This is a genomic window from Blautia sp. An46 (assembly GCF_002161645.1).
Lineage (GTDB): Bacteria > Bacillota > Clostridia > Lachnospirales > Lachnospiraceae > Blautia > Blautia ornithocaccae.
The window spans coordinates 1-49,828 of sequence record NZ_NFIF01000025.1 but is presented as its reverse complement, the minus strand read 5'-3'; the positions used below and the strand labels follow the sequence as shown (position 1 = coordinate 49,828).

The 49,828-nt window shown below is 42.5% G+C and carries 45 protein-coding genes; 6 read left to right on the top strand and 39 right to left on the bottom strand.

The window, feature by feature from the left end:
• Positions 1 to 144: 144 nt before the first annotated feature.
• From B5G00_RS16550 to gpr, 8 genes are all read right to left on the bottom strand, one after another.
• On the bottom strand, positions 145 to 2,097 hold the full coding sequence (locus B5G00_RS16550; protein WP_087274759.1) for a DUF2142 domain-containing protein: 1,953 nt from the start codon (positions 2,095 to 2,097) through the stop codon (positions 145 to 147).
• A gap of 3 nt (positions 2,098 to 2,100) precedes the next feature.
• On the bottom strand, positions 2,101 to 2,457 hold the full coding sequence (locus B5G00_RS16545; protein ID WP_087274758.1) for a DUF2304 domain-containing protein: 357 nt from the start codon (positions 2,455 to 2,457) through the stop codon (positions 2,101 to 2,103).
• The gene (locus tag B5G00_RS16540; RefSeq protein ID WP_087274756.1) at positions 2,454 to 3,152 is read right to left on the bottom strand and encodes a glycosyltransferase family 2 protein; all 699 of its coding nucleotides are present in this window, start codon (positions 3,150 to 3,152) and stop codon (positions 2,454 to 2,456) included. Before B5G00_RS16540 ends, B5G00_RS16545 begins: the two co-directional genes overlap by 4 nt.
• Before the next feature lie 6 nt (positions 3,153 to 3,158).
• On the bottom strand, positions 3,159 to 4,304 hold the full coding sequence (locus B5G00_RS16535; RefSeq protein ID WP_087274754.1) for a glycosyltransferase family 4 protein: 1,146 nt from the start codon (positions 4,302 to 4,304) through the stop codon (positions 3,159 to 3,161).
• Complete coding sequence (locus B5G00_RS16530; protein WP_162613520.1) at positions 4,297 to 5,466, bottom strand: lipopolysaccharide biosynthesis protein; 1,170 nt, start codon at positions 5,464 to 5,466, stop codon at positions 4,297 to 4,299. The genes B5G00_RS16535 and B5G00_RS16530 overlap by 8 nt, the downstream gene beginning before the upstream one ends.
• A 95-nt stretch (positions 5,467 to 5,561) precedes the next feature.
• Positions 5,562 to 6,428, bottom strand: a complete 867-nt coding sequence (locus B5G00_RS16525; RefSeq protein ID WP_087274750.1) for a LicD family protein — start codon at positions 6,426 to 6,428, stop codon at positions 5,562 to 5,564.
• Between the two features lie 94 nt (positions 6,429 to 6,522).
• Positions 6,523 to 7,767 (bottom strand): stage II sporulation protein P, encoded by a 1,245-nt coding sequence (gene spoIIP / locus B5G00_RS16520; RefSeq protein WP_087274746.1) that lies wholly within the window; start codon positions 7,765 to 7,767, stop codon positions 6,523 to 6,525.
• Positions 7,768 to 7,807: 40 nt separating this feature from the next.
• Positions 7,808 to 8,719, bottom strand: coding sequence for a GPR endopeptidase (gene gpr / locus B5G00_RS16515; protein WP_087274744.1), 912 nt, complete (start codon positions 8,717 to 8,719; stop codon positions 7,808 to 7,810).
• Between the two features lie 189 nt (positions 8,720 to 8,908).
• On the opposite strand from gpr, the gene rpsT reads away from it, so the two are divergent.
• Positions 8,909 to 9,172 (top strand): 30S ribosomal protein S20, encoded by a 264-nt coding sequence (gene rpsT / locus B5G00_RS16510; protein ID WP_158229608.1) that lies wholly within the window; start codon positions 8,909 to 8,911, stop codon positions 9,170 to 9,172.
• A 71-nt stretch (positions 9,173 to 9,243) separates the two neighbouring features.
• Here the strand turns inward: rpsT and holA are convergent, their stop codons facing one another.
• The 11 genes from holA to argC all read right to left on the bottom strand — a co-directional run bounded on the left by holA (position 9,244) and on the right by argC (position 21,589).
• On the bottom strand, positions 9,244 to 10,221 hold the full coding sequence (gene holA, locus B5G00_RS16505) for a DNA polymerase III subunit delta (protein ID WP_087274765.1): 978 nt from the start codon (positions 10,219 to 10,221) through the stop codon (positions 9,244 to 9,246).
• A gap of 47 nt (positions 10,222 to 10,268) precedes the next feature.
• Complete coding sequence (locus tag B5G00_RS16500) at positions 10,269 to 12,518, bottom strand: DNA internalization-related competence protein ComEC/Rec2 (protein WP_087274740.1); 2,250 nt, start codon at positions 12,516 to 12,518, stop codon at positions 10,269 to 10,271.
• Positions 12,508 to 13,443, bottom strand: a complete 936-nt coding sequence (locus B5G00_RS16495; protein WP_242971400.1) for a GerMN domain-containing protein — start codon at positions 13,441 to 13,443, stop codon at positions 12,508 to 12,510. The genes B5G00_RS16500 and B5G00_RS16495 overlap by 11 nt, the downstream gene beginning before the upstream one ends.
• Positions 13,444 to 13,454: 11 nt before the next feature.
• On the bottom strand, positions 13,455 to 14,879 hold the full coding sequence (locus B5G00_RS16490) for a sensor histidine kinase (protein WP_087274738.1): 1,425 nt from the start codon (positions 14,877 to 14,879) through the stop codon (positions 13,455 to 13,457).
• Positions 14,880 to 15,013: 134 nt separating this feature from the next.
• Positions 15,014 to 15,703, bottom strand: coding sequence for a response regulator transcription factor (locus B5G00_RS16485; RefSeq protein ID WP_087274736.1), 690 nt, complete (start codon positions 15,701 to 15,703; stop codon positions 15,014 to 15,016).
• A gap of 10 nt (positions 15,704 to 15,713) precedes the next feature.
• The gene (locus B5G00_RS16480; protein ID WP_087274734.1) at positions 15,714 to 16,343 is read right to left on the bottom strand and encodes a helix-hairpin-helix domain-containing protein; all 630 of its coding nucleotides are present in this window, start codon (positions 16,341 to 16,343) and stop codon (positions 15,714 to 15,716) included.
• Between the two features lie 284 nt (positions 16,344 to 16,627).
• Positions 16,628 to 17,059 (bottom strand): DMT family transporter, encoded by a 432-nt coding sequence (locus B5G00_RS16475; RefSeq protein WP_087274732.1) that lies wholly within the window; start codon positions 17,057 to 17,059, stop codon positions 16,628 to 16,630.
• Positions 17,060 to 17,192: 133 nt separating this feature from the next.
• Positions 17,193 to 18,380 carry an aspartate aminotransferase family protein gene (locus tag B5G00_RS16470; protein WP_087274763.1) on the bottom strand — a complete coding sequence of 396 codons (1,188 nt, stop codon included), beginning with the start codon at positions 18,378 to 18,380 and terminating at the stop codon, positions 17,193 to 17,195.
• Entirely contained in the window at positions 18,373 to 19,263 is an 891-nt protein-coding gene (gene argB / locus B5G00_RS16465; protein WP_087274730.1) for an acetylglutamate kinase, read from the bottom strand. Before argB ends, B5G00_RS16470 begins: the two co-directional genes overlap by 8 nt.
• Before the next feature lie 13 nt (positions 19,264 to 19,276).
• On the bottom strand, positions 19,277 to 20,512 hold the full coding sequence (argJ, locus tag B5G00_RS16460) for a bifunctional glutamate N-acetyltransferase/amino-acid acetyltransferase ArgJ (protein ID WP_330396398.1): 1,236 nt from the start codon (positions 20,510 to 20,512) through the stop codon (positions 19,277 to 19,279).
• Positions 20,513 to 20,548: 36 nt separating this feature from the next.
• The gene (gene argC / locus B5G00_RS16455; protein WP_087274728.1) at positions 20,549 to 21,589 is read right to left on the bottom strand and encodes an N-acetyl-gamma-glutamyl-phosphate reductase; all 1,041 of its coding nucleotides are present in this window, start codon (positions 21,587 to 21,589) and stop codon (positions 20,549 to 20,551) included.
• 339 nt (positions 21,590 to 21,928) lie between these two features.
• Between argC and B5G00_RS16450 the strand changes: the two genes are divergently transcribed.
• Positions 21,929 to 23,155 carry an argininosuccinate synthase gene (locus tag B5G00_RS16450; protein WP_087274725.1) on the top strand — a complete coding sequence of 409 codons (1,227 nt, stop codon included), beginning with the start codon at positions 21,929 to 21,931 and terminating at the stop codon, positions 23,153 to 23,155.
• A 65-nt stretch (positions 23,156 to 23,220) separates the two neighbouring features.
• Here the strand turns inward: B5G00_RS16450 and hflX are convergent, their stop codons facing one another.
• The 7 genes from hflX to B5G00_RS16415 form a co-directional block, all read right to left on the bottom strand.
• Positions 23,221 to 24,480 (bottom strand): GTPase HflX, encoded by a 1,260-nt coding sequence (gene hflX, locus B5G00_RS16445; RefSeq protein ID WP_087274723.1) that lies wholly within the window; start codon positions 24,478 to 24,480, stop codon positions 23,221 to 23,223.
• 79 nt (positions 24,481 to 24,559) lie between these two features.
• Positions 24,560 to 25,591, bottom strand: a complete 1,032-nt coding sequence (locus B5G00_RS16440) for a tetratricopeptide repeat protein (RefSeq protein ID WP_242971399.1) — start codon at positions 25,589 to 25,591, stop codon at positions 24,560 to 24,562.
• Positions 25,592 to 25,632: 41 nt separating this feature from the next.
• Entirely contained in the window at positions 25,633 to 26,979 is a 1,347-nt protein-coding gene (gene glmM, locus B5G00_RS16435) for a phosphoglucosamine mutase (RefSeq protein WP_087274722.1), read from the bottom strand.
• A gap of 71 nt (positions 26,980 to 27,050) precedes the next feature.
• Positions 27,051 to 27,980, bottom strand: coding sequence for a nucleotidyltransferase family protein (locus B5G00_RS16430; RefSeq protein ID WP_087274720.1), 930 nt, complete (start codon positions 27,978 to 27,980; stop codon positions 27,051 to 27,053).
• A gap of 145 nt (positions 27,981 to 28,125) precedes the next feature.
• Positions 28,126 to 28,467: an inorganic diphosphatase gene (locus tag B5G00_RS16425; RefSeq protein WP_242971398.1), complete on the bottom strand. Its 342-nt coding sequence runs from the start codon at positions 28,465 to 28,467 to the stop codon at positions 28,126 to 28,128.
• Between the two features lie 569 nt (positions 28,468 to 29,036).
• The gene (locus B5G00_RS16420; protein WP_087274717.1) at positions 29,037 to 30,047 is read right to left on the bottom strand and encodes a GGGtGRT protein; all 1,011 of its coding nucleotides are present in this window, start codon (positions 30,045 to 30,047) and stop codon (positions 29,037 to 29,039) included.
• Between the two features lie 46 nt (positions 30,048 to 30,093).
• On the bottom strand, positions 30,094 to 30,786 hold the full coding sequence (locus B5G00_RS16415) for an iron-sulfur cluster assembly scaffold protein (protein ID WP_087274715.1): 693 nt from the start codon (positions 30,784 to 30,786) through the stop codon (positions 30,094 to 30,096).
• A 280-nt stretch (positions 30,787 to 31,066) separates the two neighbouring features.
• Between B5G00_RS16415 and B5G00_RS16410 the strand changes: the two genes are divergently transcribed.
• Positions 31,067 to 31,285: an acyl-ACP--UDP-N- acetylglucosamine O-acyltransferase gene (locus B5G00_RS16410; RefSeq protein WP_087274714.1), complete on the top strand. Its 219-nt coding sequence runs from the start codon at positions 31,067 to 31,069 to the stop codon at positions 31,283 to 31,285.
• Positions 31,286 to 31,374: 89 nt separating this feature from the next.
• Here B5G00_RS16410 and B5G00_RS16405 read toward each other — a convergent pair whose 3' ends face one another.
• From B5G00_RS16405 to B5G00_RS16390, 4 genes are all read right to left on the bottom strand, one after another.
• Entirely contained in the window at positions 31,375 to 31,968 is a 594-nt protein-coding gene (locus tag B5G00_RS16405; protein ID WP_087274712.1) for a TVP38/TMEM64 family protein, read from the bottom strand.
• The gene (locus tag B5G00_RS16400) at positions 31,938 to 33,047 is read right to left on the bottom strand and encodes a glycosyltransferase family 4 protein (protein ID WP_087274710.1); all 1,110 of its coding nucleotides are present in this window, start codon (positions 33,045 to 33,047) and stop codon (positions 31,938 to 31,940) included. The genes B5G00_RS16405 and B5G00_RS16400 overlap by 31 nt, the downstream gene beginning before the upstream one ends.
• Positions 33,048 to 33,051: 4 nt before the next feature.
• A complete protein-coding gene (locus B5G00_RS16395; protein WP_087274708.1) occupies positions 33,052 to 34,344 on the bottom strand; it encodes a glycosyltransferase family 4 protein in 1,293 nt (430 codons plus the stop codon).
• Between the two features lie 184 nt (positions 34,345 to 34,528).
• Positions 34,529 to 36,034, bottom strand: a complete 1,506-nt coding sequence (locus B5G00_RS16390) for a 4Fe-4S dicluster domain-containing protein (protein ID WP_087274706.1) — start codon at positions 36,032 to 36,034, stop codon at positions 34,529 to 34,531.
• Positions 36,035 to 36,215: 181 nt separating this feature from the next.
• Here B5G00_RS16390 and B5G00_RS16385 point away from each other — a divergent pair, with 181 nt between their 5' ends.
• The gene (locus tag B5G00_RS16385; protein WP_087274704.1) at positions 36,216 to 36,974 is read left to right on the top strand and encodes a TraX family protein; all 759 of its coding nucleotides are present in this window, start codon (positions 36,216 to 36,218) and stop codon (positions 36,972 to 36,974) included.
• 9 nt (positions 36,975 to 36,983) lie between these two features.
• Here B5G00_RS16385 and B5G00_RS16380 read toward each other — a convergent pair whose 3' ends face one another.
• The 7 genes from B5G00_RS16380 to rho all read right to left on the bottom strand — a co-directional run bounded on the left by B5G00_RS16380 (position 36,984) and on the right by rho (position 44,528).
• Positions 36,984 to 37,658, bottom strand: coding sequence for an acyltransferase (locus B5G00_RS16380; protein ID WP_087274701.1), 675 nt, complete (start codon positions 37,656 to 37,658; stop codon positions 36,984 to 36,986).
• Positions 37,659 to 37,749: 91 nt separating this feature from the next.
• On the bottom strand, positions 37,750 to 39,804 hold the full coding sequence (locus B5G00_RS16375; RefSeq protein ID WP_087274699.1) for a DNA topoisomerase: 2,055 nt from the start codon (positions 39,802 to 39,804) through the stop codon (positions 37,750 to 37,752).
• A gap of 18 nt (positions 39,805 to 39,822) precedes the next feature.
• Positions 39,823 to 40,893 carry a peptide chain release factor 1 gene (gene prfA, locus B5G00_RS16370; protein WP_087274697.1) on the bottom strand — a complete coding sequence of 357 codons (1,071 nt, stop codon included), beginning with the start codon at positions 40,891 to 40,893 and terminating at the stop codon, positions 39,823 to 39,825.
• Positions 40,886 to 41,743: a peptide chain release factor N(5)-glutamine methyltransferase gene (gene prmC, locus B5G00_RS16365; RefSeq protein WP_087274695.1), complete on the bottom strand. Its 858-nt coding sequence runs from the start codon at positions 41,741 to 41,743 to the stop codon at positions 40,886 to 40,888. Before prmC ends, prfA begins: the two co-directional genes overlap by 8 nt.
• A 1-nt stretch (position 41,744) precedes the next feature.
• Positions 41,745 to 42,722 carry a DUF1385 domain-containing protein gene (locus tag B5G00_RS16360; protein WP_087274693.1) on the bottom strand — a complete coding sequence of 326 codons (978 nt, stop codon included), beginning with the start codon at positions 42,720 to 42,722 and terminating at the stop codon, positions 41,745 to 41,747.
• Between the two features lie 58 nt (positions 42,723 to 42,780).
• On the bottom strand, positions 42,781 to 42,984 hold the full coding sequence (rpmE, locus tag B5G00_RS16355; protein ID WP_087274691.1) for a 50S ribosomal protein L31: 204 nt from the start codon (positions 42,982 to 42,984) through the stop codon (positions 42,781 to 42,783).
• 137 nt (positions 42,985 to 43,121) lie between these two features.
• Positions 43,122 to 44,528, bottom strand: a complete 1,407-nt coding sequence (gene rho / locus B5G00_RS16350; protein WP_087274689.1) for a transcription termination factor Rho — start codon at positions 44,526 to 44,528, stop codon at positions 43,122 to 43,124.
• 326 nt (positions 44,529 to 44,854) lie between these two features.
• On the opposite strand from rho, the gene B5G00_RS16345 reads away from it, so the two are divergent.
• A complete protein-coding gene (locus tag B5G00_RS16345) occupies positions 44,855 to 45,637 on the top strand; it encodes a helix-turn-helix domain-containing protein (RefSeq protein ID WP_087274687.1) in 783 nt (260 codons plus the stop codon).
• 173 nt (positions 45,638 to 45,810) lie between these two features.
• Here the strand turns inward: B5G00_RS16345 and uidA are convergent, their stop codons facing one another.
• Positions 45,811 to 47,628: a beta-glucuronidase gene (uidA, locus tag B5G00_RS16340; RefSeq protein ID WP_087274685.1), complete on the bottom strand. Its 1,818-nt coding sequence runs from the start codon at positions 47,626 to 47,628 to the stop codon at positions 45,811 to 45,813.
• A gap of 247 nt (positions 47,629 to 47,875) precedes the next feature.
• Here uidA and B5G00_RS16335 point away from each other — a divergent pair, with 247 nt between their 5' ends.
• Complete coding sequence (locus B5G00_RS16335) at positions 47,876 to 49,105, top strand: helix-turn-helix domain-containing protein (protein WP_087274683.1); 1,230 nt, start codon at positions 47,876 to 47,878, stop codon at positions 49,103 to 49,105.
• A gap of 411 nt (positions 49,106 to 49,516) precedes the next feature.
• Here B5G00_RS16335 and B5G00_RS16330 read toward each other — a convergent pair.
• Positions 49,517 to 49,828, bottom strand: a 312-nt coding sequence (locus B5G00_RS16330; protein WP_206423808.1) for a transposase, incomplete at its 5' end; no start/stop codon positions are given.

The following is a 49,828-nucleotide window of genomic DNA, read 5'->3' as shown; positions in this document are numbered from 1 at the left end:
ATTTAGTTTCTGACCAGTCCTATATTGGAGAATGGTCTGTTAAGGTTACCCTTTTTTGCTCTATTGTAATAAATTTAATCTTTTTCATATCACCTCTTGACATTTCTTAGCTGGACTTTATAGTAAAAGCTGAATACTCTATTATCACTGACAATATGTTAAAAAGAACTGGTCATACATAGTTCCATGTGCAAGCCACAAAATAATCAAAAGCATAATTGTATTATATGTGGTTTCCCTGTAATTTGTCTCAATTTTTTTTGTATAAAAAATCATATAGGCCGGTATTATCAACGGAATATAGTACCTTGCCTGCACTCCCAAGATGTGCATATTGCCAACCGGCGTAAAAACAATATAAAGAGCCGACCACACAAGCCCCAAAGTTCCTACAACAATCAAGGTCATAATTACTTTAAATCTAACTATATTCTTTTTTGAAGCAGGAAATACTGGTTTTTTTTCTGTCAAAGCAATTCCTAAGCATAAAAGGCTTACCGCTCCCTCAAAAGGATGTGTTCCTGCGTAAGGAATCGTAGATAGCGCAGAAGCATTAAAAATATATCCATTTAACGAGCTAATAACATCTGTAATAAAAATTTGAATATATGAAAATGGCTGACTTAATACAAGGCCCATCTGCTGAGCCACATCTGTAGCACCTCCTCGTGAGTCTGCTTCAACACCGCCACTTGCAGCTGGAATTAACAAAGTCATAATCATAATCATACAAACAACTATTAAAAACGTTTTACACAAAATCATGTGTCTTTTAGTTTTAAATTTCTTTTCTGGTAAAGCAATCAACGATGCAAGAAGAGGAATATAGACAGGTTTTGGGCAGCTGCCAATAATAAATAAAATTGCTATAAATACTGTTTTTTTCCACGAAAATATCCTTTCTTCCTGAAAATATTCAGCAATAACCATTGCCATTCCTAAGACCAAAAAACCAATAACAACTATATCATAAGTATAACTCGTTGATTGAATCATAAGTGTAGGCATAAGCGATACTGATGTAAGAAATTTTTTCCCTACTGGAATAATTTTTATCGCCCAGTATATTAGCAGTGTATACAAAAGCAGATTTGCAATTTTACCCGCTATAAACTGTGCATAAAAAGGAAGTCCTAAATATTTTACTACTTTTATAGCTAAAGCCATATGCAACTCGCCTACTGCATTTAATGTATATGCGTCTCTTTCATATGTTTCTACAGCCCCGTTATGATGAGAATTCAAATACTGAATTTGCATAGCCTTCTCTTCTTTTGATAAAAATGGAGCTCTATTCTCTTGTTCCGGGTAATAATATAAATAAGCTTCAGACTCTGTTCTATCGGCAGTGCCATTTTCAAACCAATCAAAAGCTTTAGCAAAATGTATATGTTCATCCCAAGTTGTACATTCAGGCGGCTGGATAGCAATAAAAAGCATCCCACAACATAAAGATAACAATAGAAATCCCTTTTCTATATGTGCAGCTATGATTTTTCTAAAGCAGAAAATGGATAATACAATAAAAATAAAAACGCCAATATAAGCCACACGATACCAATTCCAGTCCCAACTGTTATCTACTACTATATTACTTATTTCCACATTCTCAGGTACTTCAATAAAAATTTCTGTGACATAATCTTTTAAATTAATTACTGTTTCGTTGAGATTCTTCCGACTAAAGTCCTGAATTTCGGCAGTGATAGGCGCATTATACACATCCTTGGTATGAATCGTGATATATGCTGTAAAATCTTCGTCTGTGCTATAAGCATAACACAGCTTATTGATAAATCTCTCGTCTATTGTAATATGAATCTGTTTTAGTACCGTTAAATCTTCCGAAGCACTATTTACATTCTTTTCTGCCTCTGCATCATCTACTTTCTCTCCTTCTACTGTTTGTGTTATCTGCATATGGGTGCTGTCTATTTCTTCCGTTCCAATCTCATTTCCACCTTTTAGGGCCCGTCTGCAGATATTTAATTCATATAGTCCTTCTCCCACAATTCCTGCTAAAAAGCCAATTAATAGCAAAACCACTAGTAAAATCAAACCATTAAATCGCTTTTGCTCTTTCTTTTTTAATTTCATTGCCTATTCCTTCCCCTTTTCTTGGCGTTCCAGTATTTCGTTCATCAGAGCTATTTCCTGAGTCAATTTTTTTATTTTGTTTGACATTTTCGAAACTGTGGCCGATAACGAAAAAATAATGGGCAGTGTAAAACAAAATCCGGCAAAAAACAGCATATTAACAGGCTGGCTTATCCCCAGAAAGTGCGCCAGCCATTGGCTGATCTGAGGAAAACCGGCAAATATAATAATCCCCAATCCTAAGAGCAGCCACAAAAGGCTGTATTTAAGCTCTATTCCTTTTGTCCTGATTTTATTAACTATATAGACTATTGCAATAAGCATCGCAAGAATTATTAGAATCTGAATTTTTATATTCATTTTTTTCCTCCCCTGATCTTTTCAAACAAAATAGCAAGGGTTACTTTAATCATATAATATACTGATTTCTTCATGGAAATGGAAGAAACTCCACCTAACCTTTTTCTCATAATTACAGGAATTTCTTTTACCTTGCAGCCCTGACATAATATTGTAACTACACTTTCCGGTTCAGGATAGTCCTTGGGATAATTATAGGCAAATTCTTTCATAACCTTTCTATTCACCATTCGGAGACCAGACGTAGGGTCTGTAATTCTAGTGCCTGTGAGCAGCTTTATGAGCCCACTGAAATATCGTATTCCCACTCTGCGCATCCCCGATGATTGGAATCCTCTTTTTTCAATAAATCTTGAACCGATAACCATGTCCAACTTTTCTCTTTCCATGCATTCCGCCATACTATTCAAAAAAGCTGGATCATGCTGGCCATCACCGTCTACCTGGACAGCCAGATCATAGCCGTTTCTCCATCCATATAAATACCCTGTCTGAACAGCTCCGCCGATTCCAAGGTTTACTGTTAAGTGTACTGTATTAAAATGATTTTTTCTGCATATTTCTCCCGTGTTATCGGTTGAACAGTCATTAATAATGATATAATCAAAATCCGGTGCATACTTTTCTATTTCACGAACTGTATATTCAATACAGGCGCTCTCATTGTATGCAGGAATGATAATCAGTTTTTTCATTCTTTTCTACCTTTCTCTGGCAAGTCCATGTACTTTTTGAGCTGTCTTATCCCATGTAAACATAATATTTACCCTTTTTTTCGCCTTCTCTGCAGCCTGTATTCTTTTATCAGGATATTGCAAAGAAGCATCTATGGCTTCCTGGATACTTTGGACCTCTGTATTTTTCAAAATAGTCCCATAAGATTCATCCTGGATCAGCTCCCGGGAACCACCCCTGTCAGTAGTGATCACATAACAGCCCGCCGCTGCCGCCTCCAAAACAGCGGTAGGAAATCCTTCCGGATAGTCAGTAGGAAGACAATATACATCTGCCTGCCCCAGAAGTGAAGCAATCTCTTCAAAATCCAGCCTGCCAAGAGGTATGATAGCATCATCTGCAGCTGTCTGAACTTTTTCCATTTCTTCACCATCACCAGCAATAAACAGACATATTTTCCATTTTTTACGCAGTTCCTGCACAGCCTCAATTAATTTAAAAATACCTTTTTCTTTAATCAGGCGCCCAGTATATACAATTACTGCAGTATCCTGAGAAACATCAAATTCTTTTCTAAAATTTCTTTTAGGCTCCTCAGCAATATTTTGGATGCTAACCGCATCTACCGCATTATATAAAACCCCTTTCGCTTTTATATGGAAATGTCCCAGCCATTTGCAGCATGCCCTGGACACACCATAGTAGTCCTTACACAAAAGCTTGTCTCCAGTGGTAATAACATGCTCTACAAAAGCAAATAGCGTATCAGGCATCTTTTTCCCTATAGTCATATGACTGGTTCCATGATCAAGAATTATGCCTTTTATGTTATTCCTTTTGGCAAACCATCCACCAAGCAACGTATGAGGATAAAACCTGGCATTGATCAAAACCAGATCAAAATCTCTGTCAGATAACTTTTTATAAAGTGCAAAAAATTCCCTGTTAAACTTTGTCACAGGGTACCGGCCATCCATCAGATTATAGCACGGCAGCCGCAGAACCTCTATCCCATCCATGATCTCATAATTTTTTTCTTTTACATCATTGCAGGTAACAATCATTACCTCATCTCCCAGCCTGATCAAAGCTTTGGATAAATTATATGTGTATCTTTCTATTCCTCCAAGATACGGAAAATAATGGGAAGCAAATATACATATTTTACTCATATTTTTCCTCACGTTTTTTTCTGTCCTTTACCAGATAAAACACAAAAAAGAGAATAAACATCAGCGACATAAATCCTATAGATACTGTATAGCTGACCGTAGCTCCCATAATTTCATATTTTCTGGTGAGATAGGGCGTAATAATATAAGTAAGTACAACTGTAAGTCCACAACAGATAAATGTGCTGTATTGATGGCGCATAATGATAATTCCATACTGATAAAGCTGATACATTGCAGTAAATCCTCCGCTGACTAAAATCAGGCACAATGCCCCCTTATACTCAGCAAGATCCACTCCAAATAAAAAGCTTAAGCTAGGTACCCCAACAAGATAAGCGCCTATAATACATATTGTGGTGGCAGCTGCGATAACCAGCATCTGCCGAAGAATCAGCTTTAAAAATCCAGAAATGTCCTGTTTGACATATTTCTCTGCCAGAACGGAAATGATGGGTTTTAACACGAAAGAAGCGAACATATTAACCACAAATGCCATCATATATAGTACTGTAAAAATACCAAGGACCTCGGAACTATAATACTTTTCCAACGCGTATTTTGGTGCATTTATGATATATGCATTTAAAAATGCATTCACAAACAGCGGAAATCCTTCTATCAAAAGGGCCCCCTGGGTTTTCCAGGAAGTTTTGAAAGATATTCCGCCAAATTCTCCTATGATCTGACTGTCTAAATAAAGAATCATAACGAGATATACAGTTGCAAGGGCAGTCAGTCCCCAGAACACACTTCCCGTGATAAATAAGGTCACTAAAAATACGCCCAAATACGTCAGTGTCTTTATAACGACTCCTTTACAGGAAATATCATAGCGTCCTTTTTGCTGATACCGGCCTTCCAGTACATCTGATATGGCTTCTACTGCTCTAAATATAACAGCTGCCATAATAGCCGCCATCTTTACCACATTGTAGTTTCCCAAAGTTATCCAGAAAACGCCTGCTATCAACATGGCAGACACTGTAATTACCCTAAGCATGCAGTAGTCACTGAATTTATATTTTTCCGTAACATCTGAGACCTGAAAGGTTCTGATATTATAAAATCCAATGGTTACAAGCTGATTTCCCACAGCCAATGCCAAAGATAAAATCCCAGCCTGTCCTACTCCTATATATTTCGATGTTGTCATCTGCATGATAAACGAACTTCCAGCATATATTATTCCAGCTAAAACCGTCCAGATATAAGTCTGCTTCATACTGTGCTCAGATGACATAAAGAATTTTTTTATCATAAATCAGCAAATACCTCTCCAAAATCCAGCTCTTCCGGCGCATGATTATGTCTCTGATCCTCCGGAGGCAGTTCCATATAATCTTTCCCATATCTTCTTTCCAGGTATTTCTCTACATGACATGGAAATCTCAACTGAATATCTTCAAATTTTCTTTTAACTGTAGGGAAAATATCCTCTTTATTGATCACACTGGTATATGGCGTAGGATCAAAAAGATAAGCCACCCTTTTAGTATGTACTTTTCTGTACCGCATTGCGGCTTTTAACGCTCTTTTATAAAAAAGCCCCGTAGGGATATGCAGAGTTTTCAATACCCCATGTGCCAGTCCAGAGACCAGCAACGTAAGTTTCGCCTTCCATCCGGCTACATATATAGTAGGTGCCCCTACCTGCCGCAGCACCATAAGTTTTCCCCATGTCCAGGCGCTTATGGCTTGTTTTCTCAGAGCCTTTGTATCATCAGCTACATTATCAAAGCAAAATACATCTATAGCAATCCCTATATCCAGCCCTAATTTCTGCATCTCTTCATTTTTAAACACTGTTCCCGTGCGATACCATTTTGTAAGAATAACAGGGAAGTCCGAATTCGTATCAGCATTGACTATTCCATATCGATTTCCATATTCTGTCTCCGCGACTTCCAAAAAGCGCTCATAATCATCTCTTGTCATTCCTATATCGATATCATCATCCCAAGGTATAAATCCTTCATGTCTCACACCGCCAAGTGCAGTGCCGCCACATACAAAATAGTCAATAGAATATTTGTCACATAATGCATCAAAATCTTTTAATATTTCTATTTCTGCTTTCTGCAATTTCTTTAGTACATCAGGATCATATTCTCTATATAACATCTTTAACCCTCTTTTGGTCCCTTTCACATTTCTTTATAATGCTCATACTGTTCAGAATACCATATTTTTTCTTGTTTTTCCAGCCCTTTTCAATTCACGTCCCCGTCAAGACTTTATTCAGCACATCCGCCAGCGGCTCCATGGCATTCATCTCTTCCTCCACTGTATTTGTCTGAGCGCCGCATTCTACCAGCAGGGTCTTAGGCCGCAGATGGAGATTGTACCGATATCCTCTAAGATAAATGGTCCGGGCAAAATCCGGGTAATACTTTTCGCAGGCCAGCATCATCTGAAGAGAAAAAGCCAGATTATCCTGGATATAAGGGTTCGGAAGATAAGTAATCTCTCCATTTTGCTTTGTTCTGCTCAGACCGTTAAAGAACATGACCTTTGCAGTCTGCTTTCCATCTACCTCTGTTACCAGCCTCTGATTGTCTGCCACTCCGTCCCGGTGAAGGTCAATGACCACTTCTATGCTGGGATTTTCCTCCAGGACCTGGCTTATCCGTTCCTGGGCATAATTATAGGCCTGGTTTCTGTCCAGCTTTCCATCTACAATATCAAAAGTATCTGTCACATGTATCACGTTATATCCATAAGTTTCTTTCAGGATTTTGGTAAGATAGGCTCCCACCCCTACAATGGTAGTATTAGTATCCCCTGGTACAGAATCAATAAACTCTTCCTGAGAATGGGTATGATAGATCAGGATCTGAGGCTGGTCATTGCCTGTCTTCATCCGCAGGTCCATCTGTACCAGCTCCGGCGCATTCAGCTGTTCAGCCGTAATGCTTGTAGTGCTGTCCACTGTATAAAAATTGCTGAGTACGAAATTAAAATCCTGAAACTGTTCCAGGGAAATATCTGTTACAGGGGCTCTTTCCTGAGAAGCCGCCGTGCTCCTGGTCTCTTCTTCCACCGGTTCTTCCTGGGTGCTGTCCTCCCCTCCGGTAATTTCCAATCCGGAAGAATCCGGTCCTGCCTCCTGATTTTCTTCTGTAAGCCTGGCCTCCAGAAATTCCTGATTTTCTTCCATGATCCTGGCGCTGGTGGTTACATCCTCCCTGGAAATCTCCTTACTGTCGTAAGAACTGTTCAGCACTGGAATCTGCTCCTTTGCTTTTTCCATGGCCCAGGATATCCGATTATCACCCTCCCTGTTCTCGCCGGTCACACCAGGCAAATAGGTCTCAACTGCCTGCTGCTGTACATTCAGCATGATTTTTTCTACAGTTCCCTTATCCAGAGAAAGTCCTTTTATTACAATGTATACGGCCAAAGCCAGCATTCCTATCCACATCACCGCTGAAACGGTTTTTCCGGCTTCTTTTCTTTTCACCCAATCACCTCATATCTATATATGAGACAATCCTTTTCAATTATGCCTTTTCCGCGGTAAAGGTCATATTCAATCCTTCTGAAATTGTATATGCCAGACGTTTGATCGTATCATCCACATCCTTAGGTGTCACAAACATACTGTGAAGAGAAGGTGCGATCATTTCCTCCAGAAATTCTTTTTTCTCAGCCTCTTCCAGAGCATCCAAAAGATGGGACATGGCGTCGTGGACAATGGTAGCTCCATCTACCACTGTAGGCACGCCGATACCGATCACTCTGACTCCCAATGTTTCCCTATTCAGTCCGGTTCTGTGATTTCCCACACCGGAACCTGGATTAATGCCGGTATCTGTAATCTGTATAGTCCTGTTCAGTCTTCGAAGACTTCTGGCTGCCAGGGCATCAATGGCGACGATAATATCCGGTCTGGTCTCCTCGATCACACCTCTGATAATTTCCATGGTCTCCATTCCGGTCTGGGCCATAACTCCTGGAGCCAGGCCGCTTACGCTGTGGACATGTTCCTCTCCCATACCCTGAGCTCCATACTCGTTAATAATATGCCTTGTAATACGGAGGTTCGCCACTACATCCGGCCCCAGAGCATCCGGCGTGATATCCCGGTTTCCCAGGCCTACCACCAGCACTTTCATATCTTCCTTCTTGGGAAGCAATGCCTTTAGATGCCTGGAAAGTTCCCGGGAAATCTCCCTGTGATAATCTTCGTCAGGCACAGACATATTAGGAGCCTCCAAAGTAATATAAACTCCCTGGGGACGTCCCATAGATTTGGCTCCGTTTTCTGTTTTAATCTTTACGACAGTTGTCCGAATGTCTTTTTCCTCATCATAATCTTCCTGGATTTCCACTCCTCTGATTTCCACATTGTCCTCTTCAAATTTCTCCTTTGTTTCCAGTGCCAGGTCTGTATGAATTCTTCCCATTGCCATGCTCAGTACCCTTTCTATACCTGTTTTTTCATATTTTTTGCATTTTGAAAGATTTTATGTATTGACAATTCTCCCTGAATACACTAGAATAAAAAAGCATGTGATATCGGAGTGTTCCGTGTCTTCTCCGATATGAAATAGAGAAATAGTAAATAATAATTTGAATGATCACATTTGGAGGTGTACACTTTGGCTAACATTAAATCTGCAAAGAAAAGAATCTTAGTAAACAGAACAAAGGCTGAGAGAAATAAATCCATCAGATCAGCAGTAAAAACTTCTATCAAAAAAGTAGAGGCTGCTGTTGCTGCAAAGGATAAGGAAGCTGCTGCTGCTGCATTAAAAGTTGCAATTTCTACAATTGATAAAGCAGCTACAAAAGGCGTTTATCACAAAAACAATGCCGCAAGAAAAGTTTCCCGCTTAGCAAAAGCTGTAAACACACTTGCATAATTTATAGACATATAATGAATACAAAGCCTTCTGGCTGCCCGTCATCGGCCAGAAGGCTTTTTTCGTTCTTTTTAACTGCTGAATTTTATCAGGAGCAGCTCCACACTGAGGATGTCCGTAATCCGCCCGGTCTTCACCTTTTCTTCTGTATCCACACATTCCTGTACAATAGCTTCCAGCTCTTCTGCTCTGTATTTTCTTCCATAAGTGCTATAATTCCGTACCACAAAAGGCTGAAGCCCTGTCCTCTTGGCGATTCTGGCCTGATCATATCCTTCCTTTTCCAGTTCTTTTACCTGCCATATCATGTTAAACTGTCTGGCCAGAAGAAAAAGAATACGCATAGGCGGCTCTTTCAGTGCCAGAAGATCGTAGTAAAGATCCAAAGCCTTTTTCTGGCGTTTCTCTGTAACAGCCCGGAGCATATCGAAGATATGATTGGAAATCTGACTGCTGCACACAGCCTGGATATCTTCCCTGGAAATAACTTCTTTCCCCATAGTATAGCTTAAAAGCTTCTCCAGTTCATTTTCAATATTCCCCATATCTGTTCCTGTCATCTGCAGAAAAAGTTCCATGTCTCTCTGAGTAATCTTTTTTCCTTCCCTTTTCAAAATTCCCAGTATCCATTTTATAAGAGTCCCTGAGTCCTGCTGCCCAAATTCCACAATTCTTCCATATTTTTTGACAGCTTTATACATACGGCTCCGCTTATCCACCTGATCTTCTACGAAAACCATACATAGGTATTCCGGCAGTTGAGCAAGATATTCGGGCAGTTCCTGGCACTGGTTCTTAAAAAAACCTGTATCCTCCAGGAAAATCACTCTTCGGTCAGCAAAAAAAGGCATGGTCTCCGCCAGATCTATGACTTCTCTGGGTTCCGTCTTTTTCCCCTGGAAGGCAGAAAAGTTCATCGTATCTCCCTCTGGTACCAGAGCCTTCTCCAGTCTGCTCTTATATTGCTGTAAAAGATACTTTTCCTCTCCGTAAAGGAGATATACCTTTTTAAAATCCTGATTCTGAATATCTTCCTGTAAATTTTTCATTCTTCTCTCCCTTTCAGGTTTTTCCTGTCCTATTCTAACACGGATTCCTAATACTGAAAAGACACCTGTATTTTTTCTTTCTTCCATACTGCAGATATGGCGCCCTTGTTTTTCGTCTCAAAAACAAAAATACCTTTCTTTTTCAGCCGCTCCATCAGCTCCTGATGGGGATGACCATAAAGATTATTCCTGCCGCAGGAAATCACAGCCGCCTGAGGGGAAATTATGTCCAAAAACTCTTCAGAAGTAGAGTTTTTGGAGCCGTGGTGGGCTACTTTTAGAATATCGCACTGAATGTTAGTTTCCCTGCACAGGGCCAGTAATTCTTCTTCCCCTCTGCCTTCCACATCTCCTGTAAACAACAGGGAAAACTCTTCCATCTCTGCCCAAATCACCTGTGACCCTTCATTACTCTCCATATTCTCATTCTTCGGTGACAGACAGGTCATCTCCAGCTTTCCGTCTCTTATCCTGTCTCCCCTTCCAATATATAGGACCTCACAGCCGGCTTTTTCTCCTGATTCTTTTATTCTCTGCTGCATTTCCTCTGTTTCCCTGGACCTTGACAGAAAAATCCTCTGTATTTTTAATCCTGTCTCTCTTTTGGCCGTCATCTCCAGCAGCTCCAGAATTCCGTTAATATGATCTTCATCCATATGGGAGAGAAAAATCCCGTCTACCTTTCGAATTCCCTGTTCTTTCAGAAAAGGCAGGATTCTGTACTGCCCTGCTTTGGAAACCGAGCTGCTCCCTCCGTCAATCAGATAACAGCTTTCTCTTCCTTTTTGTATACAGGCGCAGTCTCCCTGTCCCACATCCAGGAAAGTAACTTTCAGTTCTCCCTCTGGAAACCTGATAAACAGAAGCACAATTCCCACTCCCAAAACTATAACCTGGACCATCTGAGTCCATTTCCCAGAAACCTTTCTATCAGTTCTTATTTTCTTTATCCACAAAGTCCCTGCCAGCATCCCATAATAGACTGCACACTGCCACAGTTCTGGTCTCCCGGTTATCCACAGAGAAGCCGGCAGCTCCTGTATGATTTCCCCGCCTCTCAGATACAGTTCCAGAAAGATGATTCCCGGCAGTGCGCCTGCCTTTCCCGGAAGAACTGCCGGAAGCAGTCCCAGAATACCGCCTGCCAGGCCGGAAACCAGAAGGATGCCTGTCGTAGGCAGTATCAGAAGGTTTACCAGAAATCCCCAGGTAGAAATCTCGTAGAAAAAATACATAGTAACAGGAAGAAGGACGCTCCACACAGAAAGACTGGAAAAAATCCCATTCTTCAATTCTCTCTGGATTTTCCCCCGGAGATTTTTTCTGTATTTTTTTCTCTCTGGAGGAAAAAGAACGGGATAGACCGCTGCCAGGCCGAAAACTGCCCCGAAAGACAGAAGAAAACTGCTGTCATACAGATAGAGAGGAGATTCTGCCAGGAGAAAGACAGCTGCCAGAGAAAGCGCAGAAAGAAAATCATAAGTCCTTTTTAAAACCATGGCTCCCACAGATACGCCAAACATCAAAACCGCCCGGACTGCAGCAGCCTGGCTGCCCGTAAGTTCTCCGTAAAAAATCATCGCTGCTGCTGAAATGAGGCCAGAGGCTTTTACAGGCAGTCGGCATTTCAGCAGTACTTTGTAAAACCCCCAGCCAATGACAGAAAGATGGGTTCCGGAAATGGCCAGTATATGAGAGATTCCCATGATCTGAAACAGCAGTTTATTCTCCTGTCCCAGATTTTCCTTTTCTCCCAGTATCATGGCTTCCATAATTCCTCCCTTTTCCTCCCCGAAAGCTTTCTGTATTCCTCCTCTCATTTTTTCCTTTACCCTTCCCTGAAAAGACAGCATCTGATTCTTGCCCCTTTGAAGGAGCTGCATCTCTTCTCCTTCCATATACCACTTTATATTCCTGGCATAGTAATAGGCACGTTCATTAAACTGCCCCGGATTTGCCCCTTCCGGAATTTCTTCCAGCTTTCCGTAAACAGCGATAAAATCCCCCTGTTCCGTCAGTCCAGAAAACGCTTTGTTATCCATAGTTAATTTTATTCGTTCTGTGGGATGTTGTTCTTCTTGAATAATAAGATTTGCTTTTTTTAGATATAGATTTGTAATGGTCTCATAGACATCTTTTTGATAAACAATACCTGTAGCAAGAATGTTTTCACCTTTTACCTGCCCTGCCAGCTTTGGCGGAGAGCAGGTAAAAAAGGGGATTCCTGCTCTCCCCAGAAGCCAGATCACTGCCGCCCAGATGAAAAGGGCAGTGCACAGAGGCCTTTTAACTCTCATCTTCTGACTCCAGATAACTATAGTCCGCCTGATAGATCTGGTCCAGTTTCATGCTCTCTCTGAAGGTTACCTTGGTATCCCCTTCTACAGAAATCTGTACTCCATGGATATTGCAGGCATCTGTAAGGGAATTGACGATTGAGTAAATCGGCAGTTCCTGTTGCACACTCATAGTTTCTGTGAGAAAACTCTTATCCAGGTTTACGTAGCAGATACCCTCTACAATAGAGACTCCCAGGATCTTTGTATTAGAAGAAAGAGTTGGCAGCATGTCGTCTGACTTTGGCCCTTCCAATAGTCTTTCTACAATCACCCTCTCCAGAGGTACATTACTGCTGTAATGGATTCTTCTGTTCTCCCTTACCAGACGATCTCCATTTTCGTTGGCAAAATACAGGTTCAAATCTGCAAAAACATAAGAATTGATATTTTTTCCTTCATTTTCTACAAAATCACCTCTCTCCATGAGGCCGATTTCATTGCCGTCTGAGTCTGTCATAGGACTTCCATTCTCCAGAAATTCCACATATGTGACTCCGGGAATCTGAGTAAATGCCAGGACCATTCCTGTCCTCACCAGGATTTCCCTGGCATTATTCATTTTTTTATACTCTTCATCAAAGTTCAGTGTCACTGTCTGCCCCTCAAAAGTATAATTTTTCATCAGCACATCCTCTGGGAGCAGTTTGAGATATTCTTCCGAATCAGAAGGCTGTGAAAACATCTGATAAATTTCATCTATCATAGTCTCTGCATTCTCTTCAGAAGGCTCATAGGGCACTGTCTCCAGCTTTGTCTCTGACAAAGCCAGGTAATACATGGAATATTCTGTGGTTTCTTCTTCTGCTGCACTTTCTCTGCACCCTCCTGCCGCCAAAAGACAGATCGCCAGAAAAACTGCCAGTATTCTTTTGATTTTTTTCAACCCAATACCCCCTATGCAATGTAGTTCAAAGGGATTCTTACGGAAAATGTAGTTCCCTGATGTTCCTCACTCTTCACCTTTATGGCGCCTCTATGCATTACAATAGCATTTCTGGTAATCGCCAGACCCAGACCGGTTCCGCCAATCTCTCTGGAGTGGGATTTGTCAACTCGATAGAATCTCTCGAATATTTTATCAATGGATTCCTCCGGAATCCCAATTCCTGAATCTGCTACTGTCACATAAAAATATTTATGATCCGCATTCAAAGTAACATGTACCCAGCCGTCTTCCACATTATATTTGATTCCATTTTCCACCAGGTTGGAAAATGCAAGGCTCAATTTCACTTCATCAATCTCTGCCACTACCGGGCGATAACTTTCCAGTACTAATTCCACCTTTTTTTTATCTGCAATAGGCTTCAGCCTTTTCAGGATATTCTCCAGCAATTCATTAATGCTTACCTTCTGAATATTCAGGTCTGCAGCCTTTTTATCCATCTTTACCAAAGCCAGAAGGTCTGTAATGATCTTATTTTCCCGATCAATCTCTACAGTAATATCCTGCATAAATTCTTTATAAAGCTCTACCGGCACATCTTCCTGGACAGCCAGGGAGTCCGCCAGAACCTTAATGGAAGTCATTGGTGTTTTCAGCTCATGGGACACATTAGCCACAAATTCCTGTCTGGAATCATCCAGAATTTTCATCCTCTTAAGGAGCTTATTAAACACATTTGTGATCATCTCCGTTTCTGTATAGTCTGTAACAGAAATTTCTTCATCCAGATAACCATCTGTCAGTTCTTCGATAGCTTTACTTACTCTTGAAAATGGCTTCACCAGAATCTTGGAAACCACAAAACTCAAAAAAATAACAAGCATGCTAATGATCAACATCAGAAGATTTCCTCTGTGGGCCAGGATTTCAATCGTGTCCTGAATCTCCGCAGTAGAAGCGCTGATCAGCATTACGCCGTCTATCTGACCGGATTCTTCATTTGTCAATGGAATGGTCTGCTCTATATAGATATTCTCTCTGTCGTAATAGCTGGTATTCACTCCCTCGAAGCACTGGATCACTTCCTCCGAAAAAGTATACTTTCCTTCATCAATATCATAAGTATCCTCTACGATCCTGCCGTTTCTGTTTATGATCAGAACTCTTGCACTGAAAACAGAAGAAAGCATAGATAGCTCACTGTCTATCACTGTTGACTTCTGCTGCAGGTATCCCTCCCGCATCAGCTGATTTCCCAGGATATCGCACTGATTCCTTACTGTAATCTGCCTCAGTTCTACTGCTCGGTCCTCGTAAGAGCCAATAATCATTCCTTCTACTATAAAACCGGGAATAATCCCTATAAGGATAATGATAATCATAATCCGGAATCTGAGGCTTTTAAAAAATGACAGCTTAGGTTTTATACGCATCTGCACAGTCCTCTTTTCTTTTTCATTCACGACTCGCTGGTTCCAGTTCCTTCCCTGGAAGCCAAAAGAAAATTGGAGCCCCACAGCAAATCTGCATCAGCAGTTTCCCATGGCAGCTCCCGGCTTCTATATCTCTAGCCCTGAAAATAATATCCGATTCCCCATTTTGTGTGAACATATTTGGGATCACTGGGCACAGTCTCAATCTTTTCTCTCAGGCGCCGAATATGTACATCCACTGTACGTACATCTCCCGGATACTCATATCCCCACACCAGATTCAGCAGATTTTCTCTGCTGTATACTTTATTGGGATTCTTTGCCAAAAGCTCCAGAAGATCGAACTCCTTAGCCGTCAGATTGATTTCCTTATCAGCTATAAATACTCTTCTCCCCTCCAAATCCAGCTTCAACTCTCCGCTGACCAGTACCTTCTCTGTATTCTCTTTCTTATCTTCCTTGCTTGCCCGGCGCATGATCGCCTTTATCCTTGCCTTTACTTCCAGAATATTGAAGGGTTTGGTAATATAGTCATCTGCGCCATATTCCAGTCCCAGAATCTTATCCATATCTTCTCCCTTGGCAGTGAGCATGATAATCGGAACACTGGAAAATTCTCTGATCTGCTGACACACTTCCAGACCCGTCATCTTTGGCAGCATAATATCCAGAAGGATCATATCATATTCCTTTGTTCTGGCTTTTTCCAAAGCTTCCTCTCCGTCATAGGCGCAGTCTACCTCCATGTCATCTTGTTCCAAGCTAAAACGGATTCCTTTTACAATTAATTTTTCATCATCAACAACCAACACTCTTCTGCTCATCTGCTATCTCCTATTCCACTGTTATATAAGGTTCTATTTTTTCAAAGGTTTTTCCTTTTATTCCTGAGACCTGCTGAATATCCTCAATGCTTCCAAAGCCTCCGGTCTCCTCTCTGTAAGCAATAATCGCCTGAGCCCGAGCTTCTCCTATACCCGGTATCTCCTGGAGCTCCTCTAAAGAGGCCTGATTAATGTTAATCTTTGCCTCCTCTGCTTTCTCAGCATTTTCTTTTTCCTGTTCCGATGAAATCCCTTGTTCCTTTAATGTCTGGGTTTCCTCCTTCGTGTAAACAAAAATTTTCTCTCCGTCAGATATTTCAGCTGCCTGATTCAGCCACTGAGGATCTGCATCCTCTGAGAATCCTCCTGCTGCCTCTATGGCCTGAAAAATCCTGGCGTCATTTTCCAGCTTATAGACTCCCGGATTTTTTACAGCTCCGCTGACATCTACCCAGATAGCAGAAGTTTCCTCCTGGATATCTTCTGCTTCCTGAGATTCTCCGCTGTTTTTTTCTTCTTTCAGAGTTGTTTCTTCCTGCTGCCCAATGAGGATTTCCTCCTCTTTGTTATCGCAGGATTCAAAAATAACTGCTATCCAGAAAATAGTCAGCAGCAACATGCTTTTCTTTCTGTTCATCATACACACCTCCCTGTTCCAGTCAGACAGAAACAGTCCAGTATGTACAACTGTATTTATTGTAACGAATTTATAGACTCTTTACAATATCTATTTTCCAAGTTCTTTTAAAATCCCTTACAATTTTAGACATAATCCTCTATGTATTCGGCCTGCTGAAATTTCATTTTGGAAATAAATGGCTGAAACGCCTGAAAATATAATCTGAAATGTAAGTTTAGTATAGCATTCCCTCTGAAAAATCGCAATACAAAAAACAGCCCTCTGCGAGAGCTGCTTTTTGTACACTATTCCCATTTAAAGATTACAATTCCCACAATGGCCACAGCCATTCCCAGAACCTTTCTCCATTCAAAAGCCCCTTTCTCCACGCCGAACAGTCCCAGGAGCTCAATAATATAAGCCACCACCAGCTGTGCCACTACGATGAGCATAGCTGATCTGGCCGGTCCAAGAGCGGACATGCTCTGGATTACAGTCACAGTGATAAAGGCGCCTATTACGCCTCCCAAAAGCAGGTATTTGGGATTTACTGAAGCCAGTTCTCCAATTCTTTCTCTGCCTGTAAAAACCCATGCGCCGATACAGACCAGGAGTGCAGAAAACTGTACCCACCCTGTAGACACCCACAGACTGGTCTGCTTGGTCACTGCCGTATTAAACACTCCCTGTATACTCATCAAAGCCCCGGATACAACAGCGATTAAAATTCCCCACATATATTATTCCTCCTTATGTTCAAAATACCGCCGGGAGTTATCTCCCATCTGCTATATTTTTCCCATAAGTCCGGTTTTCATTCCAGTTCAGATTCAGACAAACTGCTATATGAAAGAGAAGCGGGGTACTACACTAAAAAGAACGTTCCAGCTTTTCCGCCATTTCGTCTATGTCTGCCTCTGTAATAATCAGAGGTGGAACAAAGCGCAGCACATCAGTGCCAGCAGAAAGAACAAAAAGCCCATTTTCTATAGCCTTATTGATAATCTCTCCCACAGGTCTTCCAGATACTACAACGCCCTGCATCAGGCCTTTTCCTCTCCGCTCAGTAAGAAAATCATATTTTTCCACCAGTTCATCCAGTTTCTTTTCCAGATAAGGAGCTATTTTTTGTACATGCTCCAGGATTTTTTCCTCTTCAAAAAGGTCGAAAACTTTGCTAACTGCCCTGCAGGCAAGAGGATTTCCGCCGTAAGTAGTGCCATGGTCTCCCGGTACCAGAGAATTCTGGGCAGTTTTTTCATTCAGCACAAAAGCCCCTACCGGCACACCGCAGCCCAAAGCTTTTGCTGTAGTCATAATATCCGGCTCCACCTCATAATCCTGATAAGCAAACATACTGCCTGTCCTGCCCATTCCACACTGAATTTCATCCAGGATCAGCAGAATGTCCTTTTCGTCACAGAGACTGCGAAGCCCCTGAAGGAACTCCCGGCTGGCAGGATAGATTCCTCCTTCTCCCTGTACAGGCTCCAGGATAATAGCGCAGGTTTTTTCTGTAATCTGTTCCTTCACGCTGTCCAAATCATTAAAATCAGCAAAACGGATCCCGCCGATCAGAGGTTTAAAGGGTTCCTGATAATGGGCATTTCCCGTAACAGACAGTGCACCCAGGCTTCTGCCATGAAAGGAGTGTTTCATAGCTATGATCTCATGATCTGTACTTCCATCCCTCAGCCAGGCATATTTTCTGGCAGCCTTAATAGCCCCTTCAATAGCTTCTGTACCACTGTTGGTAAAGAAAACTTTACTCAGTCCCGATGCCTTTAATAGCTTTTCGGCAGCCTCTGTCATAGGCATATTATAAAAAAGATTCGAGGTATGTATCAGTTTGTCAACCTGGTCCTTTAAAGCCTGATTATATGCTTTATTTCCATACCCCAGGGCAAAGACTGCAATTCCTGCTCCAAAATCCAGGTATTCTTTTCCATCCAGGTCATAGAGCCTGACGCCTTCTCCCCTCTCCAGAACCACAGGAAAACGATTATAAGTGTGAAGCACTGCATTTTCTGCTCTATCCATATATTCCTTACTACACATCATAATATTGTATTCCATCCTTTCTCAAAATCGCAGTTCCAATACCTTTATCTGTAAAGATTTCCAGAAGAAGGCAGTGCTTAATTCTTCCATCCAGGATATGGACTCTGGATACGCCTCCTTCAATGGCATCCACACAGTTCTGCAGCTTGGGAATCATGCCTCCCCCTACATTCCCGCTGTTGATCAGCTCTCTTGCTTCTTTTACAAAAAGCTTGGAAATCAAAGTAGAAGGATCTTCCGGGTCTCTGTATACACCTTCAATATCTGTAAGGAAAGCCAGTTTTTCTGCATGCATCTGCTTTGCGATAGCGCAGGCTGCGTCATCTGCGTTAATATTATAGGTCTGGAAATTCTCGTCCAATCCCACTGGACATACAATAGGCAGGAAATCTTTTTCCAGAAGATCTGAAAGAATTTTAGGATTTACTTCTGTAATATTTCCCACAAATCCTATGTCCTGTCCATTAGAGAATTTTTTCTCTACCTTAAGGAGATTTCCATCTTTACCGCTGACTCCCACAGCCTTTACTCCCAGAGACTCTACCAGGGCTACCAGTTCTTTATTTACCTTGTTCAGAACCATCTCTGCCAGCTCCATCGTCTCACCGTCTGTCACTCTCAGGCCGTTAATAAACTGTGGCTCCTTGCCCACCTTGCTGACCCAGCGGCTGATTTCTTTTCCTCCTCCATGAACAATAATCGGTTTAAATCCCACCAGCTTTAAAAGTACCACATCCTGGATAACCGTTTTTTTCAGCTGTTCATCTACCATAGCGCTTCCGCCATATTTTACTACAATAATTTTTCTGTTAAATCTCTGAATATAGGGAAGGGCCTCGATCAACACTTCCGCCTTGTCCAGATATTTCTGCTTTACCATTCCACTTTCCCCCTTATGAGCGGTAATCCGCGTTTATTTTCACATAATCATAGGTAAGATCACAACCCCAGGCCGTGGCTGTCTCTTCTCCCATTTTTATATCAGCGATAACAGTCACTTTATCTTCTGAAAGGATTTTCGTTGCTTCTTCTTCGCTGTAATCCGTTCCAATACCGTCCTTCATGATCTGTATTCTTCCTGCCCTGCTCTCAAATACCAGGTCTACTTTTTCCGGGTCAAACTGCGCCCCTGAATATCCCATGGCGCACAAGATCCTTCCCCAGTTAGCATCATGACCAAAAATGGCGGCCTTCGTCAGATTGGAAGTGATCACAGATTTGCTGAGGGTCACTGCCTGTTCCTTTGTCTGAGCTCCTGTAATCTTGACTTCAAACAAAGCAGTGGCTCCCTCTCCATCTCCTGCGATCTTCTGAGCCAGCGTCTTATTTACATAGTCCAGTCCCTTCTTAAAAATCTCATAATCCTGATTTTTTTCTGTGATCTTAGGATTTCCTGCCATTGCATTTGCCAGGACTAATACCGTATCATTTGTAGATGTGTCTCCATCCACAGAAATCATATTATAAGAATCCTGTACGCTTTCTCTTAAAGCCTCTTTTAAAAGATTTTTATCGATGTCCACATCTGTGGTCACAAAAGACAGCATGGTGCACATATTTGGATGGATCATTCCAGAGCCCTTGCACATACCTCCGATAGTCACTTTTTTCCCGGAAAGCTCCATCTCTACAGCCACTTCCTTTTTCACTGTATCTGTGGTCATGATCGCTTCTGCCGCCAAAGTTCCTGCCTCTTTTGTTCCCAGAAGCATAGGGGCCAGCTTCTTTACTCCTTCTTTCAAAACTGCCATGGGAAGCTGCTGTCCGATCACTCCTGTAGAAGCTACCAGCACCTCTTCTGCAGAAATGCCCAATGCTTTCCCTGCAGCCTTAGCTGTCTCCTGGCAGTAGCTGTATCCCTCCTGGCCGGTACAGGCATTGGCAATTCCGCTGTTGCATACCACAGCCTGCACATAATCTGATTCCTCTACTATTTTCTGGTCCCACTTTACCGGAGCTGCCTTTACTACGTTTGTAGTAAAGGTGCCTGCACATACACAGGGCTTTTCACTGTAAACCATGGCCATGTCTTTTGTACCGCCTTTTTTTATTCCTGCGGCAATTCCTGCAGCCTGAAATCCCTGGGCCGCCGTTACGCCTCCCTCTGTTACATTTATCTTATCTTCCATTTTCTTCAAATTCTCCTTTCCTCAAAAACCGGCTTTTTATGGGAACATAGGCACCAGCTGAAGTCCCTGGGCCTCTTCCAGGCCAAACATAAGGTTCATATTCTGCACCGCCTGACCTGCAGCTCCTTTTACCAGATTGTCAATGGCTCCCATCATAATGATCCGGTTAGTCCTGGGATCGATCTTAAAATTAATATCCACATAATTGCTTCCCTCTACCCATTTTGTCTGAGGATACATATCCTTGTCCAGGACACGGATAAATTTTTCTTTCTTATAATATTTGTCGTAAATTTCTTTAACCTCTTCATAAGAAACCTGCTTTGTCAGAGAAGCATAAGCGGTAGCCAGGATTCCTCTGTTCATAGGAACCAGATGAGGCGTAAAGTTTAAGGTAATCTTTTTTCCTGCAGCGTATCCCAGCTGCTCTTCGATTTCCGGTGTATGCCGGTGATTTCCTACACTGTATGCTTTCATATTTTCATTTACTTCGCAGAAAAGATTATCCACCTTTGCTCCACGTCCCGCTCCTGAGGTACCGGATTTTGCATCAATGATCAGAGTATCCGGATCGATCAGTCCTTCTTTCACCAGAGGATAGCAGGTTAGTATGCTGCAGGTAGTGTAGCATCCCGGATTGGCCACCAGCCTGGCCTTTTTTATGTCTTCCCGGTTGATCTCACAGAGGCCGTACACTGCTTCTGGTATAAACTCCGGCGCTTTATGGGAAATTTTATACCACTCTTCATAGATCTTCACATCTTTAATCCGGAAGTCTGCACTCAGATCAATAATCTTTACTTTTGATAGAATCTCTTCATTCACCATGGAAGCGCACAATCCCTGGTGCGTAGCAGTAAAGATTACATCCACCTGGTCCGCCAGCTCTGCCATATTATCATCCAGACAGGTATCTTCCACAAGCTCAAACATATTCTGGTAAACTTCATAATATTTTTTATCAATATAGCTTCTGGAGCCATACCACTTAATCTCTGCATTTTTATGTCCCAGCAGAAGACGCACCAGCTCTTCTCCAGCATATCCGGTAGCTCCGATAATTCCCACTTTAATCATATTCCCATCCTCGTTTTCTTTTTTTCTGTGTTCATCATACTCCTGTTCTTTCGCTCATGCAAGCAGAAGTTATGCATATTTTCTCCGAAATATTGAATAATTATACATCTCTCTTCATATATATGCAAGATATATTTTTTATTTTTCTATAATTTACCCATTAAAAAACCCCGCTGTTTCGTGGTCATAATAATAGGTAATCTTTTATATAACTCTCTGTCATAAAGAAAAGCCTGGATTTTTTACAATTTACTATTGCATAATTATAATAATTGTTGTATAGTACCAATAGCAACGAAATCAATAACGTACTTTATATATTTTCAGGAGGATGATCTTATGAAAGAAAAAGTTGTTTTAGCATATTCCGGCGGTCTGGATACCACCGCCTTGATTCCCTGGTTAAAGGAGAATTTTGATTATGAAGTTATCTGCTGCTGTGTCAACTGTGGACAAGGGGCAGAGCTGGATGGACTGGATGAAAGAGCAAAACTGTCCGGAGCTTCTAAATTATATATTGAGGATATTGTAGATGAATTCTGTGAAGATTATATCATGCCCTGTGTTCAGGCAGGAGCTGTGTATGAGCATAAATATCTTCTGGGTACATCTATGGCCCGTCCTGGAATCGCAAAGAAACTGGTGGAGATTGCCAGAAAAGAAGGTGCTGTTGCCATCTGCCACGGCGCCACAGGAAAGGGAAATGACCAGATCCGTTTTGAGCTGAGCATCAAGGCCCTGGCTCCCGACATCAAGATCATCGCTCCCTGGCGTATGACCGATGTATGGACAATGCAGTCCCGTGAAGACGAAATTGCTTTCTGCAAAGCCCACGGCATTGATCTTCCTTTCGATGTCAGCCACAGCTACAGCCGTGACCGGAACTTATGGCATATCAGCCATGAAGGCCTGGAGCTGGAAGACCCTTCCCAGGAGCCAAACTATGACAACCTCCTGGTTCTCAGCGTAACACCTGAAAAAGCCCCTGACAAAGAAACTGAAATCACCATGACTTTTGAAGCCGGAGTTCCAAAAACATTAAACGGAAAAGCTATGAAAGTATCCGAGATTATCACTGAGCTGAATAGACTGGGCGGTGAAAATGGTATCGGTATTATTGATATTGTAGAAAATCGTGTAGTAGGAATGAAATCCAGAGGTGTCTATGAGACTCCTGGGGGAACAATCCTCATGGAAGCTCATGATCAGCTGGAAGAACTGATTTTAGACAGAGATACTATGGAAACCAAGAAAAAACTGGGCAGCCAGCTTGCTCAGGTAGTATATGAAGGAAAATGGTTCACTCCTTTAAGAGAGGCCATCCAGGCTTTCGTAGAATCTACCCAGAAATATGTGACTGGTGAAGTAAAATTAAAACTGTATAAAGGCAATATCATCAAGGCAGGCACTACTTCTCCATACAGCCTGTACAATGAATCTCTTGCCTCCTTCACCACTGGCGATATGTATGATCATCATGACGCTGACGGTTTCATTACTTTGTTCGGACTGCCTCTGAAGGTCCGCGCAATGAAGCTGATGGAAGCAAAGAACAACAATAAATAAGCCATACCCTAAGTTTTGATAGAGAAAAAACCGATGAGATTCGCACCCCTCATCGGTTTTTTCTATTAGTTTTTTCTGTCTTCTTCTATTTTTCCATAAATACTGGCAGGGACTCTGGCCTTTACATGTATGCCCTCAGAAGTATATTCTTCCACAAGGAGCTGTCCATATTTTCTGATCAGCTGAATCTTCCCTGCTTCCTGGTATCCATAGTTTCTTTCCAGATAAATCTGATTCTCAGTAAGGATTTTTTCCATAACTTCTTTAAACTCTGTCAGTCCCTGCCCTGTCCTGGCAGAAATCTTCAGCACATAGTCTGCCTGAAAGTCCCTGAAAATCTTTTCTTCTTCCACCTTATCCTGTTTGTTGAAAAGAGTCACTACTTTCTTGTTCTCTACTCCAAGTTCTTTCAGAGTCTGATACACCACAAACATCTGCTCATCCATCTGAGGATTAGAAGCATCCACTACATGAATGATCACATCTGCATATTTTGCCTCTTCCAAAGTACTCTTAAAGGCCTCAATAAGATGATGGGGCAGTTTCCGGATAAATCCAACTGTATCTGTCAAATACATTTTCTGTTTTCGGGGAAGTTCCAGAACTCTGGTCGTAGGGTCCAGAGTGGCAAACAGTTTATCTTCTTCCAGCACTGCTGCATGGGTAAGGGTATTCAAAAGAGTGGATTTACCTGCATTGGTATATCCTACAATGGCTCCAGTGAGCAGGTTCTCCTTCTTCCTGCCTTCCCTGAGGAGTTCTCTGTGGCGCTTCACCTGTTCCAGTTCCCGCTTTAACTGAGAGATCCTGGTTTTGATCAACCTTCGGTCTACCTCCAGCTTTTTCTCACCGGGACCCCTTGTCCCGATTCCGCCTCCCAATCGGGAAAGGGATGTGCCAAGGCCTGTCAGCCGGGCAGCCCGGTATCTGAGCTGGGCCAGCTCCACCTGAATTTTGCCCTCGCTGGTTTTTGCCCTGGAAGCAAAGATATCCAGGATTACAACGGTTCTGTCCATGACTTTACATTCCAGTTCCCGCTCCAGATTATTCATCTGAGACGGTGACAGTTCATCGTCACAGACAATCCCCGTAGCATCCAGAGCCCGCACCGCCATCTGGATTTCCTCCAGTTTTCCGGTTCCTACATAATAGCCTGGATGTATCCCCTCACGGCTCTGAACTACTCTTCCTACAGTCTGGGCTCCTGCTGTCTCTACCAGTTCTTCCAGCTCATCCAGAGAATCCTGAACATCTTCATTCTCCCTGGTAGCCACTCCCACCAGGATTACTCTTTCTTTTTCTTCCTTTAACTCAAATAAATCCATATACTCTCCTATTCAAGTATTCAAGACTCCTTCGCAAGTCCTTAGCGGGATTCGGTCTTCTCCGGCAGACAGCTCAGCCCTATCTCGTTTCCAGAAAATAATTTTCTCTTATGGCGTCTTCGTCTGCAGGATACTGTTCCAGATACTGGCTGATCTCCTCCTTGGCAGTGTCATAATCCGCCATCCTCTCATATACGACAATCTGATTAAAAAGCAGTGCCTGATTTTCATCCTGATCGTCCTGTTCAAGCCCTTTCTGGATATAAGACAGTGCCGAGTCATAGTCTTCTTCGAGAACGGAACAGTATGCCAGTCCGCCGTAAGCTCCTGCCGTCAGTTCCTTTACATCCAGACACTGTTCATAATTTTCCTTAGCCTTCTGGGTATCTCCGGCTGCCAGGTACACCCGTCCCAGGTAGAGCTGCGCCGTGGAATATCCTTTGTCAGCAGAAGTCTTCAGTGCCTCTTCCGCATTTTTATAATCTTCCAGATAATAGTATATCCTTCCCCTGTGATAATAATCCTCTCCGTTTCCAGGATCGATATCCAGAGCCTCTTCCAGATATTCACTTCCATCTGCATTCAGCCCGCAGTCTCTGTACACCATATAAACATCCAGATAATCCTCATAATCCTTCGAACCTGATACTACTCTGGCAAAGTTAGTATCTGCCTGGCTGTAATCATCTAAGTGGAGATATGCGCTTCCTCTCAGAAAATAGGCATCTTTCTCCCTGCTGCTTTCTAAAAGAGTATCACAGGTATCCACACATCCCTGATAATCTCCCTGATGATACTGGGCGTCTGCAAGATATAAATTCAAATCTTTCCGCATAGCTCTGTCTGACCTTCCGGTCAGTCCCAGGGCTGTCTCAAATGCCTCCTGAGCCTTATCATAAACACCCTGTTCCGTCCAGGCAATGCCGATTCCTCTCCAGGATTCCACAGCATGATCGCCTTCCTCCACAGCATCCTGGAAGTCTTCTATAGCCTGGGTATAATTCTGCTCCTCCAGATTTGTTTTTCCTGTTTCATAAGAGGTAGGAGCGCTGCTGCAGCCTCCCAGCAGGCACAGCCCAAAGCCTGCCGCTACAAGGATTTTTTTCTTCACCTGTACATCTCCGTTTCTCCAGTGTGCTGGCATATTCACTCTCAGTTAAGGACCAGATTCTCAGCCTCCATAACATCCACGATCTGCTGAACATGCTCTTCGCAAATCTGGTCTGTAGGAGCCTCTACCATAACCCTGATAAGAGGTTCTGTTCCGCTCTCGCGAACCAGAATCCTGCCGTCGCTTCCAAGAGCTTCTTCTGCCTTCTGTATAGCTTCTATAACCTTCTGATTTTCCCTGGCCTGTTTCTTATCGTGGACTTTTACATTTTTCAGTACCTGGGGATAAATCTTTACTTCTCTCGTAAGGGTGCTGAGGGAAACTTTCTTTTCAATGATCACTTCCATTAATTTCAGTGAAGTGAGAATGCCGTCTCCGGTAGTCGCATGTTTAGAAAAGATGATATGTCCGGACTGCTCTCCGCCAATGGAGTGGCCATTTGTCATCATATTTTCGCAGACATATTTATCTCCGACAGCTGTCTGTTCATAGAGAATTCCCTCTCTGTCCAGAGCTTTATAAAGCCCCAGATTAGACATTACTGTGGTAACAATAGTATTATTGTTCAGCTGTCCCTGCTCTTTCATATATTTACCGCATACATACAGGATCAGGTCTCCATTTACTTCATTTCCCTGATCATCTACGGCAATGCATCTGTCCGCGTCTCCGTCATAGGCAAATCCTACATCCAGCTGATTTTCTTTTACGAAATTTTTAAGCTCCTCAATATGGGTAGAGCCGCAGTTTGTATTGATATTGGTTCCATCTGGCTCATTGTGGATCACATAGGTCTTGGCTCCCAGGGCATCAAAAACACTTTTTGCAATGGCAGATGCACTTCCGTTTGCACAGTCCAGTCCTACCCGAACATTTTTGAATGCTCTGGTTGGAATAGAAATCAAATAGCCGATATAACGGTTTCTTCCTGCTGAGAAGTCCACAGTACGGCCTATATTCTCCCTTTTTGCCAGAGGCAGTTCAGGAATTTCTCCGTCAATATAAGCCTCAATCTGAGCTTCTACTGCCCCGTCCATTTTCTGACCATTTCCGTTGATAATCTTAATTCCATTGTCATAGAAAGGATTATGGCTGGCAGAGATCATAATTCCACAGTCAAAATTTTCTGTTCTTACTACATAAGAAACACTTGGCGTAGTCGTTACATGGAGAAGAAAAACATCTGCTCCAGAAGCTGTCAAACCTGCTACTAAAGAGTATTCAAACATGTAGCTGCTTCTTCTGGTGTCCTTTCCGATAACAATCTGAGCCTTATGTTCTTTTCCGAAATACCATCCCAGAAAACGGCCTACTTTAAAAGCATGCTCTACAGTTAAATTTACATTTGCTTCTCCTCGGAAGCCGTCTGTTCCAAAATATTTACCCATAACTGACTCCTTTACATCAAAATTCAGGGGTCAAAATACCTTTGACCCCATAACGTCACGGATTCTGCTCTTTATGCCTGAGGAAAAAGGGGATTCGTATATACGCCCTTTTCTTCCAGCTCTTTAAAGGATTTCATTACGATTTCCTTATCTTCCTGATATGTTACGCCGAACCAGGTGTCATGTGTTTTCAGAACAGAAACTTCTGCCTTTCCTTCTTTGATCATCTGGTCCACAACACCCGGAAGAAGGTATTCTTTTTTAATATCTCCAGGCTGCACTCCAGCTAAAAATTCAACAAAGCCTTTTTCAAGCACTTCCATGAATTCTGGCTGAAATCCCCACATATTCATGGAAACCAGTGTCTGAGCATCCAGGTAGTTCTTTTCTCCTGTCTCCTCGTCTACTGCTGCCGGTCCTTCTTCAGTCTTCTGGATATTATAAGTCTCTGTAATACCTACCAGCTTTCTGTCAGGATTCAGGGCACATACTCCTCTGGTTACCCCGCCATTGTCGCTTAAAGTATTCTCCAGGATAAATCCTGCCATACAGATATCCATCTTCTCGCCGGCTTCTTTTTCTTCTACCAGATAGTCATGGATTTTTCCAAAAGCTTCCTTACCGTAGTAATCATCAGCATTGATTACCAGGAAAGGCTCCTGGACTGCTTTCTTTGCTGCCAGTACTGCCTGGCCAGTTCCCCAGGGTTTTGTCCTGTCTTCCGGGCAGGTAAAGCCTTCCGGAAGGTCATTCAGATCCTGATATACATAAGCTACTTCTGCAACTTTCTCTATCTTGTCTCCGATAATCTCTTTAAATTCTTTTTCAATATCTTTACGGATAATGAAAACTACTTTATTAAATCCCGCCTCTAATGCATCGTGAATGGAATACTCCATAATGATTTCACCGCTGGGACCTACTTTTGCCAGCTGTTTGATTCCCTTGCCAAAGCGGCTGCCAAGTCCGGCTGCCATAATGACTAATGCTGTTTTTTTCATCTTCCCTTTTCTCCTATTGTATTTTTCTCGGTGCTACTAATATACTATAAAAAGCAGGAAATTTCAACCGGTCTTCCTTCCAGTCACGCAGATCATCTGGTCCTGTCCACGGTATATTTTTGTCTGCTTGAATCCTGTTTTCTTCCTATACAATAATCTCTGACTGAAAATACTGCTCCTGAAAATATATCTGTTCCTGTATCTGTTCTCTGGTAAAGGACAGTTTTTCCGGAGCCACCACCCATTTCTCTTCTATATCGTCCAGCCGATGCACAATACCGATAATCCTTCCCGTAAATTCTTTCACAGGCTGGTCCACTCCCAGAATATATGCATCCTGTTCTTCGCCATCAGGGGCCAGGATTCCTTCTATATATCCATAATTCACAGGATAATACAGATTCTGATGTTTCGGATGAAAGCTTCCCATTGGACGGTCAACGGTAACCTTTACAAGTTTCCCTAACATGGCTGTTCCATCAATCATGAATTTCTCCTTTTTGTGTTTTAACGACTCTTGAATCTTGTTACCTGATATGATATATTATAGACAGAAAAAGGAGCAACCGCCCACAAGGGGTTGACCTCGTAATAAGGAAGAACATAGAATTACCACCTCATTACTCTGCCAAAGTTCCGGGGTGGTTTTTCTATGCTTTAAAACATTATCGACAGAACGTAAATACGAATGTCAGCAATGCTAAAATGAACGTTCCAAAAACTACCAAGTCTTTGAAATCAAATGGTTTCTTGTCCATCAGCACCACCCCCATTCTATGTAAGAATAGAGGCCAGCCACCCTGTAACACGATTACTCCGTAGACAGAGTATAACACACTCCATATGACAAGACAATCAACTTTTTGTTCTAAATGGAATTTTAGAATAAGGCTTTTTCAATTTGTAAACACTTCTGAACGTTAAAATGCTGTCAGTGTACAAGGAGCTGAAATACAGCTCCTTCTTTCATACGAAAATTTGTGTATTACACGGCAAAATTTAGGGCTTCCGTCGACTTTTCATATCAACGGAAGCCCTTATTTTTTTAATATTTCTTTAGAACTTGCCAGCCTTAGCAGCTTCTTCGATAGCAACTGCAACAGCTACTGTCATACCAACCATTGGGTTGTTTCCTGCGCCGATGAGACCCATCATCTCAACGTGTGCAGGTACAGAAGAAGAACCTGCAAACTGAGCGTCAGAATGCATACGTCCTAATGTATCTGTCATACCATAGGAAGCAGGACCTGCTGCCATATTGTCTGGATGCAGTGTACGTCCTGTACCGCCGCCAGAAGCAACGGAGAAGTATTTCTTTCCAGCCTCTACGCACTCTTTCTTGTAAGTACCTGCAACTGGATGCTGGAAACGTGTTGGGTTTGTGGAGTTACCTGTAATGGAAACGTCAACGCCTTCCTTCCACATGATAGCAACACCTTCACGAACGTCGTTTGCTCCGTAGCAGTTTACTTTTGCACGAGGTCCGTCAGAGTATGCCTTACGGAATACTTCTTTCAGCTCTCCTGTATAGTAATCGTAATCTGTCTCAACATATGTAAATCCGTTGATACGCGCGATGATCTGTGCAGCGTCTTTTCCAAGGCCGTTTAAGATAACACGCAGTGGTTTCTGACGAACTTTGTTTGCTTTCTCAGCAATACCGATAGCGCCTTCTGCTGCTGCGAAAGATTCATGTCCTGCCAGGAAACAGAAGCAGTCTGTGTCTTCTTCCAGAAGCATTTTTCCTAAGTTACCATGTCCCAGACCTACTTTACGCTGATCTGCTACAGAACCTGGAATACAGAAAGCCTGAAGACCTTCGCCGATAGCTGCTGCTGCATCTGCCGCTCTCTTGCAGTCTTTCTTGATAGCGATAGCAGCGCCTACGATGTAAGCCCAGCATGCGTTTTCAAAGCAGATTGGCTGAATGCCTTTTACCATATCGTATACGTTTAACCCGGCGTCTTTTGTAATTTTTTCAGCTTCTTCGATGGAAGCAATACCATAGCTATTTAAAACCTGATTGATCTTGTCAATTCTTCTTTCATATGATTCAAATAAAGCCATTATGAAATCCTCCTATAATCATTACCTTTTGCTGCGTTTCGTCTCATTACTCTTCTCTTGGGTCAATGATCTTAACAGCGTCAGCAACACGTCCGTACTGTCCCTGTGCTTTTTCCCAAGCTACGTTTGGCTCGTCACCTTTCTTGATGAAATCTGTGAGTTTGCCAAGGTTTACGAATTTATAACCGATGATCTGGTCATCTTCGTCTAATGCGATTCCTGTAACGTAGCCTTCAGCCATTTCCAGATAACGAGGACCTTTCTTTAATGTTCCGTACATAGTACCAACCTGGGATCTCAGACCTTTTCCTAAGTCTTCCAGACCTGCTCCGATTGGAAGTCCGTCTTCAGAGAATGCGCTCTGTGTACGTCCGTAAACGATCTGCAGGAATAATTCTCTCATAGCTGTATTGATTGCGTCACAAACAAGGTCTGTATTTAACGCTTCCAGAATAGTTCTTCCTGGTAAAATCTCAGAAGCCATGGCTGCTGAATGAGTCATACCTGAGCATCCCAGTGTCTCAACTAAGGCTTCCTGAATGATTCCGTCCTTAACATTCAGAGTCAGCTTACATGCGCCCTGCTGAGGAGCACACCAGCCAACGCCATGTGTTAAACCTGAAATGTCTTTGATTTCTTTTGCTTTTACCCATTTTGCTTCTTCTGGGATTGGAGCTGCTCCGTGGTTCACACCCTGAGCTACTGGACACATTTTTTCTACTTCATGTGAATAAATCATTTTAAAACTCCTTTCAAGTATAAATTACTTAAAGTGCGCCGTATACGACACCTTATTCACAAACATTTTCTCACAAAGTGACAAAAAAATCCAGACCTATTTTTTTCGATTTCCATAGTTTTTGCAACTGTTCTATGATATATAGCTGAATACTTCTAGTCTGGGGTTCATGATTTTTTGAATCCCCCTGGCAAATCCCATAAAATAATGCTAAAATAAGTAAAACAACATCTTTATTATATTATTTTTTAGTTTTTCTCAAGAAAAGGAGGTATTTTGTATGAAAACTTATGAAATGATTCATGAAATCAGCGACATGTGCCGAGGCAAAATGGATTCTGATATTTCAGAAATTGAGACAGACAACCTGGATGAATACATGAGAACCCATATCAGCAAAGCGGCCACCTGTGAAAAAACCGAGCTGGAAAGCGGCGCTATTGTTTATGATGTGGTAACCAACGGGCTGAAAGAAAGATTCTCTTTCACAGAAATCTAAACTTACTTGTTTTATCATAAACTTATAAAGGGAGCGCAGTGTTTAGCGTACATGAAAAGGTATCCGTTAAACACTGCACTCCCTTTTATCTAGAGAAAATGCTGTATAAGCTGGGTAATGCTGGTAAGTCCCAGACTATACAAAAATATGGAACCTGGCTTTCCCAGAATAATGATAAGAGTAAATTTTCTCAGGGTCATTTTCGTCAGACCTGCAATATAGCACAAAAGATCATCAGGAGCCACCGGGAAGAAAATAGCGGCGGCAAAAGCCTTGTCAAAGGCTGTTCCCTTATCCAGCCAGCCGATATATTTCTTGTAGTTTTTCTCTCCGATCATATGCTGAACAAAGGATTTTCCATATCTTTTAGAGAGTACAAAGGCCAGTATGGAGCCCATGGAAATTCCCACATAATTATATACAAATCCCCATACCGGACCGAAGATCAAAACGCCGCCCAGACAGCCGATAGCTCCCGGAAGTATCGGTATCACCACCTGGATGCACTGAATAAGCACAAAGCACACCGGCGCCCACAGTCCGAACTTTCCCAGAAAAGCCTCCAGAGACTCTGCTGAGACAAAGATTCCTGTGCGGATACCATACCAGATAAACAGAGCCATAGCCGCCAGTCCTAAAAGGGTACATATATTTAAATATACTGCTGTTTTTTGTTTTCCCATAAAACTACTCTCCTGTTTGGGGCATCCCCTCTGTTTTTTTCTCTCTTCCTTGCCTGTTCTTCCTGAAAAATTTTCTCATAGAAACTCTCCCACATATTTCCTACATGTTCCCGGCTGTAAAATTTGTGTCCGGTAAAAGCAAGTTCTGCACTTTTCTCATAGAACTGCCGATTCTCTTTCAGTTTTTCCAAAGTCCTGATAAACATTTCCTGGTCCTGTCCCCGGAGGACATAATCAAACAATATGGGCTGATAGATATCCAGATCCCTGACCAGGATAGGGATACCGCAATTCATAGCCTCCAGGATTGTCATAGGAAACAGTTCTTCATAAGAGGGAAGGAACATCACATCTGCCATATTATAAATCTGGTTCATTTCTTCCCTGTCTACCAGTCCCAGAAATTTTACGTTTTCCGGAAGGTTTTCCATTCTGGCTTTAATTTCCTCGTACCCCTCAGAAATCTTTCCGAAAGAAAAGCCTCCTGCCCACACAAACTGACACTCCGGCATTTTTTCTGCCACATCCAGGAAATCAAAGACTCCTTTTCTTCTCTGCAGCTGTCCTGCACACAATATTGTAAAGGCCTCTGGGCGGATTCCGTATTTTTCTCTGGCCTTCCTCTTTTCTTCCTTTCCAAGAGGATAAAAATTCTTTTCTGACACTACATTGGGAATATAAGTAACTTTTTCACTGGGAATTCCATAATCTGCCAGCTTGTCAATAAATACTGGATTTACTGTCACCAGATAATCCATTCTCTTATAAAAAGAAATCATATATTTATAAAAAATATTCTTGGCAACCCTTGGAAGGGAAATGCTGTTTTCCACAGTTTCCGGAAGGAAATGTACATACCCCACCAGGGCTCCCTGTCTCCTTCTCCAGAAAGCAGACAGATAGAATTCCGGATTTATGGAATGGTAATGGGTAATCTCACTGGCTTCCCTGGAGTTTTCCCTAATCAGAGCTCTGTCTTTCATCACTTCTCTGGCCAGCTCTACCTGTTCATCATGGGCGGAAAGAACGCCCTGCCCCTTGACCATATCTGCTTTTGACAACATATTAATCCGTTTCATTCAATCAGGCTCCTCTCTTCATAATGCCTCTTGTCCAGACTTCGGAAAGGGATTTCCATCTGCCTCTGAATCCTGGCGTTCTTTCTTCTGATAAAAGTTCCTGGTGTCTGTCTTTTTCCTGTTCTTCTATGACTCTTCTGTAGATCCCTTCTGCAGCTGTACAGAAATTCCATGTAGAATATAGGCTGGAAATTTCCTGTCCTCTCCGTCCCATTTCCAGACGCCGTTCTTCCTGTTCCAGAATATAGTTCAAATGCATTTTAAAATACTCATAGCCTTCATACTGAAAACCGTTATATCCGTCTGTGATCACCTGGCTGAGACATTCATCTTTTCTGCAAAGTGCAGGAAGGCCGCAGGCCAGAGCCTCTATGTAAGTAATACCCTGGGTTTCGCTGCTGGAGGCGCATACGAAAACATCTCCCAGCTTATAATATCTGGCAACCTCATCTGGGGCAATCATTCCGGTAAATACGACCTGGTCTGTAATCTGAAGGTCCTTTGCTCTCTCTTCCAGATTTTCTCTGTCCGGCCCATCCCCTGCAATAAGAAATGTAAGATTTTTCCCTGCTCCTTCTCTAATGAGTCTGGAGAAGTATTCCAGCAGCTCTTCCAGATTTTTTTCTTTTGCCAGTCGTCCTACGCTGACCAAAACTTTATTCTCCAGAGGTATTCCCAGTTTTTTCTTCATGGCATTTTTCTCTTCTTCAGAAACCGGCTCTTTGAACCTGCCAAGGTCAATTCCTGTAGGCATTACGGCAACAGGTTCTTCCACGCCGTATTTTTTCAGGATATTCTCTACCTTACTGGTTGGAACAATGACTTGGCTGGTCTTGCCCAATACCATTTTCGAAAAGCATGCCACTGCTTTTTTCTCTATTTTCGCTCCGGTTTTATACTGAGATAATCCTCCTGGAAGATAGTGGATATAGTCCTCATAAACTGTGTGATAAGTATGTACCAGAGGACACTGGCATTTTCTGCTGATTTTTGCAGCATAGGAAAAGGTCATAAATTCGCACTGAGAATGAACAATATCTGGCCTCCACCAGATCAGTTCCTGAATTAAAGGCTCTGTATGAGGAAGGACTGCTCTGGCATTTGGGTATATTTTTTCCAGGTTTAAAGATTTAATATAGTAAACGCCTTCCTCCACGTAAGATTTATAATTTCTGGATAAGGTAAGAACCCTTACCTCATGTCCTCGGTTTTCCAATTCTTTTTTCAAATTTATTACGGAAGTCACAACACCATTTACCACAGGCTTGTACCAATCTGTTGTTAATAATATCTTCATAAAGGTTCCCCCTTTTCTTTTTCTTAATCTATGTATTATGGTAATGCATAGACTTAAAGAAAAGAGGTGACCAAACTTAAAGATTTTCTAAAGATTTTAAAAGAAAGAGCCTCGGTCTTGTAAGAAATCTGTTAAGAATTCCTACATTTCCAAGGCTCTTTCTTAATTTTTCTTTGAGATTTTATCAGTCCAGTTCAATTTCTGCCAGTTCTGCTGGTGGAAGCTGTCTGGAAGAATTGGCTTTATATTTCTTCAGCTCTGCAGAGGCTTTGTTCAAAGGCGCTATAGTTCCTGCTCCTGCCATACAGCCCCCGGGGCAGCCCATGCCTTCGATCATGCAGCCTTTAATTTTTCCTGCTTTTGCCTGCATAAGAATCTTTTTACACTCGTCCAGGCCTTCTGCATGTTCAATGTGTACTTCTACTTCCGGATAGTACTCACGGAGACAGGCCTCAATAGCGCTGGACACACCTCCTGCCACAGCATAACCTCGTCCTGCTGCTGTAGCATTATGGAAGGAAGAATCTCCTTCACATTTAGCAGGGTCAATTCCCTTTGCTTCAAACATACCAGCCAGCTCTTCAAAAGTAATTACAAAATCCACATCGCTCCGTACGTCAGTCCTGGAAGCCTCCAGCTTTTTAGAAGCGCAGGGGCCGATAAAGACCACCTTAGCATCCGGGTACTGCTTTTTAATGGTTCTGGCAGTAGCCACCATAGGCGTCAGCTCCTGAGAAATATTTCCCGTCATATCCGGGAAGAAATGCTTGGCCATCATGATCCAGGACGGACAGCAGGAAGTCAGGAGGAAAGGCAGTTCTCCGGTACTTACCTTTTCCGCATAGTGATGAGCTTCTGAGGCAGCGCCAATATCCGCTCCCAGCGCCACTTCATAGGCTTCTGCAAAGCCCATTTCCAAAAGAGCTGCTTTCAGCTTTCTGGGCGTTACCTCTGCTCCAAACTGGCCTACAAAAGCCGGTGCCACTTCTGCAATAATCTGTTTTCCCTCTTTCAAGGCGTGAGCCAGCTGAAAGATCTGAGATTTATCAGAAATTGCTCCAAAAGGACAGTTCACCATACACATACCGCAGGAAACACATTTTTCATTATTGATCTTTGCTCTTCCCAGCTCGTCGCTTTCAATAGCATTGACACCGCAGGCCCTGGCACAGGGCCTTTCTTTCTTTGCGATGGCGTCATAAGGGCAAACAGATTTACATTTCCCGCACTTAATACATTTTTCCTGATCAATGATAGATTTTCCCTTAACGATGCTGATGGCTCCCTTAGGACAAACCTCCTTACAGGGATGGGCCACACAGCCCCGGCACATATTGGACACCTCATACATTTTCGGCTCGCAGGCGTCACAGGCGGAGGGAATCACCTGCATGAGAGGCGGCTCATAATACTTTTCGTCAATATTGCTGGCTTCCAGCCCTGCTGTAATATGTACTGCCGTATTCTCTGGTCTCAGGGACATGCCCATTGCCAGACGCACACGTTCGCTGGCTACTGCCCTCTCACGATAGATACTTTCTCTGTAAGTAGCTCTCTCCTGGACGATATGATAAGGAATCGCCTCAATATCTGCTACCAGTGTTTCCGGCTCAGACTCAAATCCCACCCTGGCAATCTCTTTGAACACCTTGCGGCGGATTCTTTTCACATTTGTATCTAATCCTCTCATCTGTCATTACCCTTCCTTTCTTTTTATCACTCAATATGATACCCAGAATTTTTCCAGTTTGCAAGAAATTGCAGGTATTTTATTTCATACAAAAGCTCTATGTGTTATAATTTTTCTTAATTATACAAAAATATTACAGGACCTTCCAAAAATTTTACGGGATGTTCCGGAAAGGAATTCTATGTTTGCTTATAAATCTGTTTTTCAGGGCAAAAGCCTGCTTCCCCCAGTCTTTACCGGAAGCACATTAAAATTATTTGCTCTTATTTTCATGCTCATCGACCATATAGGCGCAGTAATCCTGGAGCACGGAGTAATCTATTCCTATAATAATCAGCTGCCTACAGCCCTCTCCTATTCTGCCAGTCTTTTCTGCTCTCAGATTGACCAGGTGCTGAGAGGCATTGGACGACTGGCTTTCCCGATTTTCTGTTTTCTGCTGGTAGAAGGATTTTTTCACACCTCCAACAGAAAAAAATATGCCTTCCGGCTTTTCCTCTTTGCTCTGTTCTCAGAAATTCCCTTTGACCTGGCCTTTAACAGCAGTATTCTGGAGTTTTCCTACCAGAATGTAATGTTTACTTTGCTTTTGGGTCTTTTGACGATATGGGGCATGGAAAAAGCCCGTTTTATCCATCCTCTCCTGCCCATTCTTCCTGCAGCTGCAGGGATTTTCGCAGGCTGGATTTTTCAGGCAGACTATGACTGGAGAGGCATTGTGCTGATTATCGTCCTCTATGTCTTCTATCAGTATCCTCTGGAAAAGACCGTTGCAGGATGTCTCTGTCTTCTCTGGGAGCCTCTGGCCTGCCTGGCTTTCATCCCTCTGAATATGTACAATCACAAAAAAGGACAGGGGATGAAATATCTTTTCTATCTCTTTTACCCTGTCCATCTGCTGATACTATTTTGTATCCGATATGCGATTTTTCAAATCTGAAACTTTGATTTAATCGTTGATTTTTTCTACCACTTCATTCTGATTTTTGTAAATACTGTGGGAGGGGACTACTCCTCTCACAGAAGAAAGAGGATAGATATTCGTATGGCTGCCTACTACAGTCCCTGGATTCAGTACAGAACCGCAGCCCACCTCTACTTCGTCACCCAGCATGGCGCCGAATTTCTTCAGTCCAGTCTCCATACGGACTTCTTTTCCTTTTACAACCACCAGCTTTTTATCAGATTTCACATTGGAAGTAATAGAGCCTGCTCCCATATGGGATTTATAGCCTAAGATAGAGTCTCCCACATAATTGTAATGGGGCACCTGAACCTTATCAAAAAGAATCACATTTTTCAGCTCTGTAGAATTTCCTACAACAGCCCCTTCTCCCACCAGAGCATTTCCCCGGATAAAAGCACAGTGACGTACTTCTGCATCTTTTCCGATGATAGCCGGTCCGTTAATGTAAGCTGTAGGAGCTACTTTTGCAGATTTTGCAATCCACACATTCTCCCCCTTCTTCTCATACTCTTCTTCGCTTAAGGTATTCCCCAGTTTTACAATAAATTCGCTGATACAAGGCAGTACTTCCCAGGGATAGGTTTTTCCCTCTAAAAGTTCTTTTGCCAGAGTTTTACTTAAATCGCTGTAAAGCTCACTGATTTTTAACTGTTCCATTTTTCAACCTGCTTTCTTTTTGGACTTTTCTCTACTATTTTACTATGCCGGCAGGATTTTTCCAACTAAAATATATATCTTTTCTCTAAGCTTATTTTTCCCCTTCGGTTTTCGTCTTTTTGCTTCCTGACCTTGCTGCTGTTTTTTTATAGAAGCCTGCCGCTTTGTCAAAATACTGCCGCAGGGCAAGCTGGTTCCGAAGGTCCATAACTCCCTGGGTCCGCTTTCTGATAAAATCTTCCAGCTTCACCATATACTCTTCTGGGGTAATGCTTCCCTCTGCCACATAAGTCAGTCCCTTCTCCCAGCTGGCCGTAAGCTCTGGGTTCAAAAGAGAACGAATGGAAGCATTTACCACATCAAAAATCATTTCTCCGAGTAAGGTAGGAGTGATCACCTGGGTCTTCTTATTCAGGGCCAGATATTTAATGGTGATAAGCTTTTTTAAAATCTCTGCTCTGGTAGCACTGGTGCCAATGCCGCTGCCCTTAATCTGAGCTCTCAGCTCCTCGTCTTCAATAAGCTGTCCTGCATTTTCCATAGCCAGGATCATAGAACCGGAAGTGTATCTTTTGGGAGGCGAGGTCTCTCCCTCCTTTATGTAAAATTCCTTTATCGGAAGAGTGCTTCCCTTTTTCACTCCCTTAAGCAGTTCCAGAAAGGCAGTATCTTCTGTCTGCTCTTCCTCCTGGACTTTCTGTCCTGTCTCTTCTTTCTTATTCTTTCCAAAAGAATATCCGATAACCTTCAGATATCCCTCGGAAACCAGCACCTTAAAAGAAGAATACAACCGCTCCTTTTCAATCACAGATATAAGGCTGATCTTCTGATAAACCGCAGGAGGATAAAAAATACTCAGGAATCTCCTTACGATTACTTCATAGACTCTGGCTCCCTGAGGAGCCAGACTTTTCAGAGCTCCCAACCCCTGGCCTGTAGGGATAATAGCATAATGGTCTGTAATCTGCTTATCATTTACATACCTGGTTTTTGCTATATTCTTATAGCTGCCCTGTTCCAAAATCTCTCCTGCAAATTCCCTTGCATGTTCATAGTTCAGAAGTCCTCTGATATTTTTGGATATCTCCTTTGCCACTGCCGTTGACAGCACTCTGGCATCAGTTCTGGGATAAGTCACCATCTTTTTCTCGTACAGCTCCTGAACGATCCTCAGCGTCTCGTCTGGGCTCAGCTTAAACAGACGGGAGCACTCATTCTGAAGCTCTGCCAGGTTAAACAGAAGGGGAGGATTTTTATTCTCCTTTTTCTTCTCAATCTTCTCTGCCACTGCTGTAAGAGGAGGATTTGCCGACAAAATCTCCAAAAGGCTCCGGGCGTCTTTTTCCTCTTTAAACCCATTTTCCTTATAAAGCAATGGGGACTGAAAATACCGGCTTCCTTCTACAGCCCTCCATTCCCCCTCAAAGGTATGGCCTCCCAGGTCAAACTTTCCCAATACCCGGTAGAAAGGCGTTTTCACAAATTCCCGGATTTCCCGCTCTCTGCGGACTACCATTCCAAGGACACAGGTCATAACCCTTCCCACAGAGATCGCCTGGTATTTGGTCCCCAGATAGGAGGACACTGCATTTCCATATTTCAGGGAAAGAAGTCTGGAAAAATTAATGCCCATAAGGTAATCTTCCTTTGCCCTCAGATAGGCAGAAGCAGAAAGGTTGTCATACTCATGGATGTCCTTTGCCTCCCGGATCCCCCGAAGGATTTCCTCTTCTGTCTGAGAATCGATCCATACCCTTTTCTGGTCCTTATCCTTTACATGGGCCATCATGGCTACCAGGCGGTAGATATATTCTCCCTCCCGCCCGGAGTCTGTGCAGACATAGATAGTCTCCACATCCTTTCGATTGAGAAGGCCGCTGACAATGTCAAACTGTTTCTTCACCGCCGGTATGACTTCATATTTAAATTCCTTTGGCAAAAAAGGCAGAGTCTCCAGGCTCCACCTTTTCAGCTTCTCATCATATTTTTCCGGGTAACTCATTGTGACCAGATGGCCCACGCACCAGGTAATCACTGTATTTTCTGATTCCAGATAACCGTCATATCTCTGGGTACGCACCTTTAGGGCCTTGGCGAATTCCTGGGCTACACTGGGTTTCTCTGCTATAAATAATGATTTGCCCATAAAAGCTCCTCTTTTTGACTATTCGTTCATGTTGGCAAGTTTTGCCGTTTGGTCCGCGGCAATAAGATGATCTATAATTTCCTGAAGATCACCGCCAAGGACAGAATCCAGTTTATGCAAAGTAAGTTTAATCCTGTGATCTGTCACGCGGCCCTGAGGGAAGTTATAAGTCCGGATTTTCTCAGATCGGTCTCCCGTTCCCACCTGACTCCTTCTGGCCTCTGCCTCCTCGTCATGGCGTTTCTGCAGCTCCATGTCATAGAGACGGGATCGAAGGATTTTCAGGGCCTTATCCTTATTTTTAAGCTGAGACTTCTCATCCTGGCAGGAAATAACGATTCCTGTAGGAATATGGGTAAGACGTACCGCAGAGTCTGTGGTATTTACGCACTGTCCTCCATTTCCGGAAGCACGGAAAACATCAAACTTACAGTCATTCAAATCCAGCTGAAAATCAATTTCCTCTGCTTCAGGCATAATAGCCACCGTAATGGTAGATGTATGGATACGTCCGCCGCTTTCAGTCTCAGGCACACGCTGTACCCGGTGAACGCCGCTTTCATATTTCAGCTTTGAATATGCTCCCTGTCCATAGATCATAAAGGTTACTTCCTTAAAGCCGCCGATGCCGTTTTCATTCAAAGTAAGCATCTCGGTTCTCCACCTCTGGGACTCAGCATATTTCACATACATCCTGTAAATCTCCGCTGCAAAAAGGGCAGCCTCGTCTCCCCCTGCTCCTGCACGGATTTCCACGATAACGTTTTTCTCATCATTAGGGTCTTTGGGAAGGAGAAGGATCTTCAGCTCATGCTCCAGCTCCTCAATCCGCTTCTTAGCTTCAGACAGCTCTTCTTTCAACATTTCCCTCATCTCTTCATCAGACTCCTCTTCCAGCATGGAAAGGCTGTCCTCTACGGTCTGCTTACAGTCCTTGTATTCTTTATATGCAGCCGCAATAGGCTGAAGCTCACTCTGTTCCTTCATCAGTTTCTGAAACCTTGCTGTGTCATTGGCCACAGTAGGCTCATTCAGTTCATTTAATATTTCTTCAAGGCGTACTAAAATGTCATCTAACTTATCAAACATATCTTTCCTCCTGATTTTTTCTTCCTGTTACTACTCTGTCCAGGCCGGCCAGGTCCTTTACTGTCCGCACCTGTATATATCCTTTTTCTTCCATAAGAGAGGCTACTTCCTCTCCCTGGTCATATCCGATTTCAAATGCAAGAAGCCCTCCTGGCTTTAAATGCTCCCCTGCCTGATTCAAAATCTTTCTGTAAAAAAACAGTCCGTCCTCATGGCCGTCCAGGGCCATATAAGGCTCATAAAGCCTGACTTCTTCCATCAGTCCCTGTATCACCGAAGTCCGGATATAGGGGGGATTGGAGACAATGGCGTCATACCTTCCCTTAATCTTTTCAAAAAGATCACTGCAGATCCATTGAGCCTTTGCCTGACAGTCCTGGCCATTTCTTCTTGCCACGGCTAATGCTTTTTCTGACAAATCTACTCCTGTGCCTATGGCTTTCTCCCGATTTGCCAGGATACTCAGGAGAATACACCCGCTTCCAGTACACATATCCAGAATCTCCAGTTCCCGGTCTGTGGGAAGTTCCTTCAGCACTTCTTCCACCAGGGTTTCTGTATCTGGCCTGGGAGCCAGAACATTCTCATCCACATAGAACTTCATTCCGTAAAAATAGGCTTCATTGGTAAGCTGCTGAAGAGGAATGTGCTCTCCTCTCTTCCTGATCAATTCCCTGTAAGCCTTACTTTCCTGGTCTTTTATCGGCTCTTCTTCATGGATAAAATACCAGCTTCTGGAAATCTTGCACACATACTCCATAAGGAGCCATGCATCCAGATGGCTGTTTTCAATCTTCTTTTCGTTCAGATATTTTTTACCAAAATCCAGCAGTTCTCTGTAGCTTTCCATATCAGGGCTCCTCAGGGATTTCCGTCTCAGGGAAATTTTTTCTCAGATAATCTTTCCAGTCAAAGACCGCCTCCACTGCTGCAATAGCCACTTCTGTCATATCTGGCGTAGGTTCTTTAGTAGTCAGCTTCTGAAGGGCCAAACCTGGTTTTGAAAGAAAAGCCACGGCAGAATTATCACTGCTTCCCGCCAGCCGGATAAATTCATAGGAAATCCCGGCAATAGCCGGCACCAGAAGAATGCGGATAACAATTCTCAGCCACATAGCCTTTACAGGAACCACTGCAAAGAAGCCGATAAAAAAGATAATACTCACAATAATTACAAAAAAGAGAAAACTGGTCCCGCATCTCTTGTGGAATCTGGAGCTTTTCATCACATTTTCCACTGTCAGGGGCAGCCCATGTTCCACGCAGTTAATACACTTATGTTCAGCTCCGTGATACATAAAGACTCTCTGTATATCCTCCATTTTAGATATGAGAACCATATAGAAAAGAAACAGCAGAATCCTTACCACTGCCTCAGCAATGGTTACAATGGTTTCCGTAGCCCCTACCCGGTGAAGAAGACTGGCGATCAGATAGGGAAGAACCATAAACAGGGCTATAGAAAAGACTACAGAAAAACAGACTGTCAGGGTCATCAGCACCTTGTCTTCTTTTTCCTTTTTTGCATCTTCCTTTTCCTTCTCTTCTCCCTGAAGGTTCTTTCTCTTCAGATAGTCCTCTTCCTCTTCAAAAAAGGTGGCAGAATACATAAGGCATTTGGTTCCTACCACCAGAGAATCTATAAAATTAAATACTCCTCTTATAATGGGAAGACTCAGAATCTTTTTATTTTTTATGATACTCTTATAATCTTCCACCTTAATTTCAATCTCTTTGTCAGGCTTGCGTACTGCCACAGAATAAACATCTCCATGGCGCATCATGATGCCTTCCATTACCGCCTGTCCGCCGATATTCGATGATTTCATTCTTTCCTCCAAACGCAATAAGAGGCTGAAGTCCGAAAACCTCAACCTCTTCTACATCTTATTTATTCATGCCGTATTTTCTGTTGAACTTATCGATACGTCCACGGGCCTGTGCAGCTTTCTGCTGTCCTGTATAGAAAGGATGACATTTGGAGCAAACTTCTACGCGCAGCTCAGACTTTGTAGAACCTGTCTTAAATGTATTTCCACAGTTGCATGTCACTGTACATTCCTGATAGTTTGGATGGATTCCTTCTTTCATTTTTTTCACCTCTTCTATAGTTTGATAATTTATATTGTTTATGCGTTTTCCAATTTCAAACAGCTCATAAATTGTAACATATATTCCCCTCAAATGCAAGTCCCAACATAAAAAACTTACAGGGTAATCCGGGCGCTTTAAATAATCCTCTGTTTCTTGATCATCTGGACAAATTCTCCATTATCCCTGGTTCTTGCAAACATGTTCAGAATGTTCTCTGTAGCCTCCTCAGACTTCATACCATTCAAAGCTTTACGCATAATCTCTGCTGCTTCCAGTTCATCAGAAGTCAGAAGCAGGTCTTCCCGTCTGGTTCCGGATTTGGCAATATCAATGGCCGGGAATACCCGTTTCTCCTGAAGCTTTCTGTCCAATACCAGCTCCATATTACCGGTTCCCTTAAATTCCTCGTAAACCACATCGTCCATCTTACTTCCTGTGTCTACCAAAGCTGTAGCCAGGATGGTCAGGCTTCCGCCCTCTCTCATATTTCTGGCAGCGCCGAAGAATCGTTTTGGCATATGGAGAGCTGCCGGGTCCAGACCGCCGGAAAGTGTACGCCCGCTGGGTGATACTGTAAGGTTATAAGCTCTTGCCAGTCGAGTGATACTGTCAATAAAGATAGTAACATCTTTTTTATGTTCTACCAGACGTTTTGCTCTCTCAATGGTCATCTCTGATACTCTTTTATGGTGTTCCGGAAGTTCGTCAAAGGTAGAGTAGATAATCTCTACATTCTTGCCCTTAATGGTCTCCTTCATATCGGTTACCTCTTCCGGTCTTTCGTCAATAAGAAGGATGATCAGATGCATTTCCGGATTATTCCGGAGAATAGATTTTGCCGCATCCTTTAAAAGCGTAGTCTTTCCTGCCTTGGGGGGAGATACGATCATTCCCCTCTGTCCTTTTCCGATAGGACTGACCAGGTCTGTAATCCTCATAGCCATACTTCCGCCTGGACGCTCCAGATAAAGCCTTTCATTTGGGAAAATCGGGGTCATATCCTCAAAGTTCATTCTCTGCATTTCGTTGGCCTTAAATCCGTTAATATATGTTACATACAAAAGAGCAGAAAATTTCTCATTCTGGCTTTTTACTCTGGTGTTTCCCTTTAAAATATCTCCAGTCTTCAGGTTAAATCTCCGAATCTGAGAAGGGGATACATAAACATCATTGTCACCGGGAAGATAGTTATCACTGCGGATAAATCCATATCCGTCTGGAAGCACTTCCAAAATACCAGTTACGCTCTGGCCGCTGTCCAGTTCAGACTGTTCCATAGGCGCACGTACGGCTCTTCCTTCCTGGCTCTCTTCCTTTTTATGTTCCTCTCTCCTGGACTCTTCTTTCTTATAATCCTCTCTCTTGCTTTCTTCTTTTTTATGCTCCTCTTTCTTTTCCGCCATTTTCTTGTCTTTCTCATCTTCCTGGAGCATACGTTCCACTAATTCGCTTTTTTTCAGCGAAGAGAGTCCTCTCATTCCTCTGGCTCTTGCAATCTCTTTCAATGCCCCTAATGACAGGGATTCATACTTTTCTCTCATTCTAAAATCCTTTCTTTATATTCACAAATAATCGTACTTTCAACTAATATCATCTGGAATTTATAGTCAGAACTGACATGACATTTTGTTTGAGAAATATAAATATCGTAGGGTCTTATCCATACTTTTGCATATTCTACCATAATTTGAACGATTTGGCAAATAAAATATTGGCTGGATGCATAGGTCCGGAAACGGCCTTTTGTAAGATTCTACCGCTGGTTTACCCGGTTTTTCCGGTATTTTCTGGCTCTACCCTCTCTCGGTTGCACATATTTTTCTCTGGTTATATACTGTTTTTATAGATACAGAGGAGGTTACTTGATATGTACGAATTAGACCGGGAAAAATTCGGCAGTTTTATTGCACGATTAAGAAAAGAAAAAGGGTATACACAAAAAGAACTGGCTGAGAAATTATCTATCTCGGATAAAGCTGTAAGTAAATGGGAAACAGGAAAAAGTCTTCCTGACATCTCTCTCCTGGTTCCTTTGGCAGATATTATGGAAGTTACGGTAACAGAACTGTTAGAGGCCCGCCGGATAGAGGGGACCCAGATTACTGCTGTTCCAGTAGAAGACATGGTAAAAAAGGCTTTGACCTATTCTGAAGAAATCCAGAAGAAAAATACCCGGCAGAAAGTTAAGCATTGTATCCTTTGCGGAGCGGGGATCCTGGCCGGTCTTCTGGAAATCTTGGGACTGGTTCTTCTTACAAAAGACACTGATTTTCTTTCCCGCTATAGCTCTGTTTTTGGCCTGGAAGGTTTAAGTATTCTGTTTGGCATCTATTTCTGGATATTTGCCAAAGAAAAAATTCCTTCTTTTTACGATGAAAATAAATTAAATTTCTACAGTGACGGTATATTTCGGATAAATATGCCGGGACTTCATTTTAATAACCGGAACTGGCCTTACATAGTCCGTGTTTCCCGCCTGGGAATGCTGGCCCTTATGATCCTGTGTCCCTTGGTTTATTTTATTCTCTATTTCATTGCTTCAACCTTTTCTTCTGCAGATATGGTATTTACAGGGCAGTTTATTGTCCTGTTCATCTTTCTGGGAAGTGTTTTTATTCCCCTCTATGTTGTTGGGAAAAAGTATGAGTAAGTGACGGTTGGCAGACATAGACAATAGACTATGTCTGCCAACTGTCTGTTATTATAAAAAATCCGGCAGGACTTCTCTTTTTAAGGAGAATCTCCTGCCGGATTTCCGTCATTCATCATAATTCCATATTCAAAATATGAAAGCACTCCATAAGAAATATATCTTCTGATTTTTTAGTTCTTATAGCCCAGTGGAAGGCTTTCCCAACGCTCTTTTAATTTGTAGGCAATATCCTTTGGCTGGCGCTGACGTGTGAACACACCTTTCTTATTGCCGTTGACACGCATAATTCCTTCTGTTGTCTGGAAATCAGCAAAGTTCCAGATCTGCTCGCCTTTGATAAAATCATAGGAATCAAAGACTTCATTATTCATTTTCAGATACTCAGCCTGGTATTCCTGGCTCCACATAACAGAAGGCAGCTTATGTTCTGAGCCAAGGGTATCTGCACCGTACTCTGTGAAAATAAAGGGTTTATTCAAATTCAGAGCTTTCCATGCATCCATTTCTTTACGGAACAGCACTTCTGCAGTGGAAATGTCATATCCGCCGCTTACATACCATCCAAAGTAGCGGTTTAATGCAATGATATCGCTGAAGTTATAGCACTTGCATTTGTCTGGTGTGGAATTCATTACCAGTGCAAAAGTACGGGGACGCTTCTGAGGATCCAGTTCCCGGGCTCTGTCAAATACTTCTTTAAAGTACGGAACAGCCGCATCACTTGTTGTCTCAGGCTCATTTAAAAGGCTCCATGCGATGACAGAAGGATGATTCTTATCTCTTGTGATCATCTCCTCTACAGCACGCAGATGGGCCTGAAGGAGAATCGGAGTTGTCTCTTTCTCAAAGAAAGCCGTTGCCTTTCCGGTACTTGCCTCCATAAAGTTCATAAGACTTTCAAACAGACCTACAGCCGGAACCTCATCAATGATAAGGAAACCTTCTCTGTCCGCCATCTGATAGATTTCTTCGCTGTATGGATAATGAGAAGTACGGAAGGAGTTAGCTCCGATCCATTTCATCAGCTCAAAGTCTCTCTTCATCACACCGATGTTGAATCCCCGGCCTACAATATCGCTGTCCTCATGTTTACCGAATCCTCTTAAATATACCGGCTCTCCATTCAGAAGAATGCTTGTTCCTTTTACTTCTACTGTACGGATTCCGATTTCCTGGGTATATTCATCCAGAATCTCATCTTCATCCATGATGCGGACTACCATCTGATACAGATAAGCATCTCTTACTTTCCACAGACGAGCATTCTTTACTTCCAGAACTCCTTCTTTTCCTTCACAGCTGGCAACTTTCTGTCCTTCTTCATCAAGAAGTTCAACAGTTACAGGATGATCACCTGTTGTTTTCACTGTGTAAGACACCTTGGCATCTGAACCGCAAAGTTCATTAACCGTCTCAATGTCAAATACAGATTCCTTTGGCAGTGCTGTGAGCCAGACAGATCTCTGCAGACCTGAATAGTTGAAAAAGTCAAAATATGGCTTGCACATTTTCTTTCCTGTAGGAAGTGTAACAGTCTGTCCGCAGGGGATATTTGTAACGGTAAGTTCGTTGTTAACCTTTACAACTACTTTATTGTAAGCATTATAGCGGACAACCTCTGTTACATCTGCACAGAATGGCAGAAATCCTCCTTCATGCTCAGCAACCTTGGTTCCGTTAACAAATACAACGGCTCTGTGAGTTGCAGCTCCAAAGCGGAGAAGGACCTGTTTACCGCTCCACTCTCCAGGAACAAACATATCCTTTTCATACCAGAAATCTCCTGCATATTCTCTGATATCTTTCTCTGTATAGAAATCCTGGAAGCTGGCTGGTACCGGGATCATTTCTTTTCCCGGAATGCCTTCCTGCCATTTTTCATTCTCTCCGGCAGATTTCTCATCCAGGCAGAATTTCCACATACCGTCCATTGAAACAACCCGACGTGATACTGTTTCACGGGGATACAGCATTGAATAGTTAAGCATTCTATATTACCTCCTGATCCTATTTTACAAACAGCATTCTATTTTAGCTGTCTCAGCTCCTGCTGTTCTCTTTAATGAAAAGTATAAAGCATTTTCCTTGCTACAGTGAGGAAAATTTTTAGAGATTTCCGCATATTTTTTATCCATTCTTGAAATTTTGTAAAAATTATATGATAATAGAAAAAAGTTCCTTGTTCATTCATACCCTCCGTGTACAAGAGTACCTTGAGAAAGGAGATGACCTGAAATGACTTATCAAGCTGAGTTAGAATTCTTCAAAAAGCTGCTGAAAAATTTTCATCTTGCCTATGTAATCATTACACCGGACATGAAAACACTTCCAGAGCCATCCGCCGGAATATACCGGCTCTACACCTGCTGCGATGACTATATGAAAGATTTCTGGGAAAGGGCGGATAAATATAAAGATAATGTAATATACCGGATTAATTCCATATGTATGTACCGGTATCTCTTCTTCCGTCTTCCAGATACAGATGAGCCGCAATTCATGCTCATCGGTCCTTATGTGCTTACAGGAATTTCCCAGAAAATGGTTTTGGAAACCGCAGAGTATATTTCTCTTCCTGAAGAACATTACCATCGTCTGCAGCAATTTTTAATAGGGCTTCCCCGGATTTATGATGAAAGCGTACTTCTTTCTATGCTGAATGTATTTGGAGAAACAATCTGGGGAAGTATTGATAACTTCCGCCTTCAGGACGAAGACAGCAGGATCACTGTTGACTTTAGCGCCGAGGGATATGTCCAGTATGATGAAGAATACGAAGAACCACAACAGCTCATGAAGATACTGGAAGAACGATATGATGAAGAAAACAGCCTGATCCAGGCAGTTGCAAAAGGACAGACTCATAAAGCAGAAGCTTTCGTGAACGGCTTTAACATGCAGGGAATAGAGCACCGGATACCGGATCGGCTGAGAAATGTAAAAAACTATATGATCATCCTGAACACACTTCTGCGAAAGGCCGCTGAAAGTGCTGATGTGCATCCCATACATATCGATAAACTCTCTTCTGAATTTGCCCACAGAATAGAGCAGCTTACCTCTGAATCTGGGATGAACACTTTATCCAGGGAAATGGTTCGGAAATACTGTCTGCTGGTAACCAACCATTCTATGAAAGACTACTCCCTGTTAGTCAGAAAAGTCCTGACACAGATCGACTTGGATCTGACTGCAGATCTCAGTCTGAAAGTCCAGGCAAAGGCTCTGGGAGTCAATGCCAGCTATCTCTCCACTCTCTTTAAAAAGGAAACAGGAAAAACATTGACCGAATATGTAAATGGGAAAAGAATCGAATATGCCATCTTCCTTCTGAATTCCACCCAGCTGCAAATCCAGGCCATTGCCCAATACTGTGGAATCTCAGATGTAAATTACTTTACAAGACTGTTCAAAACAGCTGTTGGAAAAACACCTAAAGAATATCGGGATAGTATTTATATATAAACAGAGATGTGCAAACCGTATGTAGAATAGTATTGAGTGTAATCCAGCTTTTGACATATAAAAATGGAGAAGCGCTGTAGAAATAATAGCGTTTCTCCATGGTCTCGGTGGTCAAAAAGTGTTTACCTACAAATTCTTTAGGTTAGAATCGATGATGGGGTAAACGAAAAAGCAGTTTTGGCATTCCAGTGAACTGCCTCTTCGTTTACACCATTTTCGATTTGGCCTAATTGAACAAAGTGAGCGTCCGGGTAGCCACTACCTATGGACTTTCAATCTTTTGTTCTTACCCATGATTATACAGGATTTTCTGTGCAAAAACTATAGGAAACCAAGTAGTTCCAGATAAATGGGCATGACAACAAAACCTCAGGCCTTGAGGCTTCAAAAAACTATTGGTAAATGAAACATTTAGCATCTTTGTGGCATCCGAAGCTGAGGCTTTCCAAGTTTTCCGCCGCAGATTTTACACACGCAGACGTTTATGCCATAGAGATGTTTCAGTATTTCAGGCATACCCTTATCGTGCAGTTTTGAAATATATTTTCTGCATCCGAGAAGATTCCGGCATAAAGTAAGCTTTTTACTTTTGCTGCGGGAACACAGAAGTCCGTAATGCCGAATTCGTACAAAACGCTTTGGGGGGACATGCATCAAAAAACGTCGTATGAATTCGATACCGGAAAGGGTCAGTTCTTTCCACTGCCCTTTGTTCCGGTAATC

Bases quoted from the DNA above. Each gene is read 5' to 3' on its own strand.
- B5G00_RS16550 (WP_087274759.1), bottom strand. From the start codon at position 2,097: ATGAAATTAAAAAAGAAAGAGCAAAAGCGATTTAATGGTTTGATTTTA.
- B5G00_RS16545 (WP_087274758.1), bottom strand. From the start codon at position 2,457: ATGAATATAAAAATTCAGATTCTAATAATTCTTGCGATGCTTATTGCA.
- B5G00_RS16540 (WP_087274756.1), bottom strand. From the start codon at position 3,152: ATGAAAAAACTGATTATCATTCCTGCATACAATGAGAGCGCCTGTATT.
- B5G00_RS16535 (WP_087274754.1), bottom strand. From the start codon at position 4,304: ATGAGTAAAATATGTATATTTGCTTCCCATTATTTTCCGTATCTTGGA.
- B5G00_RS16530 (WP_162613520.1), bottom strand. From the start codon at position 5,466: ATGCAGATGACAACATCGAAATATATAGGAGTAGGACAGGCTGGGATT.
- B5G00_RS16525 (WP_087274750.1), bottom strand. From the start codon at position 6,428: ATGTTATATAGAGAATATGATCCTGATGTACTAAAGAAATTGCAGAAA.
- gpr (WP_087274744.1), bottom strand. From the start codon at position 8,719: ATGGCAATGGGAAGAATTCATACAGACCTGGCACTGGAAACAAAGGAG.
- holA (WP_087274765.1), bottom strand. From the start codon at position 10,221: ATGAAAAATTTACAGGAAGATATTCAGAATCAGGATTTTAAAAAGGTA.
- B5G00_RS16500 (WP_087274740.1), bottom strand. From the start codon at position 12,518: ATGAGAGTTAAAAGGCCTCTGTGCACTGCCCTTTTCATCTGGGCGGCA.
- B5G00_RS16490 (WP_087274738.1), bottom strand. From the start codon at position 14,879: ATGCGTATAAAACCTAAGCTGTCATTTTTTAAAAGCCTCAGATTCCGG.
- B5G00_RS16485 (WP_087274736.1), bottom strand. From the start codon at position 15,703: ATGAGCAGAAGAGTGTTGGTTGTTGATGATGAAAAATTAATTGTAAAA.
- B5G00_RS16480 (WP_087274734.1), bottom strand. From the start codon at position 16,343: ATGATGAACAGAAAGAAAAGCATGTTGCTGCTGACTATTTTCTGGATA.
- B5G00_RS16475 (WP_087274732.1), bottom strand. From the start codon at position 17,059: ATGTGGGGAATTTTAATCGCTGTTGTATCCGGGGCTTTGATGAGTATA.
- B5G00_RS16470 (WP_087274763.1), bottom strand. From the start codon at position 18,380: ATGTGTAGTAAGGAATATATGGATAGAGCAGAAAATGCAGTGCTTCAC.
- argB (WP_087274730.1), bottom strand. From the start codon at position 19,263: ATGGTAAAGCAGAAATATCTGGACAAGGCGGAAGTGTTGATCGAGGCC.
- argJ (WP_330396398.1), bottom strand. From the start codon at position 20,512: ATGGAAGATAAGATAAATGTAACAGAGGGAGGCGTAACGGCGGCCCAG.
- argC (WP_087274728.1), bottom strand. From the start codon at position 21,589: ATGATTAAAGTGGGAATTATCGGAGCTACCGGATATGCTGGAGAAGAG.
- B5G00_RS16450 (WP_087274725.1), top strand. From the start codon at position 21,929: ATGAAAGAAAAAGTTGTTTTAGCATATTCCGGCGGTCTGGATACCACC.
- hflX (WP_087274723.1), bottom strand. From the start codon at position 24,480: ATGGATTTATTTGAGTTAAAGGAAGAAAAAGAAAGAGTAATCCTGGTG.
- glmM (WP_087274722.1), bottom strand. From the start codon at position 26,979: ATGGGTAAATATTTTGGAACAGACGGCTTCCGAGGAGAAGCAAATGTA.
- B5G00_RS16430 (WP_087274720.1), bottom strand. From the start codon at position 27,980: ATGAAAAAAACAGCATTAGTCATTATGGCAGCCGGACTTGGCAGCCGC.
- B5G00_RS16425 (WP_242971398.1), bottom strand. From the start codon at position 28,467: ATGATTGATGGAACAGCCATGTTAGGGAAACTTGTAAAGGTTACCGTT.
- B5G00_RS16420 (WP_087274717.1), bottom strand. From the start codon at position 30,047: ATGGCTTTATTTGAATCATATGAAAGAAGAATTGACAAGATCAATCAG.
- B5G00_RS16415 (WP_087274715.1), bottom strand. From the start codon at position 30,786: ATGATTTATTCACATGAAGTAGAAAAAATGTGTCCAGTAGCTCAGGGT.
- B5G00_RS16410 (WP_087274714.1), top strand. From the start codon at position 31,067: ATGAAAACTTATGAAATGATTCATGAAATCAGCGACATGTGCCGAGGC.
- B5G00_RS16405 (WP_087274712.1), bottom strand. From the start codon at position 31,968: ATGGGAAAACAAAAAACAGCAGTATATTTAAATATATGTACCCTTTTA.
- B5G00_RS16400 (WP_087274710.1), bottom strand. From the start codon at position 33,047: ATGAAACGGATTAATATGTTGTCAAAAGCAGATATGGTCAAGGGGCAG.
- B5G00_RS16395 (WP_087274708.1), bottom strand. From the start codon at position 34,344: ATGAAGATATTATTAACAACAGATTGGTACAAGCCTGTGGTAAATGGT.
- B5G00_RS16390 (WP_087274706.1), bottom strand. From the start codon at position 36,034: ATGAGAGGATTAGATACAAATGTGAAAAGAATCCGCCGCAAGGTGTTC.
- B5G00_RS16385 (WP_087274704.1), top strand. From the start codon at position 36,216: ATGTTTGCTTATAAATCTGTTTTTCAGGGCAAAAGCCTGCTTCCCCCA.
- B5G00_RS16380 (WP_087274701.1), bottom strand. From the start codon at position 37,658: ATGGAACAGTTAAAAATCAGTGAGCTTTACAGCGATTTAAGTAAAACT.
- B5G00_RS16375 (WP_087274699.1), bottom strand. From the start codon at position 39,804: ATGGGCAAATCATTATTTATAGCAGAGAAACCCAGTGTAGCCCAGGAA.
- prfA (WP_087274697.1), bottom strand. From the start codon at position 40,893: ATGTTTGATAAGTTAGATGACATTTTAGTACGCCTTGAAGAAATATTA.
- prmC (WP_087274695.1), bottom strand. From the start codon at position 41,743: ATGGAAAGCTACAGAGAACTGCTGGATTTTGGTAAAAAATATCTGAAC.
- B5G00_RS16360 (WP_087274693.1), bottom strand. From the start codon at position 42,722: ATGAAATCATCGAATATCGGCGGACAGGCGGTAATGGAAGGCATCATG.
- rpmE (WP_087274691.1), bottom strand. From the start codon at position 42,984: ATGAAAGAAGGAATCCATCCAAACTATCAGGAATGTACAGTGACATGC.
- rho (WP_087274689.1), bottom strand. From the start codon at position 44,528: ATGAGAGAAAAGTATGAATCCCTGTCATTAGGGGCATTGAAAGAGATT.
- B5G00_RS16345 (WP_087274687.1), top strand. From the start codon at position 44,855: ATGTACGAATTAGACCGGGAAAAATTCGGCAGTTTTATTGCACGATTA.
- uidA (WP_087274685.1), bottom strand. From the start codon at position 47,628: ATGCTTAACTATTCAATGCTGTATCCCCGTGAAACAGTATCACGTCGG.
- B5G00_RS16335 (WP_087274683.1), top strand. From the start codon at position 47,876: ATGACTTATCAAGCTGAGTTAGAATTCTTCAAAAAGCTGCTGAAAAAT.